Here is a 57,671-nt window from a genome sequence, read left to right as displayed (position 1 = left end):
TAACCGTGAACAATGATGTTGGCGCCGCGAAAAACGTGATCCTGTTTGTGGGTGACGGTATGGGTGTATCAACCATTACCGCCGCACGTATTTTAGAAGGCCAGCTCAAAGGCAAAACGGGTGAAGAAAACTCGTTATCTTTCGAAACTTTGCCTTATGTGGGTCTTTCTAAAACCTATAACGTCGACGGCCAAACGCCGGATTCTGCAGGTACTATGTCGGCGATGATGACAGGTGTCAAAACCGACGTGGGCGTGATTTCACAGGCCGAAGGCGTAGTACGTGCTAACTGTGCTTCGACTAAAGATCAAAATCTGGTGACGTCACTCGAGCTTGCCGCAATGGCGGGAATGGCAACGGGTGTGGTGACAACGACTCGTTTAACCCATGCAACACCTGCGGCGGCCTATGCCCATGCGCCAGAACGTGATTGGGAGGCCGATTCAAACTTGCCAGCTGAAGCTGTGACTAATGGCTGTAAAGATATCGCCGCGCAAATGCTCGACTTTAACTACGGCAGCGGTCTTAACGTGATGTTGGGTGGTGGTCGCCGTAGCTTTATTCCTAAGACGACCGTAGATCCAGAGGGTAAAGCCGGTAAGCGTAACGATGGTCGCGACCTTACAACCGAGTGGATGAACAAATACACTAACGCCGCTTACGTGCAAGACAGAGACGGTTTCCTCAATGTGGATGTAGCAAGCACAGATCATTTGCTTGGCCTATTCAACTCATCGCACATGGAATACGACTACGACCGCACCGAAGCGGGCGTGACTGGTGAGCCATCACTGGCAGAAATGACAGCTAAGTCGATTGATATTCTGAAGAAAAACTCAAAAGGCTTCGTGCTGATCGTTGAAGCTGGCCGTATCGACCATGCTCACCATGCGGGTAACGCGGCGCGTGCGCTGTATGACACAGTGGCATTGTCTGAAGCGGTACGCGTGGCGATGGAAAAAACCTCGGCAAACGATACCTTGTTAATGGTTACCGCGGATCACAGCCATGTGTTCACCATCGCAGGTTATCCAACCCGTGGTAACCCTATCCTAGGTTTAGTGAAGTCGAACGACGCCAACGGCGTTGCTGAAGTGACTAACTCTACCGATGCTAACGGTTTGCCATATACCACAGTCGGTTACGCTAACGGCATGGGCTATGCGTCATTAGCAACAGGTGGCGATGAGCGTTACAACTTCCCAGTGGATTCAGGGCGTAAGGACTTGAACTTTGTTGATACCCAAAGTGCAGGATTCCACCAAGAAGCCCTAGTGCCATTAAGCGATGAAACCCATGCTGGGGAAGACGTGGCGATTTTCGCCCGCGGCCCAAGTTCGGATCTTATCCAAGGTACGGTTGAGCAGAACCACATTTTCCACGTGATGAACCGCGCGGCAAATTTAGTGGCTAAAGCTGAAGCGGCTGCGGTTAAGTAAGACTTGCTTAGTCTCTGCATCGTGAAGTAAGAAATAGTGAAGTCAGAAATAGTGCACTAAGAAATAGTGAAGTAAGACATAGTGCAGTAATAGCTAAGTAAAAGCAGTGCCTATGGATGGCATACGTCATCCATAGGCCTTTAGCCTAACGATTTAACATCCCAAAGCGTTTACAAAAGCTTAAGTGTTTACCCTGTTCAGTAAGTGAGAAGTCTAATGAAAAACTGTCTATTGGCTCTAATGTTATCCAGCTTAGTTTTGCCAAATGCTGCTATGGCAGCGCAAGAGGCTCAGTGTCCAACGCTACAAGCCGAGCATTTAAAGGCTCAATATCAAGTGACCAATGGCAAGGGCCAGCAATGGCAAATGACCCTCATCCGTAATGGACAAGACTTTATTATTCAGCGTGATGGATCAACATTTGAACAATGGTCGAACAATGGCGAGTACGTGCGTTATTTTCCCGCTGAAAAACGTTCTGTGACTTACCTCAAAGGTGACTTGCGCGCACTCAACATTCAGCACGATCGCGACCAGTTGTACCATGTAGTATCGCCCGCACTGCCGACCCACATGACCAAGACACAAGCTAAGCAAGAGGCGTGTTTTGCGACTCAAGGCTTTGAAGGTAAGGTTAACGGCTTGGAGAGTGAGCTGGTATGGATTGATGCCATCGGCCTGCCCGCTGAGTTTATCTTAGGTCAATCTCAACCGAATCTAGCCTACAAGCTGGTGGGCGTTGAGCCATTTGCTAGCGATGCGTTTGTGGTATTAACCCAAGATTATCAAGATATTGATTTTGCCGATGTCGGCGACAGTGAGTCCGATCCTTTTATCGCTAAGATGATCAACCAAGGCTTTATCGAGCATGGCAGCAGCGGTTTTTACAACAGCGAAGGCCAAGCGATTGAAGCCCAAGGCGGACACGGCAGTCATTCGCATTAATCGATTTAATCGATATTAAGTGTAAGTGATACTGACGAGTCTAGCGATTAACTTAAGCATCACCTTATTTATAAGCGCCCACAGAGTTGGGCGTTTTTGTTTTTCTTCAGCACGAATCTATGCGCACATTCCATCAAACCATATGGCTGCAATAATTTACTATTCCCGCGCTGACAATGAAGGCTAGAATGAACCTCAGTGGATTTGAGTTTCCCCAGTTTTTATGCTGATTTATAGGTAATAGCCGCGAGCGATGAGCACAGCAACACCGATTGAAAACATTAACTATTGGCGTCATCCCAGCTTATCAGGCATAGAACTGAGTCAGGCGGAATTCACGCATTTCAGCTTTGATAAACATGTGCATCTGGATTACCACTTAGGTGTGGTCACCCAAGGTGCGCAGCAGTTTGTGAATAAGGGCAGCCGTTACCAACTCGGTCAGCACAGTCTATCGACCTTAAATCCCGACGAAACCCACGATGGCCAGAGCCGCGATGCCGACGGTTATCGGGTGAAAGTCATGTCTATCCCCGTTGAATATATGAATGAAGTCAGCCAAGAACTGGGGTTGAAGGAACACTTCTTCAGCGCGCCTATGGTGGATGACCCAACGCTTTATCAATATTTTATTCAGCTACACGAGCTATTGATCCAAGGCCAATGCAGTGCGCTCGCGGGCGAGTCCCACTTACTGAACTTTATTCATCTGCTGCTGGAGCGTTACCCAAGCGGCGTGTCATCTGGCATATCTAAACCGAATCAACAGCTGGGGTTATCTAAGTTACAGGTGAGCTTAGTCAAGCAGCGAATTCACGATGAGCCTTGGCATAATACTCAGCTGGAAACCTTAGCCAATGAAGTGAGCTTAAGTAAGTTTCAGTTTTTACGGCAATTTAAACAGGCAACAGGGATGACACCCCATGCGTATCTCAAGCGGGTGCGTTTAGAGTTGGCGAAAAAATCCTTAAGCCATGGCGCTTTAGTGGCGGATGTGGCGCAGCAATTTGGATTTTTCGATCAGAGCCATTTAAATAAAGCCTTTAAGCAGGCATTCCTATTATCGCCGGTGCAATTTCAGCGGCGCATGCTCTAGTTTTTCCGTCTTTCGACGACTGCCGATTCGAATAAAACAGAATCGTGCAATTTATTACAATTCAGCCCGGCGACAAATGGCCATACTGGCCGCCTCAGTTATCGTTTTTTACTTTTTCTTGCGGAGCCGCATCTCTATGGATTTATCTTTATTACTCACCTTGGCCGTGATCCACACGGTTGCCTTGATCAGCCCCGGACCCGATTTCGCTATTATGGTGAAGATTGCCACTCAGCAACCTAGAGGCACGGCAATTGCCGCCGCCGTGGGGATTTCAATGGCCATTTTAGCCCACACGATTTTGAGCCTAACTGGCGTGAGTCTACTCATTAAGAGTTCGCACACTCTGTATTTATTGGTGCAAATCGTGGGCGCGTCTTACCTCGCTTGGATGGGGTTTGGTGCCCTGCGTGCAGGCCTTGCGATACTGGCTAAACGTAAAGTGAGTGCCAGTACAAATGCTGGGACAAAGGTTGATGCTCTTTCTGCTGACGTTGAAGGCGCGGCGTCTATTGCTGGTGGCTTAGGTGGCGCTATGTCGCGCAGGCAAGGCTTTTTGACTGGACTTTATACTAATTTATTGAATCCCAAAGCATTGGTGTTTTTCTTAACCCTGTTTTCGGCCTTGATTACTCCAAGCGTTACCACAAGCACTAAAATCGCTGCCGCTATCTTGTTGTTATCGCTGTCGCTAGCATGGTTTGGCTTTGTGGCTGTGATGTTATCTAAGGCGCAGGTGCAACTTAAATTGCAGCGACTGACACCGATTATCGATGCAATTATTGGTGTTATCTTTATGTCGGTCGCGCTGGCGATTTACGCTAACCTGTTGCTGACGGTTTAGTCAGGCATTGCGTCAATCAGCTTAGGTTTTTGTCCTGTGTACTTATGTTATTCTTGGCTTCGGGTCTCAGCAGAGACGTTTAGATATAAGGGATAAAGATGTCACTCGCCTCACCATTAAAGGCAATAAAAACCGCTATTTTCGGCCAAGCTAAATTGATGCAAATCCTATGTTATGCCGCCTTGATATTCGGTGCTATGGGGTTAAGTAGCACAGTGAATGCGGCCGACGAGGCATTACCAAAGGAATATATTCCTCTGGTGCAAGGGCTTATCGATGCGGCCAAAGCGAATGATCCAGAAGCCATTGCTAAGCGTGTGGCTTACCCACTTAAACGTGAATATCCTATCCCCGCGATTCAAAATACCCAGGAAATGATCGCACGTTTCGATCAGGTTTTTGATCCTAACCTGCTTGAGCAGATCGCCCATTCTAAGATTGAAGCCGATTGGCAGACGATGGGCTGGCGCGGCATTATGCTCGGTAGCGGTGTTGTGTGGCTGGACTTTGATGGCAAGATCATCGCCATTAACTATCAAACACCGGTAGAGGCAAAACTGAAGGCAGAGCTTATTGCTAAGCAACAAACGGGATTACATGCGAGCGTGAGAGAGTTCGTGAGCCCTGAATTAACTTGGGAAACCGCTAAGTTTACTATTCGTGTCGATAATATGGGCAACAACCAATATCGTTATGCCGCTTGGGCAAAGGGTAAGTCATTGAGCGAAAAGCCAGATTTAGTGCTGAACAAGGGTAAACTCGTACTCGACGGTAGCGGTGGAAATCATTCATTCCAATTTCGCAGCGGCCCATACCAGTATCACTGTTATGTCACCGTCTTAGGCACCAGTGATAGCCCTCCAGGCGAGCTAGTGGTGTATAAAAATGACCAAGAAATACTAAAACAAGCCGTCATCAAAGCAGACTAGTTTCGTTTCCCTATCCCTATAGTGAGATGTAAAGCAGTGACCTAGGTTGATAGGCGCTGCTTTAATCATCCATGTTTTAGAAAGTCACTGTTGTAACAATGCTAATCCTCTCTAACCTTCTAGCTGTTCCTTCAGCTAAAAACTACTGTCCCAAAGCAAGATAATTGTATCGTCAGATGTGCAGCATTTATTGTCATAGTTTCCCCCGTGACTCGCCATAAACTCATCCCTGAGGGCTCGACGGCTGCATCCATGCCGCCAACGGTCACTGTTGCAACAATGCCAATCTTAACTAACCCTATCGCTGTTCGTGCAGCTAAAAAAGCTATTGCCCCCAAAGTGTGTTTCGCAGTTCAAAAGGGGAATAGGCCAAGTAAAGCTTTACCTATAGATAAGTTGATGGTTCGACTTAGAAGTCATGTATCCCATCTTTTCGTAGTTTGAATGTTTTAATCAAAATCAAAGTCGTGGGGCTTCACCCCACACCCGACCAAGGAGGACTGCTCGTCCTATCCTCCTTGGATGCTCCAAGACGCCCCCAACGGAGTTGAAAGCCCCTTGTGCTCATTGACAAATTTGCTATCGCTTCCGAAGGATGCGTCCCTGCACCTGCGAAAGCTACCTCGCCATCCATGGCGAGACTCACGCAATTTGTCAATTCGCCCAGCGGCAACTCCGAGGGGAGGTGTATTCCTTGGAGTTTTGAGTCGTTAGATAGCTATTCATCAGCAAAAAAATAAGCGTAAAAGAACGAGAAAGGTAAAACGATATCAAGTGATTACCTATCAAACTGTATAAAAAACCGCTACCGCAAAAAAGCAAATTCCTATAGCATTATTTATACCAATTGACATGGATGTGGCAGCGGCCATATTTGAGATTTAGTAAACAAGCGATTTATGCCCTGCAAACAGCGCAGCGCATAAATACTAAGACGTTAAGGCCCTAATGAGAAATTTCCGTAATCTGTCTAAAAATGAAAATGAAGAACTTTCTAGAAAGTTTTCATTTCTGTTGAAGTACAACGAAGATTGTACCGCAGAGGATTTTAGCTGTGCAGCGGTAACAGTATTTGATCATTGGCTATATGAAACTGACTCTTTAAGTATTATTGCTGATGCAACTGATGATCAGATAAGTGCTTGGAACGGAATCATCAAAAGGTTTTTGACCCAGCTTGTTGAGTTGGAAAAACCGCTTAAATATAAGTACATTGGCCGAAATTTTAAGCAAAAGTTGCAGTTTTCGCGTTTTGTTGGCAGCGATGACTTAGGCTTATATGTTTCAAACCTGTTTGATGCTGTTTATACAACCAATTTAGTATTTGTGCGCTTAGGTGTTGAACTTTGGTTCGAGGACAACTGGACAATTCACTTTAAATATAAAAATTAGAAGGATTGTTTGGAAATGTTCGAGTTGATCGCTAGTCTAGGGCTGTATATTTTACCAGCCTATTCAGCAGATCATCTAAATAATTACGAGACTCTGTCAGCATATTTGCGTAGCCAGGGCCTGAACAAGTTACTTCATCGGACTGCTATCGCAGCCGTTGAGTAAAGCGTACTAAGCCGCTGCGCGGAGCTTAACTGCGATTTAGTGGAATGATTAAGCCTGCTCGAATCAGCTAGACTTAAAAAAGATACGATGGAACACAACCATGACAAAGGATTATCAATGAAATACGCACAAACCACGCAATATTATTTGCTCAAAACAGCTCTGCAGCTCAGACCTTACCTCAAAAAAATAAATTCCTATAGCATCATTTATACCAATTGACATGGATGTGGCCGTGGCCATATTTGAGATTTAGTAAACAAGCGATTTATGCCCTGCAAACAGCGCAGCGCATAAATACTAAGACGTTATGTTACCAAATGGAATTGCATGAAGTATCTAAAATTAATCATAATGAAGCCACTTGAGGGCTACCTACATTTAACAGCTTGGCTTATATTCGCTTGGTTGTATTTCCAAATAATTCTTTCGGCAACAGCATTATTTTGCATTCCCAGTTTATTTAGCTTTTATTTTTTCGAATTCAATACGGCATTGAACATTGTGTACAGAGCATCAGGTCTCGGTTTTATTGTGGGTATTTGGTGGGCTGAAAATATTCGAAAAACACATGGTATTATCACTTTTCACGCATATTTGCTCTCAACGCCTGAAATTGAAGGTTGGAGAGATAGATACGGTAACGTAATCAAGAAGCGGTAATATACAAGCTGTTCGACAGGGAGAAATACTGTTTGGCTTTTATCTCTACGTTCCAAAATTATAGCTAAACACCATTTGCCTGTTAGCAGGATGTTCGTCCATAGAAATATTTATCCGAAGTCCACTGATTCGAGTAAAAAACTAACTCACTTTTGTCTAAATGTGAGTTATAACCGTCTGTGGAAATGGCTGTTTATGCGGCATTGCTTAGTCGCGTTTTAATGCTCTTTTTTATGGATAAACTCCTGCTCAAACTGTGTTGCGGTGATGGGTTTACCGTAGAGGTAGCCTTGGCCTAAGTCGCATTCCTCGTGGCGAATAAAGGCGTCTTGTTCTAGGGTTTCCACGCCTTCGGCGATCACGGCTAAGTTCAGTTTCTTGCCTATGGCTATAATCGCTTTAGTGAGTTCCCTATCTTGTTCGTTTTCTTCTAGTTTACTGATAAAGCAGCGATCGATTTTTAAGGTATCGAAAGAATATTTTTGTAGGTAACTTAGGGATGAATAGCCTGTACCAAAGTCATCTAGCGAGATGCGGATCCCGAGTTCCTGCAGCTTTTGGATGGCGTTGTGGGCGATATGCTCGTCCTGCATCAACATGCCTTCGGTGATTTCAAGCTCTAGGGCGGTCGGTGGCAATTGATAGAGGGTGAGTAAGTCAGCTATGTGCTCGCTAAAACGGGGATTGCGCATTTGCAAAGGGGAGATGTTGATGGCGATTTTAAACTCTTGGTCTAGCTCGCGACACCATTTAGCCGCCTGAGCTAGGGCGGTATGCAATACAAAATTGCCAATATCAATAATCTGGCCATTACGTTCAGCCAAGGCGATAAATCTGTCTGGGGCGACATTACCAAGAATGGGATTGTACCAGCGCAGCAGGGCTTCGGCACCTATCACTTTTTGAGTTTTTAAGTTAATAAAGGGTTGGTAATGAAGGCTTAACTCGTTTTTGTTCAATGCATCGACTAAGTGAGATTCCAGTTGATAGCGTAGGTTTAAAGCCGCTTGAGTATCTTGATTAAAGAAGCTGTGAGTTGAGCCATCGGCTTTGCTTATCGTCATCGCCGCCCCGGCTTTTTGCAGCAGAATGGCGGCATCTATGCCATCGATGGGCGCTTGAGCTATACCTATGCTCGATGGAATAGTGATCACAAAATCCGCCACGCCAAAGGGGGTATTACAGCAGTTAAGTACTTTATTGATGAGTCTATTGGTTTCGTTATTCGAAAGTTTATGGGCTTGAATAATCACAAATTCGGCGCCAGCAATACGGGCTATGAAGGTGTTTTCATCGGCATAGTGTTGTAAACGGTGGCTGAGAATAGTGAGAATTTTATCGCCAATCAAATAGCCATAGCTGTCGTTGATGGATTTGAAATTACGTAGCCCCAGATAGAGTACTGAAATCTTTTCCTTGCGATCCACTTCTTCTAGCATGGTCGAGAGGCTATTAATCAAATTGATACGATTGGGTAATCCCGTCAGTGGATCATAGCTTTTGTGGTATTCCAGTGAGGTTTCGGTGGAGGTCCGATTTTCGATTTCTTTGATGAGCTTGCTACTGAGTTCGGCGAGTTCATGGGTGCGCTGTTGCACTTTTTGCTCTAACTCTTGATTGTGCAGTTGCAGCTTAGCCTGTTGATAGAGGGTGACTAGGTTGGCTTCGATACCATTTTGAAAACGAGCGAGTAAGCTGCGAAACGGTTGGCTGTAATTATGCTCTTTGTTATCGAGCATGCAGATAGTGCCAAAGGCGCTGTTATCGGGCCAACGTAAAGGCAAGCCACAGTAGGCAATCATGCCGAGTTTAATATCCGGATTTTTATCCCAGTTTTTATCTTTTAGGGCATTAGGAATGTGGAGTTCCTTGCCTGCTTTAATCACAGTCTCGCAGTAAAGTCCGTGGCCTAAACTGTCTTTGTCGTGTTTTTTATAGGGATTCCCCTGAGTGCGGCTCGAGGTAAACACTTCTATATCGGTTTGATGGACACGCATGATCAATGCGGCAGGAGTGTCGACCAATTCAGAGAGCAAATCTAAGGTTTGTTGCCAGTTATCAACCATGACTTGGGGAACCACGATTTTGTCTGTGTCGATAGCAATGTCGGCGAATAAACGATCTTTTTGAGACTGATTAATGGCGAAATTGTATGGCATGAATGCTCAGTCCTAGAGGCGCGATATTATTTATAAACTATAGTCTTTTTACTCATGTTGTGAGTTTTTTTGCAGAAATTTACTTGTATTGAGATGTAAGTTTTTTGTTAGCAATCGTACGATTGTGTTTCTTAAGTTTTAGATAAGAATTCAGCGCTACGCTAACAAAAGATATTCTAGTCAGTGGATTTATGCGTGGGTAACTATTTGAAAGATTATGTTAGGATGACATTTATCGATTTTGCCAAAGGGCATCTAATCGCGCCACTATTAGTGTTTGCGGCGATCATCATTGGGCTTGAATGGACTCATGCTGATATGAAAGTGGCGACCTTGTTATTTCATTGGCAGGGTGGCGTTGACTCTTGGCCATTAAGAGGCCATTGGCTGACCGAAAATGTATTGCACGTTGCTGGGCATAACTTTGTTATCTTGCTGGCGGTGAGCGTTGTAGTCGGCATTGCCTTTAGTTTTCGAAGTGACAGGGTTAAGCCGTACCGCAAAGGATTGATTTATCTATTTTGTAGCGTATTGGCCAGTGTGTTGCTGGTACGCATTGGCAAGAGCGTTACTCACATGACTTGCCCCTGGGATGTGATTGAGTTTGGCGGCCATATGCTGCATTCATCCCTGTTTGCCCGTTTACCCCAAGGCACTGAATTTGGTCAATGTTTCCCTGGCGGCCATGCAAGCGGCGGGTTTGCCTGGGTTGCCTTATATTACGTGCTGCGTGAGTATCGTCCGCATTTAGCTAAGTTTGGTTTGATTTTTGGGGTGGGTTTGGGACTCGTGTTTGGTGTCGGCCAAGAGTTACGAGGCGCCCATTTTTTGAGCCATGACTTATGGAGTTTAGCCATAGCATGGACGTCGGCGAGCCTACTTTACTATGGTTTTTTCCTGCGTCCAGCGGGGTTAAAAAAAGCTAAATTTGCCGATGTTAGCCAAAGGGTAAACGTTAAATCCACTGCTGGATTGCCGCAAAAATAGCGGACTATGGAACTGCCTAATTTATACCACTAATCTATATCACTAATTTATGCTATTAATTTAAAGCTACTAACCTATGTGATTAACCTAAGCACTGAGTTCAATTGGGCTCAGTGTTTTTTTATGGCTTAAAATCTGAATTCGAAACGCATATCGGGTCTGCGTAGGCGAGATCTTTCATCTAACAATTGGTTCTTCTCATTGAGTAGGCTGTTTTTCTGTTTTAATAAGTCGGCCTTATCGGTGAGATTATTGATCTTGCCATCAAGACTGCTTATTTCTCTATCAATGGCATTTAAGCGATCGGCTATTTCAGCTAAGCGTTTGTTAGTTAGATATTGTTGATGGCCCTGATTATAACGTTCAACGAAGGCGTTATTGCTGCAAACTCCATAGTAGCTTTCTCCCGCTAAGCCAACGCGATAGCCATTTTCGGGAAGACAGTAACTGGCTAACCCTTGCTGGTATCCTTGTTTCCACTGTGCGGTATCGACGCTGAGATTAAATTCTCGGCAATCTTTTTGATATTGATTCAATTGCCCTGCGCTCGTCCCACGGTTGCCATCGGCCAGTCCTAGGGCAAACCAATCACTATTGGCGCATTCTTCAATCGATAAGCTGCTGCATTGAGTGAGCGATAGGACCGAAAGGGCGAGGAAAAGGCTTGGATAATGCATGGACAAGTTCTCTATATGTTGTGGCGTTTAGGATAAAGGCTCTTCTGGGGGAGATCTAGTTTTATATACCGCCGATGATTCTGTCTTAGATGCGCTTTTTTGGGCAAAATCCATCACAGTTTAACGGATGGATGCATGATAACCGGCTGATATTATGTTAGTTTGCGATTAACACTTTCATGTCTGCTTTGGGGTTAGCTATGATTTCACCCGTTTCATCGGCGCATTCTGCTTCATTACCGACGGCCAAATCGGTTCATCAACCCAGCGAGATTGCAGAGCCAAATGGACTCAAATCCTTTACCTATGGCGCTTTAGGCTTGGCTGCTCCCAAAGCTGAGTTCAGTTCCGATGTTGCTGCGACGAGCAAACCACAATTGCCTGCTCCCGATGATGCCGCCCCTGATGACACTCGCGATTCGAACGATACTTATTATAGCGCTGGGCAAATATTGAAAGCAGCAGCGACCGTGGGAAGTGTGATTGCCTTATTTGTGTGAGTTAATTTTTTACGTAAACCTAGCTCGGATATCTATTTGAGCGGTCTTGAATTTGAATGTTAGCAGCAGGATAGTGGCTGTGGTTTTACCTCTTGCTTTGTATAGGTTGGCGGAAAAGAATATTCTTTTAGTTTAAGCTTCATTTCCAGTCTCTTTCTTTGCCAAAGTCCTCAGTAAATCTGGTATTGTGTTTAACACGCAAGTGCATTAGTTTTTACTTAAAATTCGTTTAATAATCCTGAACTATATTCATCAACCTTCCGCTGGAGACCGCTTTTGTATGAAGATTTGCCCGCAGTATTCCATATCATGCCTAAGTAAGGTATAAGGGCGCTATGAAAACTCCGAAACGAATCCAACCCCTGGTTGATGAAGGACTGGTCGATGAGGTCATTAGCCAGTTAATGAGCGGTAAAGAAGCGACTGTGTACGTTGTACGCAGTGGTGATGATATCCGCTGTGCCAAAGTCTATAAAGAAGCGGACAAGCGCAGTTTTAAGCAAGCTGTGTTGTATCAAGAAGGCCGAAAAGTCCGCAATAGCCGTCGTGCGCGTGCGATGGAAAAAGGGTCTAAATTTGGCCGCGATCAGCAGGAAGAAGCTTGGCAAAATGCCGAGGTTGAAGCGCTTTATCGTTTAGCAAATGCAGGTGTGCGTGTACCAACACCCTATGGTTGTTTCGATGGCGTGTTGCTGATGGAGTTAGTGACGGATGCTGATGGACATGTGGCGCCGAGATTAAACGATGTCAGTATGTCGGCAGAAAAAGCCCTGAAAGATCATGCGTTGGTGATGACCTATGTCAAACGTATGCTTTGTGCTGGGTTAGTGCACGGTGACTTGTCTGAGTTTAACGTGCTAGTCGATAGCGAAGGGCCTGTGATTATTGACTTGCCTCAAGCTGTCGATGCCGCTGCGAATAACCATGCCAAATGGATGTTAGCGCGTGATGTGAATAATATGACCCAATACTATGGCCTGTATGCTCCTGAGCTGTTAAAAACACAATATGCCAAAGAGATTTGGGCCCTGTTTGAAGCGGGTGAGTTAAAACCTGAAACACCATTAACGGGTGAGTTTACTGAAGTATTGGTCGAAGCCGATGTCAGTGCCGTGTTAGAGGAAATTCAAGCGGCCTTTGAAGAGGCGCAAGAGCGTAAACAAAGGATCCAAGAGGCAAACGAAGAAGACTATTAATCGTCAGTCATTGTTTTCGCCCATAAAAAAGACGCTCAAAGTAGCGTCTTTTTTATGCTAAAAATTAAGTGTCACTATTATTCTTATTGTTGATTTTATTATTGTTATTTAATTTTTGGCGTTAGCCAATCCTTGGCTTAATCCCCAATAGAAGCTGGGGCCATCCTTGTTGCTACAAACAAGCTAGCAATCATAGAACTGTGAATAAAATGACAAGACCAGAGAGAGAAATATGTTCATGACTTGGGGGAGCACAATTCACATATTTGATCTTGGGGGAGATAACTCCCTCCCCAGTCTTGCCGAAACTTTTGCATTGTCCCTATTCGTTTGTTGCTGTTAATACTCTTTCCCAATCTTCGTTGGGTCTATCAATTTGGACGACAAGGCCGGACTAAAAAGGGCGCTGTTATTATTGTTGTTAGCACATCTTTTACATCGTTAGCGTTATCAGCAGGGCGATATGCAATCTCGTCCGGCCTTGTCTATTCGGGCACATTTAGTTTGTTGTACAGGCATTAATTGCCATGCAGCGCTTAACCTATGGTGCGTAGCTCGTTATTGAGCTGTTTAATTCTTTTCTGCAGTTGGGCAATCTCGCTCATTAATGCGCATTCTCTTTGCTGGGGTTGTAGATCGCTTTCCCGAACCCATTGGTAGACTGCCTTGGCAGATAGACCGTATTGACGTGCAACATCCGACAGTAAGCGACCTTGCACTTTAACCTCGGTGATAACATGGAGCTTGAGACTATTTTCTGAGATTCCCATGAGCGTTCCCTCTTTTACTTACTGCTTTTTAACTAAAATATGACCGTTTGTGTTGCCTGTTATTGAGGATATTGACGCTGTTCTAAATCCCACTGACTCAGGCCTAGGTGGCGCAGACAGATCCATTCGTGGCGACATAGTGCGATAAAGTTCATGACTGTTTTCATACTTCCTCCTTCATGACCCTAAATACTCGAGTGCATTTTCTGTCTCGATAGGTCCATTTAATTTGGATTAATCCTGTTGAAGTCGACTTGAATTTTCGGCGATTTCTACCGCGTCTGACTGTCTATTCACTTAGTAGTATGTAAAATTCGTGCCAATATTCTAATTTTTATTTTATTCTTTAAAATCATTGTGTTGTATATTCGATTAAAACGGTTTGATTTTTTAGTGCTGCCAAAAACAGTGCAAGACGCACTATTTCGGTGCCATCGGTTTGATATGGAACAGGGCTGTCTAAGGCACGATTGCAACCCGAAATCTGTATCTTTGCTGACTACAATCTGGATTAGCAGAATTGAATATGGATAAAGGATTGTCTCGAGCGCAATTACTTATATACTGCCTGCCTTGTGGCAATCCCTAGGTCATTCGTATTACCTAGTGTGAAGTGATATTTCTTGCCCTTTGAGCGGTATTCACAGTCATCAATCATATAAAGAGGTTATAAATGATGAAGTGTTTTCAGGCAGCGCAATCTAAACCATCCCTGTTAGCCATAGTGGTATTAACGACCGCGTTTGTTGCATCGGGTTGTACAACAATCAATCCTTATTCAAACGAAGAGCAAACCGCTAAAGCGACCAGTGGCGCATTGATTGGCGCTGTTGCAGGGGCTGCCATTGGCGTCGTCTCTTCGAGTAAAAGCGACCGTGGTAAAGGTGCGTTAATTGGTGCGGCATCGGGCGCTGCAGTCGGTGGTGGTATTGGTTATTACATGGATGTGCAAGAGACCAAATTACGCCAACAACTCGCTTCAACTGGCGTGAGTGTAACCCGTAGCGGTGATAACATCATTTTGAACATGCCTAATGAAGTCACCTTCGGCGTAGATCAAACCGAGTTAAGTGACGGCGCTAAACGCGTGTTGAACTCAGTGGCGCTTGTGGCCAAGGAATACAGCAAAACGCAGCTTAACGTATTAGGTTATACCGACAGCAGTGGCTCAGACTCGTACAATTTACGTCTGTCACAAGTGCGTGCGGGCGAAGTGGGTAATTACTTGATGAGCAAAGGCGTCGCCTCTGCCCGTGTAAAATCAAAAGGCATGGGTGAAGCGAGTCCAATTGCATCGAATGCCAATGCCAATGGCCGCGCCCAAAACCGCCGTGTTGAGATTGTATTAACGCCGACGGGTCAGTAGTTCAGCATTATCCGTTTTACAAAAGTCGCCTGAGGGCGACTTTTTTGTGTCCGTGTTTGGGATATTTAGCCATGAGTGCCTCGCGGATTTTAGCTAGACAATTTGTCCTTGCTAACCTGTGTTATGGGTGATCTACACCACAATCACATCACAGCGGTTTGCCTTGGGATGAGTTCAGCTTGATCCCTTTATCGATTTCACGTTCTGTATGGGGATAAGTCACCAGAATGACTTTTAGCGCCCAGAGGAGAATATGATTATGATAAGCAAACACCTGTTAGTCGCCTTGAGTTTAAGCCCTGTCATCATGGTGGCTGCTGTACAAGGAATGCCGATGAAAGCCGAAGTGACCACGGGCGCTGCGCCGATAGAATTGCGCGCCGCAGGCAGCTTAAAGGCTGCAATGAAGGATATTATTGCCGCTTATCAAGCCGAGTCGCACACGAGTGTTGCTGCGCAATATGCACCCTCAGGTTTATTGTTGAAACGCATTCAAGAGGGCGAGAAAGTCGATATTTTTGCTTCGGCCAACATGAAACATCCGCAGGCGTTAGTGGATGCGGGTCAGGGTAAAGCAGTGCAAATGTTTGCCCGTAATCAACTCTGCGCGGTTGCCCAAGATAATGTCCAGGTGACGAGCGCAACGCTACTCGATACCTTGTTAGATCCTAAGGTCAAAGTTGGCACTTCAACCCCGAAAGCCGATCCGGCGGGGGATTATGCCTGGGCCGTTTTTGCTAAGGCAGAAGCGGTAAAACCCAATGCGAAAGCCGCGTTAGAGACCAAGGCATTGCAACTGACGGGAGGCCCTGAGAGTGCTAAACCGCCTAAAGATCGCAATCCTTATGGCTGGGTGATGGAAAACAAGCAAGCGGATATCTTTTTAACCTATTGCACTAATGCTGTGCTGGCTAAAAAAGAAGTGCCTAGTTTACAAATCATCGACTTACCGCAGGAGCTCGCCGTGGGTGCCGACTATGGTTTATTGGTTTTGCAGGACGCCAATGCTGCCGCAATGCCGTTAGCTGAGTTTATTTTATCGGCAAAAGGCCAAGCGATTCTGAGTCGTTATGGTTTTCAACCTCCGGCAAAATAGCCTTGTTTAGTTTTCCAGCGAGATAAAAAACGGCATCCTTTTTGGTGCCGTTTTTGTTATCAACTAAAACTGTAAAAGCGTTAAAGAATTAGTGCGTTAGTGCATCAGGTAGAGCGTGGCTAATCCGAGGAAGGCGAACAGACCAACCACGTCAGTGACTGTGGTGAGCACCATGCCGCCCGCGAGGGCGGGATCGATTTTAAGGCGTTTTAAAATCAATGGAATACTCGCACCTGCAAGACCTGCCACTGTCATGTTGATCAGCATGGCGCTACCAATTAAGCCCGCCAGTGCCATATCATCCTTCCACAGCAACACGGCGATAAAGACTAAAATTGACCACATCAAGCCATTGAGAAAACCAATCGATAGCTCTTTACCGATAAGCCAGCGGGCGTTGCTTTGGCCGATATGGCCTAAAGCAATACCACGGATCACGAGCGCTAAGGTTTGATTACCGGCCACACCGCCCATGCTAGGGACAATTGTCATCAAGATAGCGATGGTAGCAAATTGCTCGATAGTGCCTTCAAACATATTGCTGACCGAGGAGGCGAGTAGCGCGGCGAACAAGTTAATCGTGAGCCAGAGTGAGCGACGTAGGGTACTTTTTAGCACTGGGCCAAAAGTATCCTCGTCATCGTCCATCCCCGCCATCCCCATCATGGAGTGTTCGGCGTCTTCGCGGATAACATCGACCACGTCATCGATTGTGATCCGTCCTAGCAGCTTGCCATCGCCGTCAACGACGGGAGCAGATACCCAGTCATTACGTTCGAATTTCTGCGCCACTTCGCTGTCGGACATGCTCACAGGAATACTTTGGATATCGGGGTCCATGATGTGGCGAATTGTGGTGCTTGGCGCGCAGGTCAGCAGATCTGCCAGCCTGACACCGCCGAGCACTTTGTCCTGTTTATCGACCACATATAAGGTATCTGTGGTGTCTGGCAGGTTACCCCTTTGGCGAAGATAGCGCAGCACCACATCGATATTCACATCGGGTCTTAAGGTGACGGTATCTGTGTTCATCAAGCTGCCGGCGGTCTCATCGGGATAGGATAAGGCCTGTTCTACCCGCTGGCGGTTTTGTTCCGTCATCGACTGCAGCACTTGCTTGTAAACGGCATCGGGAAGACTACGCAGAATATAGGCTAGATCGTCGGTGTCCATGCTCGCCGTTGCCTTCGCAACCCGCTCAGGACTCATGCTGCGGATCAGCGGATCTTTAAGTTCTTCACTCAACTCATCGAGTATGTCGCCTATTTGTTCCTGATCGATAAGCTGCCACAGCACTTGTCTGGCGCTGGGTGGTGAGGATTCTAAGATCAGCGCGATATCAGATGCGGCCATTTTTTGCAGCATGTTACGTACGTGCACAAACATGCCACTACTAAGCGCTTTGTTTAACTGGTCTAGACTATGTCCGGTGTGATCGTTTTCTGAATTATCTACGGGCATTTGTCCTCCATAGTTGTCCGCCACTGTGCGGCAAATTGGTTCGAGAGTACGCTGCTTGGCGCAGGGCTGAGACTAGGCGGTTAAGACTAAGGTGAGTCGGCGGCAATACTCGCTAGTGTAATCGCCTATGGTTCGTGCCGTCGAGCGACAAATGTGTCGCCAAGCTTTTGAAACGAGATGTGAACTGCACAAATACGCAGTGCTAAGTGTGATGTGTACTAATCTGAGTGCCTGTTTGAAACACTGAATATGAAATGAAACTAACAGGCTTCGTCAAACTTAGCGTCGATTAAGGCACAAATGGCATCCAGAGCGGGCTCAGCATCTGGGCCTTCGGCGATAAGTTTAATGGTTTTACCCATGCCAGTCTCAAGCATCAATAAGCCGAGTACGCTGGCGGCGGATGCCTGTTTATCACCTTGTATCAAGGTGATGCTTGCATCAAACTCGGATGCCAGTACCACGAGCTTTGTGGCGGCACGGGCATGTAATCCCAGTTTGTTACAGATGGTGATCTGACGTTCAAGCTTTGGCATTATTCAGCTCTCGATGGCGGGCATAAACCTTATGTTTACCGTTACTAAAGCGTTTAGCCAATTGCTCTGCGACGTAAACCGATCTGTGTTGCCCACCCGTGCAGCCAATCGCCACAGTCAAATAACTGCGATTGTTGCGTTCGAGGTGCGGCAGCCAAGTTTCTAGCAAATTCTCGATTTGCCAGATGAACTTATTGACCAGTGGTTGGCGATTTAAGAACTCAGCTACTGGCTCATCTAAGCCAGTTAATGGACGCAGCGCCAGTTCCCAGTGTGGGTTAGGCAGGAAGCGCACATCAAACATAAAGTCGGCTTCGGTGGGCATACCGTGCTTAAAGCCAAAGGACTCAAAGTTGATCACTAATTCTTTATCGACACTGCCGAGCAGAATTTGTCTCACTTGATCGCTTAAATCATAGATATTCAGGTTCGACGTATCTATGTAGTGATCGACCAGTTTTGACATAGGCTCGAGCAGTTTCCCTTCCCGTTTTATTGCTTCTTGTAAAGAGACTTGGCTCTTTGACAAAGGATGCAAACGGCGAGTCTCGCTGTAACGCTTAAGCAGAATTTTATCGCTAGAATTGAGGAAGAAGCTCGTTAACTCAGTATCAGGAGGTAGGCTCGCGAGTTGTTTAACTAGAACCTTGTCCTGCTCTGGCATGTTACGCACGTCGACACTGATGGCGACGAGATCGTTACTGCCTTTGAGTTGCTCAAGCAAAGTGCCGATTAAGGGCAAGGGAAGGTTATCGACACAGTAATAGCCGAGATCTTCGAGTACCCTTAGGGCGACAGATTTACCTGAGCCTGAGCGGCCCGACACTATGACCAGTTTCATCCAGTGATTACCTGATAGAGTTCCGTTTCATCATGCGTCTTGCGTAATTGTTTTAATATTTGCTTGTCGCTCAGCTTTTCGGCCATGCAAGACAAGGTACTTAAGTGTTGCTGACATTGGTCAGCAGGCACTAGTAGTGCAAATAAAATATCAACAGGTTGCTTATCGATAGCATCGAATGCTATCGGCTCTTCACACTTAATGAGTATGGCAATGGGCTGATCTATATCGGTTAATCGACCATGTGGAATGGCGATGCCGTTCCCTATACCTGTGCTCCCCATCTTTTCGCGCGCCACTAGGCTTTCGAATATCTCTTGAGATGAGAGGGTCGGGTACTGGGCAGCGACTAAGTCGCTGATGAGTTCCAGTACCTTTTTCTTGCTGCCCGGAGTGGCGCAGGTAGTGCACTCCGGCCGCAGTATGGTACAAAGTTCCATTATTAGTGTTTTGTTAACTTCTCTTTGTGTTTAATAACCTGACGATCAAGCTTGTCAATCAGGGCGTCTATAGCGGCATACATGTCAGCATGCTCTGAAGTTGCAAAAACTTCACCACCGATAAGATTTATTCTCGCTTCGGCAATCTGTTGCATTTTCTCGACATTGAGCACAACGTGCACATTATTGATCTGTTCGAAATGGCGTTCAAGTTTTGAAAACTTTTCTTCTACATATGCGCGTAACGATTCGGTAATTTCGACATGGTGTCCACTCAGGTTTATTTGCATAGAAACGTCCTCCGATATCCACTGTAGGTTATAAACTTTTACGCTGATTAGAAGGCGGAATGAGCATAGCCTCTCGGTACTTCGCAATGGTTCTGCGGGCTACGTTGATCCCTTGTTCTGCCAGAAGTTGTGCCATCTTACTGTCGCTTAATGGTTTTTTCTGGTTTTCCGCTGCAACCAGTTTCTTAATGAAGGCTCTGATTGCTGTGGATGAGCACTCCCCACCATCGTCAGTTCCGACGTGGCTAGAGAAGAAGTATTTTAGTTCAAAAAGTCCCTTAGGGGTATGCATGTATTTTTGGGTGGTCACCCGTGAGATGGTGGACTCATGCATTTCTACCGCTTCGGCAATATCGTTAAGCACCATAGGTTTCATGGCTTCTTCACCGTATTCGAAGAAACCTTGCTGATATTGCACTATGCAATTCGCAACTTTAAGTAAAGTGTCATTACGGCTTTCTAGGCTTTTGATAAACCATTTAGCCTCTTGCAGATGGCCACGAATAAATTGGCTATCGGCTTGGTTTTTAGTACTGCGCGCCATCGATGCATAGTGTTGATTTACATTGATTTTTGGCATGCAGTCTGGATTAAGCTCAACGACCCAGCGGCCATTCTTCTTCGACACAGACACATCTGGGATGACGTATTCGTCATCGTTGGGCGTAATCAATAAACCTGGGCGGGGATTGAGGGTTTGGATAAGCGCGATGCCGTCCCTTAACTCATCCTCTTTTAATTTAGTCTTACGCATCAACAATCTAAAATCGCGGGCGGCGATCAGATCTAAATGATCTTTGATCAACATGCGGGCATTTTCGAGGTGTGGAGTGTCAGCGGCGAAATGCGACAGTTGGATCAGCAGGCACTCGCTTAAATCGCGGGCGGCCACACCAATGGGATCAAAATGTTGAATGCGCTTGAGTACGGCTTCAACTTCGTCAAGCTCAACTTCAGGATTACCCATAGCTTCGAGGATTTCATCAGTGCTTTGGGTGAGATAGCCTTGATCGTCGATGGCATCAATAATGGCGGTAGCAATGGCTAAATCGGTTTCAGAAAACGGCGTGAGGTTTTTTTGCCATTCTAAGTGCTCATACAAGCCTTCACTGGTCTCACCTTGGAAGGGCATATCATCTTCACGACTGCCACCGGGGCCAGAATTAGGGGAGGCGGTGAACACTTCATCCCAGGTGGTGTCCATGGGGAGTTCGTCGGGCATGGATTCTTTGGTTAAGGACTCTGCCGTGTCTATGGTGGAGCTGTCTTTCTCAGGCGGCAGAGTGCTCGATTCACTGAAATCCGTATCGGAAAGCGTTTGGTTTACAGGGTCTTTAGTGGCGTCGAATTGATCCTCTTCCAGCTCGAGAAGGGGATTAGAATCTAAGGCTTGCTGGATCTCTTGCTGCAGTTCTAATGACGACAGTTGCAACAGACGAATGGCCTGTTGTAATTGTGGCGTCATGGTTAACTGTTGACCCAGTTTGAGCTGGAGTGACGCTTTCATGTTACCGCTGATCCCTACGTTATTATTGTTGGATGAGGTCGCTTGTTATCATCTTGAGTGGAGCCCAATGCTGGCACAAATTGCCTCCATTGGCTCCGCTTGATTAACTATAGCCTGAATTGTTCACCTAAGTACACAGCCCTAACTTGCTGATTGTCTAAGATCTCTGCAGGTGTTCCTTCGGCAATCAGGTTTCCGTGACTCACAATATAGGCATGTTCACACACATCTAATGTCTCGCGAACATTATGGTCGGTGATCAACACGCCAAGGCCACGACTTTTGAGCTGTTCGATAATCTTTTTGATGTCGATAACTGAAATAGGATCGACACCCGCAAAGGGTTCATCGAGCAAAATGAACTTAGGATTTGCCGCTAACGCCCGTGCAATTTCGACACGGCGACGTTCGCCACCCGACAACGACATGCCTTGGCTGTCACGGATGTGGGTGATATGAAACTCTTCGAGCAGATGTTCTAGTTCTTCTTCTCGTTCTTCGTTTTTAAGTTCTTTACGAGTCTGCAGTACGGCCATGATGTTGTCATGGACGGTCAGCTTACGGAAGATACTTGCTTCCTGCGGCAAGTAACCTATGCCTTTGCGGGCGCGCAGGTGCATAGGATCTGCGGTTAAATCATCATCGTCGATAAAGATGTGGCCTTTATCGCTTTTAACCAGACCGACGACCATGTAAAAGGTGGTGGTTTTACCCGCACCGTTTGGGCCGAGTAGTCCAACAACTTGACCTGTCTTTACCGTTAGACTGACGTCTTTAACCACTTGGCGACTCTTATAACTCTTCGCCAGATTTTGTGCTCTTAGGGTGATTTGGGTCATTTAGAGTCCTGCTTTTTCACAGGTTTATCGGCTGGCGCGTCTGGTTTGGCATCATCTTGATAGCTTTCAGGCTGAATAATAGTGATCACGCGATCGTCACCATTACCTGTGCTTTCTGCAATCAATTTTTGCTGGATGATGTTATAGCGGATCACATTACCCGTCACTTGGCTACCCGCTTGATCTAACGAAGCTTGGCCTTTCAGTGTCAGGGTACGGCTTGCCATATCGTAACGAATTTCTTTCGCGCTCGCCGAGGCTGGACGGCCATCGTCTAACACTTGGCTGTAAGTTGCTGGGTTACCAGTGGCCACTAAAATTTTGCTATTTTCACCTTCGGCAGAAAATGCACGCAGTTCATTTGCTTGGATTTTTATCGAACCTTGGGTGACTTCAACCGGACCAAAGAAGATGATCTGGTTGTTCTTGATATCTGCCGTTTGGCTCACTGCTTTGATTTTAACTTCCTGCTTTAGGTCGTCGACTTTAGCAAAGGCGCTCATGCTCATTATTAGCATTAGGCTGGCAAGTAATACGTTATTTTGCTTCATATGTTCCTACTACCTGACTGGTCAATTTCACTTCTTGCGCGTTGAGGTCGGCATAAAGGCCTTGGCCTTGAATATTAAAATCTTTCCCTGTGACGTAAATGGTACGGTCAGAGGTCATTATCATCGTATTGAGATCGAGTTCCAGATAACTGGTGGACAAGGTCTGGATCGGTTCTTCTGCGCTAATGGCATCAATAATAACATTGTTTTCGAGTACAACCTTGCCCGTTTCCTTGTTTAGCTTGCCCTGATCTGCACTGAGTTGCCATTGTGCTTTACCTTGGTCTGGATAAACAAGATAAACAGGTTGAGTAAAGTAAGTTTGATTCGTTGAATCATAATGTTCCATGTGTTTCGCCGTCACACGGCTATTGACTAGCCCTTGTTCATTGAACTCAACACTGCGCAGATCTTCAATGATGAAATCTGGGGTATTCTGATCTTTAACTCTATTATCGGTATCACCGCTGTGCTTGTTCTGCACTTGCCAGTAAAGCGCTAGTGCGGTTCCAAAAAAAGCGATAATTGCGAGTGTCACACGACTCATATACTCATTCCATGGGCCGAAGTGAATTTATTTTGACTGAGTAGCAACAGATCTGTGAGTTCACGCAGTGCACCGTGCCCGCCATTGAGCGTAGTGACAAAGTGGGCGTGCTGACGCACATAGGGATGACCATCGGCCACACTGACCGCTAAACCGACGACATTCATCACGGGTAAATCGACAATATCATCACCGATATACGCTACTTCTTCCGGGGTGACACCATAGAGTGCGAGCAATGCTTCATAGGGCTCGAACTTATTATCTACGCCTTGGTAAATATGGGTAACCCCAAGGGCTGTCATACGGTTTTCAACGATTTTGGATTGACGTCCAGTGATAACGGCGAGATTAAAACCGCTGGTGAGTAGCGAGCGCACACCATAGCCGTCGCGGGTGTGGAAGGCTTTTAGCTCTTCGCCGCTATTGCTTAAGTAGATACGGCCGTCGGAAAACACTCCATCGACGTCACAAATCAACAGTTTAATCTTTTGCGCGCGTTGCCACACATCATCACTGATTGGGCCGTAAAATCCTTGCTGTGGCATTAAATAACTCCTGCTTTAACCATGTCTAGCATGTTAAGAGCGCCGATAGGATGGCGGTCTTTATCGATAACAATTAATCCGTTGATGTTTTTGGAATCCATCACTTGCAGCGCTTGGGCGGCCAACACACCGTCTGTGATGGTCACGCAGTTACGGGTCATCACATCGGCGATGGGCGTTGTACGCAGATTCACTTCGGCATCGATAACGCGGCGTAAATCACCATCGGTGAAGATACCGACCAGTTTGCGCTGATCATCGATAATCGCCGTCATGCCTAAGCCTTTCTTGGAAATTTCGTACAGGGCTTCTGTGATGCAAATATCGTGGTTAACGAGCGGTAAGTCATCACCGCTGTGCATCACATCACTGACTTTTAACAATAATTTACGCCCTAACGCGCCGCCTGGATGAGACATAGCAAAATCATCACGGGTAAAGCCTTTGGCTTGTAGTAGCGCAATGGCAATGGCATCGCCCATGACTAAGGTCGCTGTGGTGCTTGATGTTGGGGCGAGTCCCAGTGGGCAAGCCTCTTCTGGAACTTCAATACATAAATGTACTTTAGCTAAGCGCGCCATATTCGATTCGGGTTTACCTGTTACCGCGATAACGGGCACGCCCATACGTTGGATGACGGGCATTAAGGTGAGGATTTCGCTCGACTCACCTGAATTTGAAATCGCTAAAATCACATCGTTATCGGCTAATACACCGAGATCACCGTGGCTGGCTTCACCCGGATGCACAAAAAATGCGGGCGTTCCTGTGCTGGCGAGGGTGGCAGAAATCTTATTGCCGATATGGCCCGACTTGCCCATGCCCATGACAATCACTTTGCCTGTACAGTTGAGGATCAACTCGCAAGCTTCTGCAAATTCAGCCGAATCAACATATTGATAAAGATTGTCTAGGGCTGACTTTTCAATGTCGATAACTTTACAGCCCCATTGGCGCAGTTGTGATTTGTCTACCATGTCTATCTCTCTTTTTGCATTGTCTTTGTCGCCCCATGATGGGATTGGAATAGCACAATTTGGTACGCGATAAAGATGATATGTAATAGGCTTTCTGCCAAGTTTTAGTTTGTTTTCAGACGATTTAGCTTATGTCTCGTTGTGGTGGGTTTCCTAAAACAACAAAACAATTGCGGCAGGCTAGAGCGATTGATCTGACTCGTCAAGTTCAGCTGCGGCAGCTATGCATGCACAATAACCCGTTTAGCAACTGAAGGCCTTGAGCAATATCATCGTCTTTGTCGTTTATTTCAATGGATTTATCCCGTATCGCTGTGGGTATTACCGCACGGGATGCCTCGATTTCACACTCGTGTATCGACTTATCACACCTTAAAAGTGGACGAAGAGCGAGCTAAGTGCGAACGAATTAGCCAATATTGCCAATTCTGCAACTAGGTTGAAAACATTAAGTAACATTTTACCTATGCAGAGTGAAAACTTAGGGCGCATTTTCGCTGTAAATGAGGCAAATTGAAAGTATCACTGGGCGATAGTGTCGATTCGGTTGTAGGTTAAAGCGCAATTACGTACAATTTGCGGCTCTTCGATTGGTCAGTCTAGGAAGACTAGGATCACCTCTTTGCAAATGTCGGAATCAAGCATGACTCAAGAACAAACGCCGTTGGTTGAGATCCGTAATTTGGGGTTTAGCCGCGGTCAGCGTGTGATATATGAAGATATTAGCCTGTCCATTCCAAGGGGCAAGGTGACGGCGATCATGGGGCCGAGCGGCATAGGCAAAACGACCCTGTTAAAGTTGATCGGCGGCCAATTAACGCCTGACCACGGACAAGTGCTATTCGATGGCCACGATATCCATGGCGTGAGTCGCAATGAATTATTTAGTCTGCGTAAGCGGATGAGCATGCTGTTTCAAAGTGGCGCGCTATTTACCGACATTAATGTGTTCGATAACGTGGCGTTTGCGCTGCGCGAACATTCTGGTCTGCCAGAAGACATTATTCGCACTATCGTGCTGATGAAGCTTGAAGCCGTAGGCTTGCGTGGCGCCGCCCAAATGATGCCAAGTGAGTTATCCGGTGGTATGCAACGCCGCGCAGCATTGGCCAGAGCCATAGCGCTTGAGCCTGAAATGGTGATGTACGATGAGCCTTTTGCCGGCCAAGATCCAATCTCTATGGGCGTGTTAGTGAAGCTTATTCGTGAGTTATCGGATGCGCTCAATTTGACCTCCATCGTAGTGTCCCACGATGTGGATGAAGTCCTCGGCATTGCCGATTATGTGTATGTGGTGGCCGACAAAAAAGTTATTGCCCACGGTACGCCAGAAGAATTGAAATACGCCGACAATCCACAGCTTAAACAGTTTATTCAAGGCGCGCCCGATGGCCCTGTGCCGTTCCATTATCCGGCGAATGATTACCAACAAGAATTGATGGCAAAAGGAGTTGGCAAGTGAAGTTAATCGACAGTATTGCCGACTTAGGCCGCAGCGCGATTGAGTTAGTGCTCGGTTTTGGCCGCGCAGGGCTTATGTTGTGGGGGGCGATTTTTCGCTGGCCACGGGTGCGCAAAGGTTTTCCATTATTAGTGCGCCAGATTTATGTGGTCGGCGTGCAATCTATGGTGATTATTTTAGTCTCAGGGCTTTTTATCGGCATGGTGTTGGCACTGCAAGGCTATAACATCTTAGTTGGTTTTGGCACCGAAGAAAGCTTAGGCCCTATGGTGGCGCTCAGTTTACTGCGTGAGTTAGGGCCCGTGGTTACCGCACTTTTGTTTGCGGGACGTGCGGGTTCTGCCTTAACCGCTGAAATTGGTTTGATGAAGAGTACTGAGCAGCTCTCGAGTTTAGAGATGATGGCTATCGACCCATTAAGGCAGATTATTGCACCGCGCTTTTGGGCGGGGGTGATCAGTATGCCATTGCTGGCGTTAATGTTTACCGCTGTGGGTATTTACGGTGGTCACATAGTCGGCGTGGAATGGAAAGGAATCGACAGCGGGGCGTTTTGGTCGATTCTGCAGGCGTCGGTCGAATGGCGTCAGGACATAGTTAACTGCTTGATTAAGAGTGGTGTGTTTGCCGTAGTGGTGACTTGGATTGCGTTGTATCGCGGTTATCAAGTGATCCCAAATCCGGAAGGCATCAGCCGTGCAACGACTCAAACTGTGGTTCAGTCGAGTCTCGCTGTATTGGCATTAGATTTTTTACTGACAGCCCTGATGTTTGGCCGCTAACGGAACACTGCGGATTTCGACACAGGTAAGATGGATTAACAGAGTGGTAGCTGAACATGTTGACACGAAAAATTGAATTATTAGTGGGTGTGTTTCTTTTAACGGGATTGGCCGCTTTTTTGGTCTTAGTCTTTAACGTTGCCAATATTGAAGTGAAAAGCAGCGATAGCACTTACACCATAAAAGCCAATTTCACCAATATTGGTGGCTTGAAGGTGCGTTCGCCCGTCAAGGTTGGCGGTGTCGTGGTTGGCCGCGTCAGTGGCATAGATTTAGACCCCGTTAAGTTAGTGGCAGTGGTCACCTTAGTGATGGACAAGCGTTACGATAAATTTCCAGAAACCAGTAGTTTAGCCATTTTGACTTCGGGTTTGTTGGGCGAGCAATTCTTAGGGTTAACACCGGGTTTTGTCGATGATGATGTCAGTATGCTGAAAGATGGCGATAAGATTGATGATACGCGCTCGGCATTAGTGTTGGAGGAACTGATTGGTCAGTTCTTATATAGTATGGGTTCGAAAGACAAATAGGGGTTACCGCTATGTTTAAAAACTTATCTCGTTTTTTATTGCCGTTAGTGATGGTTTTAGGGACAACGAGCGCTGTCGCCGCCGATGTGGTTGTCGATACGACAGATCCGTATGCCATGGTGAAAGCCGTTGCTAATAAAACCTTCGATCGTTTTCATAAAGATAAAGCGTTAATCGATGCAAATTCAGACCATTTAAAGGTAATCGTTCGTGAAGAACTGATGCCTTATGTCGATTATAAATATGCCTCTTACAAAGTCTTAGGCCAATATCTTAAGGATTCAACCGAAGACCAACGTAATCGTTTTGTCGATGCCTTTGAAGGTTATTTAGTGTCGACCTATGCCCAAGCCTTTACTGAGTACACCAATCAAAAAGTGGAGTTTTCACCTGGGGTTGATTTCAGCAAAGAGAAAATGGTGGATGTGAACGTGCAGATCATCGAAGCCGGTCGTCCGCCAATTAAACTGTTGTTTAAGGCTCGCCGTTTGAAAGATGACTCATGGAAGGCATTTGATTTAGTCGCCGAAGGTGTGAGCTTACTGTCTTCTAAGCAGTCTGAAATCTCGAATCTAATTCGCCAGCAGGGTATCGATCCTGTGATTAAGATGCTTGAAGATCGCACCAAAGAAAAAGTGGTCATGAAGGCTAAGTCAGGGAAGTCACAGTCGTGATTGAATTTGTGCAACAGGGGACAGTTTGTCATCTCAAAGGGCGCATAACCCAAGCCGATGTCATTACACTTTGGCCACAGCGGCAACAACTGCTAAATGAGTCAACCCAGATATTGTCTCTGTCTGGGCTCGAATACAGTGATAGCGCTGGCATGGCATTTTTGCTGGCGTTAGTGCGTGAACATCGCAGCCAACTTGTATTGAGTTCTGCTTCACCACAACTTAAAAAACTAATTGATTTATATGATTTAGATGCCTTCTTTACCGAAGAAGCGCATTGAGAATAGGGTAATAGATTTCATGGAATGCAGCTTAATCGAACAGATTTTACGTGATGCGTTAGGGCTTGAAGAAGTTCACGCTAGCTCGGATGGTAGCCATTATAAAGTGATCGCCGTAGGTGAATGCTTCGATGGTATGAGCCGAGTCAAACAGCAACAAGCCATTTATGCACCGTTGACGGCACACATTGCCAGCGGTGAATTACATGCATTAACGATCAAAACTTTCACGCCGACTCAATGGAAACGCGAAAAAGTTTTCAACATGCCTAGCTAGTGAGGAAAAGTGGATAAACTAACAATTCAGGCAAGCCCCCCGCTTGCCGGTGATGTGATTATTTCGGGTGCTAAAAATGCAGCTTTGCCTATTCTGATGGCGGGTGTATTGGCTGAAACCGATTTTGTGGTTTCTAACGTGCCCAATCTGCGTGATGTGAGTACGAGCTGTAAGTTATTACGCTGTCTCGGCGCTGAAGTGACTGAACTCGGGGACGGACAGATCCGCATTTCTACCACTAATCTGAATGAGTTTTGCGCTCCCTATGATCTAGTGAAAACCATGCGTGCTTCTATCTTGATCTTAGGGCCGTTATTGGCTCGCTATGGTACGGCTGATGTGTCATTGCCTGGCGGCTGTGCCATTGGCGCAAGACCAGTGAACTTGCACTTACATGGCCTCGAAATGATGGGCGCTAAGATTGAAGTGAAAGAAGGCTATATTAAAGCCCGTGTCGATGGTCGTCTTAAAGGCGCACATATCTTTATGGACATGGTGAGTGTTGGTGCTACCGAAAACTTACTGATGGCCGCAGCATTAGCCGATGGCGAAACCGTGATTGAAAACGCGGCCCGTGAACCTGAAGTGATCGATCTCGCTAATTGCTTAATTGCCATGGGTGCAAAAATCACTGGTGTAGGCAGTGCGACATTGCGTATTCAAGGGGTTGAGCGTTTACAGGGCTGCAATTACCGAGTTATGCCAGATCGTATCGAAACCGGTTCCTTCCTCGTTGCTGCCGCGGTGACCCGTGGTCGTATTCGTTGTTTAAAAGCCGATCCTGCTTCACTGGAGTCGGTTATCGCAAAACTTGAAGATGCGGGCGCTAAGATCACTACCGGCGAAGATTGGATTGAGCTCGATATGCAGGGTAAACGTCCGAAGGCGGTGAATATCAAGACGGCACCTTATCCTGGTTTCCCAACCGATATGCAGGCGCAGTTTTGTGTACTCAATGCCTTAGCGCAAGGCACGGCAACCATAACTGAGACTATCTTCGAAAATCGTTTTATGCATGTGCCCGAACTTATCCGTATGGGCGCTACCATGGAGCTTGAAGGTAATACCTGCATCATTCAAGGGATTGAATCTTTAAGTGGTGCTCAGGTAATGGCGACGGATTTACGTGCGTCAGCGAGTCTAGTGATTGCGGGCTTAGTGGCCGATGGTAAGACGATTGTCGATCGTATCTATCACTTAGATCGTGGCTATGAGCATATTGAGAATAAGTTTCAAGGTTTAGGCGCACAGGTTGTGCGTACTCAGTAACGAGTTATTTAGCTAGGCCTGAGAGATTAAAATCTCGACCCATTAAAAACCAGCTTAAAAGCTGGTTTTTTGTTGTCTGCGTACGCAATGACTGGCGTCGCTCTAGTTATCGACCACAACCTTTTCATCGATAATCACGGGCAACTCCTGTTGTTTCCCTTGGCGTATCACAGTCATCATCACTTTCTTACCCGGTGTGGTTTCAGCGATGCGATCCATCAGCATTTCAACACCTGGCACATCTTCACCATCGTATTTAATAATCACATCCCTTGGCATTAGCTGGGCGCGCGCTGCAGGGCCATTAGGGTCGACACCCATAATGACCACACCTTTTAGATCGGGCAGATTGAGAATTTGTGCAATGACAGGGTTGATAGGTTCACCTGAAATACCCAAAGCACCACGGATAACGCGGCCATTCTTAATCAATTTGCCCATAATGCTGTGGGCCAATTTAATCGGGATAGCGAAGTTAATCCCATGGCCGCCGCCTTCTTCACCCACTTGAAATGCTGCGGTATTAATACCAATAAGGCTGCCGTTAGTGTCAATCAGTGCGCCGCCCGAGTTACCGGCATTAATCGCCGCGTCGGTTTGTAAGAAGTCTAAGTAACCTGAACTTAAGCCGTTACGACCCGTGGCACTGATGATGCCTTGGGTAATGGTTTGGCCCAAATTGTAGGGATTACCAATGGCGAGTACGACATCACCAACTTGAGGCGGACTGTCGAGGTTAACGGGGACAATCGGTAAGTTATCGCCTTCAATTTTAAGTACCGATAAATCGGTTTCTGGATCGAAGCCAACCACTTCTGAGGTAAATTTACGTCCATCTTGCAGGGCGACAACAATTTCGTCGGCCTTTTTAATAACATGATAATTCGTAAGAATATAGCCTTCTTTGCTCATTATCACCCCAGAACCTAGCCCCTGTAGCGAACCCGAGTTAAGCGGGCGATTTTGATCTATGCTGAGGCTATAAATGTTAACAACGGCAGGGGCTGCGCGGCGTACCGCCTTGGCAAAGGATAGCTCGACTGTGTTGTTGGCACGGGTTTGTAGCAGACTACTACCGAGGGACTGGTTATCGAAATAACGGGTTACCAATAAAAACATGGCCGCCATGATAAGACCAAAAAGGGTGGCTTTACCGAGATATAGTAGTGTGTCTTTTATCGTCATGGCAGGATGGATCTTGAAAAAGGTGAGTTAGATTAACATGTTTAATCTATGTAAGCATAGGGAACCTAAGCTCCCTATGCTTATCTGTGGCAGAAAATATGGCCTATTTAGCCGATTAACGTAGGACTAAATACAACATGCTCTTATCACGCATAATCTTCAGTGCAACGGCACCTTCTTGATCTTTTAGCTGTGCTTTAAGAGTCTTAAGATCTTTAATTGCAGTACGGTTAATACCGACAATCACATCTCCTTTTTGTAAGCCACTCATAGCCGCAGGCGAACCTTGGGCGACATCGGTAATTTCAATGCCCTTAGATGAGTTTTCTAAGGATGCCCCTTGCAACATAGGGTGTACGGCGCCCGCTGCAGATTCACTGGTTTGGCTCGCTTCGCCTAAGGTCACTTTAACGGTTTTCTTATCACCGTCGCGGATGAGTCCTAACTCAACCTTAGCACCCGCGCCCATAGTGGCGACTTTAGCACGCAGTTCTTGGAAGGACTTAATGCCACGGCCATCGACGCTGATAATGATATCACCCGCTTTAATACCGGCTTTCTCGGCGGCACTGTCTTTGGCTACTTCATTCACGAAGCCGCCGTGCTGGGTGTCTAAACCAAAGCCTTGGGCGAGTTGGCTATCAAGATCGCGTCCCGAAATCCCCAGTACCCCGCGGCGTACTTCACCGTGTTCGGCAATTTGCGCGACCAGATTTTTCACCATATTGGCAGGGATCGCAAAGCCGATACCGACGTTACCACCGCCCGGCGCTACGATTGCGGTGTTAATCCCAATCAATTCCCCGTTTAAGTTAACGAGTGCACCACCCGAGTTACCACTATTGATAGCAGCATCGGTTTGAATAAAGTTTTCCAGCATTTCTATGCCTAAACCGCTACGGCCTAAAGCACTGACAATACCTGAAGTCACGGTTTGCCCTAAGCCGAAGGGGTTACCAATGGCAACGGCAAAGTCACCAACACGCAAGTCGTCAGAGTCGGATGACTTGATTGCGACAAGATTTTTCGCCTCAATTTGCAGTAATGCAATATCAGACTCTGAGTCAGTACCAATGAGTTTGGCTTTTACTTCACGGCCGTCATGTAGACCAACTTGAATATCATCGGCACCGTCAATCACGTGATTGTTAGTGACTATGTAGCCTTTTTCAGCATCAATAATAACCCCTGAGCCTAAGCCCCTAAAAGGACGTTCCTGCACTTGCTCTTGTGGTGCATTGGGGCCAAAGAAGTAACGGAAAACATCAGGCACTCTTTGTTTTGAAACATGAGTCCCCGTAACAGCTACGGACACAACTGCGGGTGTCGTACGCTCAAGCATAGGCGCAAGACTTGGAATGGATTGTCCCTCAACCGTCTGTGGAATGGCAGCCTGTGAGACGACAGGCATCATAGTCAGGGTCGCGGCTAACATTGCGGCTGAAAGTACAGATAATTTTGTTTTCATCTATTCATAACTCCAAATAAGGGTTGAAAGATCTGGATGTAATGCATCAGCAATTGTGCGAGTGCCAGATCAAATCTGTATCGGTACCGGCTATTTGCCTAGGTAACCATTCGGACACGCACCTAATTGAAAAAGTTCATCATATTAACAAATGTTAATTTTTTTGAGCCTATTTTATCGGCTGTTTCATGCTCGTTGCTGAGTGGAAAACTGTGGGCAAGATACGCATTTTTCAAGCCCTGAAAACAACAAGTTTTGCCGATTAAAATGACCTACAGCATAGAGGTTTATTCGTCGTTTGTATGCTGTTTAACCTTGAGGCAAAAGTCGTATTCTGCATTAATATATCCTGCGTCACATTGGCCGTGCTAATATCGTTGCAGTTTTAGTAAAGGACATAAGAGAATTAAAAAGTGCCTCAGTTAAGCCCTTGGCAGCATTATCAAAAAGATCTTACCCGTGACGGTTTTTCCCATGATCCGGCTCAAGAAATTGCCGTCAAAGCATTACAACGTGTCTATGAAGACTTAACGGCGGCGGAAGAGCCGACTTCTGTCGTGGGGAAATTGTTTAGTGCATTAGGCTTAAAGTCGGCGCCAGCATCACCTAAGGGCCTGTATCTTTGGGGCGGTGTGGGTCGCGGTAAAACCTATCTGATGGATACTTTTTTTGATGCCTTGCCTGGCGATCAAAAGCTGCGGGCTCACTTCCATCGTTTTATGCATCAACTACATTTAGATTTAGATGAGCTGAAAGGCGTGCGCGATCCCTTGCTGGTGATTGCGAAAAAGATGGCCTCGAAATATCGCGTTATCTGCTTCGATGAATTCTTTGTCTCAGATATTACCGATGCCATGTTGTTAGGTACGCTGTTTCAAGCGCTATTTAAAGAAGGCGTCGTGCTGGTTGCTACGTCTAACATCATCCCCGATGACTTATATAAAAATGGCCTACAGCGCGCACGTTTCTTACCTGCGATAGCCTTAATTAATCAGCATTGTGAAGTACTCAATGTGGATTCTGGCATTGACTATCGGCTACGCACCCTTGAGCAAGCGGAGATTTATCATCATCCGTTAGATGCACAAGCCGATGCCAATCTAATGCGTTATTTTAGCCAGTTAGCGCCTGAGTCTGAGGTGCATACCGCCGACATTGAAATCGAAGGCCGTAGCATCAGTATTCGTCAGCAGGCGCAGGGCGTATTGTTGGCCGATTTTAGAGCGCTTTGTGATGGTCCACGAAGTCAACGTGACTACATGGAATTGGCGCGGATTTATCATACTGTGCTGGTCAGCGGCATTGAGCAAATGGGGGCATTTTTGACCGGTGATGATATCGCCAGACGATTTTTAGCTATGGTCGATGAGTTTTACGAGCGCAATGTAAAGCTTATCGTATCGGCTCAAGTGCCACTCGAAGATATCTACGCCGATGGCTTGCTTAACTTCGAATTTAGACGTTGTCGCTCGCGTCTTATTGAGATGCAATCCCACGATTATTTAAAAACCGAACACCTGCCTTAACCCTGCGGCGCAAGAGTTTTGCTTTAACTCCCGTGTTAATCGCCAGTGGCTTGTTAATCCTTAGGATGACAAGCCAGATTGGTCGATATTTTATAATTTTTATCAAAATATCAGGTGATTTTTAACTCAGCTTTGTCTATACTCCGCCACCTGCCCACGTTACTCCGCCAATTGGGCGGAAGTTGTAAGCCGAAGTCAGTGCTCGAAGGGGTACTAAAAGGCAATTTTGTGTTGTTTGCAAATGCAGGCAGCATGTGAGACAGAAAATTAACTTTGGGTTTTTGTAATAATGAAGACTTTTACTGCTACACCAGAAACCGTAACTCGTGACTGGTTCGTCGTTGATGCAGACGGCAAAACTTTAGGTCGTATCGCTACTGAAATCGCTATCCGTTTACGCGGTAAGCATAAGCCAGAATACACTCCACACGTTGATACCGGTGATTACATCATCGTTGTTAATGCTGAAAAAGTGACTGTTACTGGTAACAAAGCGAAAGGCAAAACGTACTACTCGCATTCAGGCTTCCCTGGTGGCATTAAGCAAATCAGCTTTGAAAAGCTGCAAGCGCAAAAGCCAGAAATGATCATCGAGAAAGCAGTTAAGGGTATGTTACCAAAAGGTCCTCTGGGCCGTGCCATGTTCCGTAAACTAAAAGTTTACGCTGGCGCAGAACATAACCACACTGCACAACAACCTCAAGTTCTTGATATCTAAACGGGATTAAGCAAATGGCTGCAACTCAGTACTACGGCACTGGCCGTCGCAAAACCTCTACAGCTCGCGTTTTCGCTAAAGCAGGTAGTGGCAACATCGTTGTAAATCAACGTCCTTTGGATCAGTATTTTGGTCGTGAAACTGCTCGTATGGTTGTTCGTCAACCTTTAGAGTTAGTTGAAATGACTGACAAGCTGGACATCTATGTAACTGTTAAAGGCGGTGGTATCACTGGCCAAGCAGGCGCAATCCGTCACGGTATTACCCGTGCTCTGATGCAATTAGATGAAGCATTGCGTCCATCACTACGTTCTGCTGGTTTCGTTACCCGTGACGCTCGTAAAGTTGAGCGTAAGAAAGTGGGTCTACGTAAAGCACGTCGTAAGCCACAATTCTCTAAGCGTTAATTCGTTTTTGGAATATCAAAAAACCCAGCCTATGCTGGGTTTTTTATTGGCTAAAATTTTCGATACTGACGAATGCATTTAAATAAGAGACTCTGTTGTTGAAGTGAGCTGATATACACTAAATTGCATTGAGTGATTGAGTTTGAGGTGCGCATGACTTTTCAAGTTTTTATGCTGGCAGTGGCACTTGTATTGCTTTTAGAGGGAGTCGGACCCTTACTCTTTCCGAACAAGTGGCGTCGTTATTTAAATGAACTCTCCCATCAAAATCAGCAGGTTATCCAGCGACTCGGTGGCGCATTAGTCACAGCTGGAGTGGTGGTTTTGGTGATTTTTGCGTAAAAAACACCCTGCTTGCCCTTACTGACTAAGATCTGTTAAAATTCTTTTTTAACCGCAACCTTGCAGCAAATAATGGGCAAAAACGTAGTTGTTCTCGGCACCCAATGGGGTGACGAAGGAAAAGGTAAGATTGTCGACCTTCTAACAGAACAGGCAAAATATGTAGTTCGCTATCAAGGCGGCCACAATGCTGGTCATACCTTGGTTATCGACGGTGAAAAAACCGTTCTTCATCTGATCCCATCAGGTATCTTGCGCGATAATGTGAAATGCATTATTGGCAATGGTGTGGTGCTTGCACCTGACGCCCTGATGAAAGAGATCAACATGCTGAAAGATCGTGGTGTTCCTGTTGAGGAACGTCTGTTGATCTCTGAAGCGTGTCCGCTGATCCTACCCTTCCATTGCGCCTTAGATATCGCCCGTGAAAAAGCACGTGGCAATAAAGCTATTGGTACAACTGGCCGTGGTATCGGACCTGCGTATGAAGACAAGATCTCCCGTCGCGGTCTGCGAGTAGGCGATCTGTTCAATGCGCAGCTGTTTGCTGAAAAGCTGAAAGAAGTTATGAAATACCATAACTTTATGCTGACAGAGTACTATCAAGTCGAAGCGGTTGATTACGAGCAAACGCTAGCAGATGCTTTGGCTATGGCCGACTATCTGAAGAGCATGTGTGTTGATGTGACTGAACTATTGGATACTGCGCGTAAAGCCGGTGAACCAATTCTGTTCGAAGGCGCTCAAGGTACATTACTCGACATCGACCACGGAACATACCCATTTGTAACCTCTTCAAATACCACTGCCGGTGGTGTTGCGACGGGCAGCGGTTTTGGTCCACGTCATTTAGACTATGTCTTAGGTATCATGAAGGCTTACACCACTCGTGTGGGTGCAGGTCCATTCCCTACTGAACTGTTATGTGAAGTTGGTGATCATTTAGGTACTAAAGGTCATGAGTTTGGTGCGACAACGGGTCGTAAGCGTCGTCCAGGTTGGTTGGATGCTGTGGCAATGCGCCGCGCGGTTCAAATCAACAGTGTTAGCGGCTTCTGCTTGACTAAGTTAGATGTACTTGATGGTCTGAAAGAAGTGAAGATTTGTGTGGGTTATCAGAATCCTGATGGCACTATCTCTAAAGTGACCCCGCTTGCGGCTGAAGGTTATGAACTGGTTACGCCGGTTTATGAAACTATGCCAGGTTGGAGCGAGTCGACTTTTGGCGCGACATCAATTGAGCAACTGCCACCGGCAGCGATCAATTATATCAAGCGTCTTGAAGAGTTATTAGAAACACCAATCGACATTATCTCTACGGGTCCTGACCGTAACGAAACCATGATTTTGGTTAATCCGTTCAATTAAGACCTGTTAAGGCCGTGTTTCACGGCCTTTTCTCTACTTCTTTATGCCTTTCTCTATTTCCTTCTGCGGTTAGATGTTTAGCTCAAGAATTCAGCTCAAGCTCAAGAAATAGGTTATACTGCCGATGCAAGTATTCACCCTATTGTCATTGAGAGTCGTTATGCTACGTACAGCACTAGTTGCGCTACTGCCCTTAGTATCTTCAATGTGCTTTGCCCAAACGCAGGCGGTGGATATTTATAGCCAAGACCAATTGCTTGATTTGATCCGTAGCGATCAATATTTAGCGAAAGTGAAACGTGATGATTGCCAGTTAGTTCAAGACATTGAGGCGCGAGCCCAAGTCTTAAAACAGCCTTTATATCAATTCCTTTGGGGCGAAATGCTCAATAATGGAACCTGTGTAAAGGCTAACCCTGTGAAGGGTATTGCTTTGTTACGTGACTCGGCCGAACAAGGTAGCTCAGAAGCGATGTTAAAGCTTGCCGAGTATTATCAGAGTGGGAAATTTGTCATCCGCAATAAAGACAGAGCAGTGCATTATTTACTGCCTGCTGCTGCAAGTGGTGATTTATCCGCTCGTATGATGTTAGTGCGTTTATTCGGTGAAGGTTATGGTAGTCCTAGGGATTACGAGATGGCCTATCACTGGTTATATAACGATGTATTTGCGGACGAGGCGACGAAGAAAAAAGCCTTGTCTTTACTGCAGGTGTTAGCAGCTAAAATGCCCCCCAGTGCAGTGGCGCGGGCTCAGCAAGAACAGTTGCGAACCCGTTAAGTAGTCTCTTCTAGAGACACATTATTTGGATATTGAATGATCAAAGACCCTCATTTTGAGCGTGAACAGGATAAGTACGAAAACCCTATCCCAAGCCGTGAGTATATTATCGATTACTTACGTTCTCAGAAATCACCTATCACTCGTGACAGTATTGCTGCGGCGTTAAACATCCAAGAGGAAGAACAACTTGAGGCCCTGCGCCGTCGCCTACGTGCGATGGAACGCGATGGCGAACTTGTGTTCACCCGTGGGCTGAGCTATGGCTTGCCCGAGAAAATGGATCTTATCCCCGGCACAGTGCTCGGACACAGAGAAGGCTTCGGCTTTTTCAAACCCGATGAAGGCGGTGATGACTTATTTATTTCGAACCGCGACATGCTGATGTATTTCCACGGTGATAAAGTGCTGGCGCAAAAAGCAGGCACAGATCGTCGTGGTCGTCGCGAAGCACGTTTGGTGCGTTTGATCCAGCCGCGCAGTGCTGCAATTGTTGGCCGTTATCATGTTGATAGCGGTATGGCATTTGTCATTGCCGATGATAAGCGTATAACCCAAGAAATCTTAGTCGCGAATGAAGACCGCAACGGCGCCCGTCAAGGCGATGTGGTTGTGGTTGAGTTAACGCGTCGCCCAGGTCGTTTTGTTAAGGCCGCGGGTAAAGTGACTGAAGTGCTTGGTAAGCAAATGGCGCCGGGGATGGAAATCGAAATCGCCCTGCGTAACTATGACTTACCCCATACTTGGTCACCAGTGATCGAGAAGAAACTGCGCCGAATTCCCGATGAAGTAACCGACGCCGATAAAGTCGGCCGTGTAGATTTACGTCATCTGCCATTAGTGACTATCGACGGTGAAGACGCTCGCGATTTTGACGATGCCGTGTATGCGGAGAAAAAAGCCGGTGGCGGCTGGCGTTTATGGGTTGCGATTGCGGACGTCAGTTATTATGTTCGCACCGATTCAGCCTTAGATACTGAAGCGCGTGCCCGTGGTAACTCAGTGTATTTCCCATCACAAGTGATCCCTATGCTGCCGGAGAAAATCTCCAATGGCCTATGTTCGCTTAATCCTCACGTCGACCGTTTATGTATGGTCGCCGAGATGACTGTGTCTGCCAAAGGCAAGTTGTCGGGTTATAAGTTTTATCCGGCTGTGATGTATTCCCATGCCCGTTTTACTTATACCCAAGTGGCGGATATGTTAGAAGGCGGCCCAATTGCGCCTGAGCATGAAGCCTTGTTCCCGCATCTACAGTGTTTACAGTCATTGTATTTAGCGCTAGATGAGCAAAGAGCAGAGCGTGGTGCGATTGCGTTTGAAACCATGGAAACGCAGTTCATTTTCAATGAGCAGCGCAAGATTGATAAAATCGTACCGCGTGGCCGTAATCAAGCCCATAAAATCATTGAAGAATGCATGATTTTAGCTAACGTTTCTGCAGCTAAGTTTGTGAAGAAACACAAAGGCGAAGTCTTGTATCGTGTGCATGAAGCGCCATCCGAGCAAAAATTGGCGAACTTTAAAGAGTTCCTTGCTGAGCGTGGCTTGACTATGACTGGTGGTCTTGAGCCAACGCCGTCCGATTATCAGAACGTTATGCTGCAAATTGCTGACCGTCCCGATGCTGAACTTATCCAAGTGATGTTGCTGCGCTCTATGCGTCAGGCCATTTACACTCCGGATAACGAAGGTCATTTCGGTCTAGCCTTAGAAGAATATGCGCATTTTACCTCGCCCATTCGCCGTTATCCGGATCTAGTGTTACATAGAGTGATCCGATATTTACTGGCGAAGGAAAGAGGCGAAGCCACAGAAAAGTGGACGCAGGATGGTGGCTATCACTATCAACTCGATGAGCTCGACCAATTGGGCGAAGAGTGTTCGACCACAGAACGTCGTGCCGATGAAGCGACTCGCGATGTTAGCGATTGGCTCAAGTGCGAGTTTATGCAAGATCACGTCGGTGATACCTTTGAAGCTGTGATTGCCTCAGTGACGAGCTTTGGTTTGTTTGTGCGCTTAAATGAACTGTTTATCGATGGCTTAGTGCATATCTCAAGTCTAGGTAGCGATTACTACCAATTCGACCCTATGCGTCAACGCCTTATCGGTGAGCATACAGGCCAAGTCTATCAAGTGGGCGATCCTGTGACGGTTAAGGTCGCTGCAGTTAACTTAGATGACAGACAGATTGATTTAGTCATGCTGGGTGATGACGGCAAAGGTGGTAAGCGTAAAGCATCTGCCAGCCGTGATAAGCCGATGACTGCCCGTGAGCGTGTTAATCGCGAAGGTGCTAAGCAAGGCAAAGCGGGTAAAACCGCAACCCCTAGCGCTAAGGCTGAAGCTGGCAAAGCCAAACCTAAGGCTAAAGCGGGCAATAAAGCGAAAAAAACAGCAGTAAAAGATCCGGCTAAAAAGCCAAAAGCCGCTAAGCGGAGTACGAGAAAGAAATAAATGAAAAAACAAGATATTATTTTTGGGATCCACGCAGTTGAAGCCCTGTTAAAACACAGCCCTGAGCGCATTATCGAGTTATGGCTGTTACAAGGCCGTGACGATGAGCGCTTAACTGTGCTGGCCAATCAGGCCAAAGCTTTTGGCACGACGATTCAGGTCGCTTCTCGTAAAGCCTTGGATGACAAAGCGGAAAGCAGCCAACATCAAGGTATAGTCGCGCGCGTTAAAGCGGCGAAAGTGTTGAATGAGCAAGATTTAGATGTGCTGCTTGCTAACACTGAGCAAGCATTTCTGCTGATTTTGGATGGCGTGACGGATCCCCATAACTTAGGCGCTTGCCTACGTAATGCTGATGCGGCTGGCGTACAAGGTATTATCGTGCCTAAAGACAATTCAGTTGGCTTAACGGCGACTGTGAGTAAAGTGGCATGTGGCGCTGCGGAAACAGTGCCTTTATTCCAAGTGACTAATCTTGCGCGCACTATGCGTCACCTGCAGGATAAAGGTGTGTGGATAGTAGGCACCGCGGGCGAGGCAGATTGCGAGCTTTATCAAGCCGATCTTAAAGGGCCATTAGCGATTGCCATGGGCGCGGAAGATAAAGGTTTACGCCGTTTAAGCCGTGAGTCTTGCGATTCACTGATCTCTATCCCTATGGCGGGTAGTGTGTCGAGCTTGAACGTATCGGTTGCGACCGGTATTTGCTTATTTGAAGCTTTGCGTCAGCGCCGCAGTTAATACGCTCACTCTTGCCTGATTTCGCACATGCGGTCAGGCTTGCAGTAACGATTTGTTGCAGTAACTATTTGTTTTAGTCAGCACTTGCAGTAATAAAAAGACCGATTAACTTTAAACAGTTAATCGGTCTTTTTATTGGTCTTTTTATATCAGTGCTTTGTCTAGGTTAACCGGATGGCTATCGGCTTCATCCGTTTGAACGGCTTCAGGCTCTGCTTGCTCGATATCGAAACTGAAGGCGAGTTGCTCCTCATCACTGTCATTTGCGTCGATAATATCGTCATCGACACCATCAGCCCCTAAATCATATTCCGCTTCATCTAGGTTAGCACCGGGCGTCATATGTTCTTGAATCGATTCGACATCAACTCGTGGGTCCAGCGCTGCCGCCAGTGGTGAAGAGACTAAGTCGCCCGTCGCCATTATGTAGTCTTGGGTGACATTAGTTTCGGCTTTTTGTTGTGCATGTACATAACGTAGCCGCACAAACAAGATTAAGGTACAGGCAGACATAAAGCCATATAGCATGCTGTTACCAAACCATTGCATTAACGTTGAGGCGATCAGTGGACCGATACTGGCTCCTAAGCCGAAGGTCAATAAGATAGTGGCGGATAAGCCGACTCGCTCATTCTGTTCGACTCGCGAGTTCGCCAGTGCTGTAGCAAGGGGATAGAAGGTGAAGCCCAAAATACCGAAGAGGAAAGTCATCACCAGCGAAATCACCGGATGATAGGGTGTTAAGGCGATGGCTAAAGCTAAAATGCCAAGCAATATGCAGTTAATACGAATCAGGCGACTGCGCGACATAATGTCGGACAGTTTCCCCATAGGCCATTGCGCCAGTAATCCCGCTAAAATCGTTGCCGTCATATAAGTAGCAACTTTTTCAGGCGGTAAACCTAAGTTACTCGCATAGGCGGGTGCGAGACCATAAAACGAACCCACTATCATGCTACCAATTGCGATGGTTGTGAGTGCCTGCGGCGCTTTTTTCCAGTAATGGACAATTTTGAGTGGGGCAGGAACCAAAGGCGCTGGGTGAAGGCGACGCGTGAGTGAAATAGGTACGATACAGAGTGAGAAACAAATCGCGATAAGCAGTAACGGTTCTAGACCTAATTCGGGGAAGATACTAATCGCGCCTTGGCCTAAGATCAAGCCGAAGTAAGATACGATCATATAGCTCGCGAACACTGTACCCCTTTGGTTACTTTCGGCCTGTTCGTTAAGCCAACTTTCGAGCACCATGTATTGGCACATCATGCCCATACCGACAACGAGCCTGAGGAGCAGCCAAACTGCTAGTTCATCAACGAGTGCATGACCCAATGCAGATGCGGCGACTATGCCAGCACTGGCAACAAAGGCGCGGATATGGCCCACTTGGGCAATAAGTCTATGACCAATCTTAGAGCCCGCCACTAGGCCAACATAATAGGCCGACATCATGCCGCCTATCCATATCTGTGGCACGTTCATCACCGAGAGCCTGAGCCCAAGGTAAGTGGTGAGCAAACCGCCGGCCAGTACCATTAACAAGGTGGTGCTATATAAAGAGGCGAAAGTGCGCAGCGGATTAGTCATATACAACTCCGAAAACACAAACAAGATTGATAATAAACCGTGAGTATATCAGGGGTTGGTGTTTATGTTGTGTTGCAAATTGTTGGTAAATCTTGATTAATTGCGCATTTTTGCTCAAAAAATTCTTAGATTATGCTGAAATAACTTGGGCGAGGGCGGAGGAGCTTTAACGTCGCCGCCAGCCAAAGATGACTTTGGCGACGTGTACTTGCTTGTATTGCTAAGGATTATCTAAAGCGGTTATCTAAAGGTATAAAGCAGGTTGAAGGTGGTGATGGTATCTGTCTGTTGGCTACCCTCTGGTACCACTTCAGTGTATTTGATGTTCATGCCGATTTTAAACGCCCAATCTTGGAACACCAGATTCTTGTAGTTCATGTCTAAGGTGAGGGTATTGTTGTTCTCGCCGACTTCCGCAGTTAAATCTGCATTGAGACTGCTGTATTCCTGCAGTTTTTGAGAAAACTTTGCAGCGGTACGCAAAATGACGTCTTTCTCAGCATCAGGATTGGGAATATCCACAGATTCTGCCGGTAAGTTATATCGGTAACCGGGGCCGATTTCAAGACTGAGTTTGGTCTTGTAGCTGCTGATGGCATTAAAACCGTAACCACTAGAAATAGTTGAGATTTGCGTGTAACTACCGAATTGATCCCAAGTAAAATCACCGCGTCCGAAGATGTAGCCTTTGGTCAGTTTATAGTTCGACTGGAGTTGGAGTTCGTATTTTTCTGAAGTTGTCTTGCTTTTTTCTGAGGCAAAGTAGGCTTTGAGCGTGGCTTCTTGCTTGGTTTGCTGGGTGTCGTAAATCAGTTGGGTTCGACCGTTAAAACTGCTGGACTCGGTATTGCCTGTATTCAGTTGCAAACCCGCTTCGATTTCTGCGGTAAAATCGCTGGGCGGTTCCTGGTAATCCGGTGGAACAAGCGCAAGCGCAGGAAATGAAAGGGAAAATAAAAAAATTGGCGCAATAACTTTTAGCATTATGTTTATTCTTGGTTAGCCGATGTCTGATGTCCGAATGTAGATGAAGCGCCATCATACCTGTATTGATTGGCGAGGCAAAGTTATTGCTTGAGTTTCTGGCTTGCTTTCTGTACTATCTCGCGCTCAAATCAGTCACTATTTTTCGTTCCTTGCCTCCATTTGGTTTGACTGAGCCAATACCGAGGCTACATAACCGTAAGGAGCAATAAATGCGTCATTACGAAATCGTATTTATGGTTCACCCAGATCAAAGTGAACAAGTACCAGGTATGATTGAGCGTTACACAGGTGTTATCACCGAAGCTAACGGCACAATCCACCGTTTAGAAGATTGGGGCCGTCGTCAACTGGCTTACCCAATCCTTGACCTGCATAAAGCTCACTACGTTCTGATGAACGTTGAAGCTAAAGCAGAGACGATCGAAGAGCTAGAAACAGCTTTCCGTTTCAACGACGCAGTTCTGCGTAACATGGTAATGCGTACTAAAGTTGCCGTTACTGAAGCATCTCCAATGGCTAAAGCTAGAGATGAGCGCGATTCACGTCGTGGCCCAGCTGGCGAACGCTCATACGATGAAGCTCACGCTGAAGAAATCGCTGAGTAAGGTAATCTGTGACCACCAATAACTTGGTGTTGTCAGGAACGATAACTCGTTCAAGACGCTTTAAAAGCCCAGCGGGTATTGCACACAGTGTGATTATGTTGGAACACAAATCGCAGCGTTATGAAGCAGATATGCTCCGCAACGTCTACGTACAAATTCAAGTGATATTGAGTGGCCCACGCTTTGAAAGCGTCGCAGAAGATCTGAAAGCAGGTGTGGAAGTACAAGTGCAAGGCTTTATGACGCTTCAACAGGGGCGCAATGGTCAGAACCGCTTAGTGATCCATGCCGAAAATGTCGAATTGAAAACTTAGGAGACTGTCAACATGGCACGTTATTTCCGTCGTCGCAAGTTCTGCCGTTTCACCGCTGAAGGTGTTGCAGAAATTGATTACAAAGATATCGTTACTTTAAAGAACTACATCACTGAAAGCGGCAAGATTGTTCCTAGCCGTATCACTGGTACTAGTGCTAAATATCAGCGCCAACTAGCTCGCGCTATCAAGCGTGCTCGTTATCTTTCTCTACTGCCATATACTGATTTACATCAGTAATTGCAGTATTCCTAATCGAATATAGAGGATTTGATAATGAACGTTATTCTGCTTGATAAAATCGCTAACCTAGGCAACTTGGGTGACCAAGTAACAGTTAAGGCTGGTTACGCACGTAACTTCCTTTTGCCACAAGGTAAAGCTGTTGTTGCTAACGAAAGCAACGTTAAAGTATTTGAAGCTCGTCGCGCTGAATTAGAAGCTAAATTAGCTGCTGAATTAGCTGCTGCTAACCTACGTGCTGAGAAAATCACTGCACTGGAAGTGGTTGTAATCGCTTCTAAAGCGGGTGATGAAGGCAAACTGTTTGGTTCAGTTGGCAACCGTGACATCGCTGATGCAGTGACTGCTGCTGGTGTTGAGCTGGCTAAATCAGAAGTTCGTTTACCATTAGGCGCTCTGCGTACTACTGGCGACTTCGAAGTTGAAGTTCAGTTACACACTGAAGTTAAAGCTGTTGTTAAAGTATCTGTGGTTGCAGAAGCTTAATTACGACTCGCTTTAAATATAAAAAGACACCGCCTCGGCGGTGTTTTTTTATGGCTGAAATTTAGGATTTGAGTGTATTTAGGTTTGGATATCGGCTCTGCGATGGATTTAATACGATTGGTATAATTGCTAGGTGATATACGCCTACTCATTCAATCTCATCATCCCAAAGTGTATTCGCTGCTAAAATACGAGCCCAAATAAAAGCCGCTTACTGCAGAACAGTGAGCGGCTTTTGGTTTAGAGCAACGGATTTAGCTCAAGGTATTAATTTCTCACTAAATCCAGTTCTTGGATTAGGTTATCGGCATGGTCGACTTCGTCCATCATCCACAGGATATAGCGGATATCCACGTGTACTGCGCGGGTGATGGTTGGGTTGAAGAACCAATCTTTAGTGATCGCCTCGTAGGTGGAGTCGAAGTTAAGACCTACTAACTCACCTTTACCGTTGAAGACGGGTGAGCCGGAGTTGCCGCCTGTGGTGTCAACGCTCGATAAGAAGTTAACCGGTACAGAGTTAAATTCTTCGGGTTTGTCTAAGCAAGAGAAGAGTCTGCAAATCCAGCCGCGAGGATCTTGATAAACCGACTTCACTAAATGATTGCCAAAACGTTGTTCGCTAATCGCATCGAGGAGTTTTTTCGGCGCATTATAGGGCTCAACGCCTGTGTGTTTTGCGACTATGCCATCAAGACGAGTAAACGGCTGTTTATAGAGTGCATCACGTGATTGATAACCATCAACCATGCCATAGCTGATCCGTAGCGTACCGTTGGCGTCAGGGTAGACTGGCCAGTTGTTTGCTTTGTAGTATTCGATCACGGCCGCCATATAATCAGGGCGAGCACTAGACAGCTTGCCGTCTAAGATTTTTTCTGACTTTTCCTGTGCCATATTGGTGTCGTAAAGTACTACGGCTAAACGAATAAAGGGATCTGCACTGGTTTCGAAAGCGCTAGCATCGGCATTCATCCACGCGAGGCGCTTAGCTTGGTCTGTGAGCGTAGTGAGTGAGTACAAACCATCGAGTTTGGCTGCGAGATCGGCATCTTTCGTGTTCACATTTAGCATCTCATCGAGCGCTGCCACGCGATTCGACTGACCTAGGTAAGCATTTAAATCCTGTAACCACAATGTCCTATCGACTTTGACATCGAAACTCGAATCGATCCGTTTAAGGCGCGAGCTCAGCATAGCAATATCACGTTCTTGGTAGCCTTGCTCACGCTCGGCATCGGGTTTTTGTTTTTCTTTAGCAAGACGGTAGAGGCTGTTTGCTGCGGTTAACAATGTGCTAGATTGGGCATTGGTAAAGTAGTAATTGCTTTGGAACGCTTGTTGCTGCTCGGCAAGTAACACTTCTAACTCAGCAATGAGGTTTTGATTTAGCTTAGGGTTTTGTTTAAGCCAAGCTAAAAAATTATCCTCACGACTTTGTTTAATGCCCACGATATCCGTAGCTTTAAAACCGGCAAGTAGACCGTTGAGTTTTTTCATCCGGTTGGCCATTGATGCCATATTGCCAGCGTACTTAATGGCGATGTCGGCATCTTTCTGTCCCATAGCCTCGATAGTATCAATTTGTAATTGATAGCGTTTAGCTTGGGTGGGATACAGCCAGTCGCTGGCAAACTTAAGCTCACTAGTGAGGTTATAGCGACTGGTTGAGCCTGGATAACCTGCGACAAACACGCCGTCACCGGCTTTCACGCCATCGGCGTTGATTTTAAGGTAACTCTTTGGCTTGTAAGGAATGTTATCGTCGCTATACGCGGCGGGTTTGCCATCTTTTCCTACGTAAGCTCGCAGGAAGGCAAAATCACCCGAGTGGCGTGGATATTCATAGTTATCGATATCGCCGCCGTAGGCACCGACACTTTCTGGTGGTGCATAGACTAAGCGTACATCGCGGATCATCAATTGTTTGATTAAGTAATATTCTAAGCCGTTATGGAAACTGCGGACATTACAGCGATAGTTAGCATCGGCTTCACAGCTTTTGATCAGTTCTTTGCTGTGATTTTGAATGTCTTCGTAACGGCTCAGCGGATCTTGGCTTAGGCCTTGATTGATTTGGGCAGTGACATCGGTTACTGCCTCTGTGATGTATAAACGTTCGTTAGGACCGGCAGAGGGTTCCTTGTCCATTGATGTCGCTAAAAAGCCTTGTTCGAGATAGTTATGTTCTTTCTTGGTGTTATATTGTATCGCCTTGAAGGCACAATGGTGGTTTGTCACAACTAGCCCTTGGGGGGAGACAAAACTGGCGGTACAATAGCCCAGCCCTACCACGGCGTTCATTGGATAACTTGTCAGATCGGCCAGTTTTTCGGCAGGAATATCGATTCCGCGTTCACTGAGTTTGTCTGCAATTGAAGGCATTTGATAAGGTTGCCATTGTCCTTCGTCGGCAGTTGCTATGCCGGATGTCAGTACTAAGGCCGCAACCAATGCAATACGCATGTTCTTTCCTTATTGATTGTTAGAGTGTCCGTTGGAATGAAATAACAGGCGAGTGTAAACATCCTGTTTGCTTGACGCGGGTTTTATATCATATTTTGTTAAGTTGTTGGAAATCGGGAGCGTTAATGTCACAACAAGGTGCTTTTAAGCCTAAAAGTAAGCCAAGAGATTTGCAGCTTGATGGACTCAAGCTGCCACCGCATTCTATTGAGGCTGAACAATCGGTATTAGGCGGCTTGATGTTAGATGCCGAAGCGTGGGACAGGGTAGCTGAGGCCGTCGTAAAAGATGACTTTTACTCCCGTTCACACAAGATGATCTTCTCTGCCATGCACAGATTGGTCGATTTGGGGCAGCCGATCGATTTGATCACGGTTTCTGAACAGCTCGAAGTTGAAAATCAATTAGAAGATGCCGGTGGTTTTGCCTATTTAGGTGAAATTGCCAAAAATACTCCCAGTGCGGGCAACATTTTATCCTACGCTGAAATCGTCCGTGAACGTGCCGTCGTTCGTGACATGATCCGCGTCGCGCACGAAATTGCCGATGCGGGTTACAACCCAGAAGGCCGCGACTCGGGTGAATTACTCGACCTTGCTGAGAGTAAAGTCTTTAAGATCGCTGAGATGCGAACCAATGCCAACGAAGGTCCCGAAGGAATTAAAACCATTCTAGAAAAAACCGTCGATAAGATTGAGCAGCTTTACAATAACCCCCACAACGGTGTGACTGGGGTGTCGAGCGGCTTTAACGATCTGGATAAGATGACCGCTGGCTTCCAGTCCGGTGACTTGATTATCGTTGCGGCGCGTCCTTCTATGGGTAAAACCACTTTTGCGATGAACTTGTGCGAACAAGCCGCAATGAATGAAGACAAACCTGTGCTTATTTTCAGTCTCGAGATGCCGTCAGAACAGATCATGATGCGTATGTTGGCCTCCTTGGGCCGCGTTGATCAAACCAAAATCCGTACCGGTCAGCTCGATGATGAGGATTGGGCGCGGGTTTCATCGACCATGGGTATCATGCTCGAGCAAGGCAAAATGTATATCGATGATGGTTCGGGCTTAACCCCGACAGAAGTTCGTAGCCGCGCGCGTCGTATCGCCCGTGAATACGGCGGTCTGTCGATGATCATGATAGATTACCTGCAGTTAATGCAGGTGCCCGCCTTGAAAGATAACCGTACCTTAGAGATTTCTGAGATTTCACGCTCGCTCAAGGCATTAGCTAAAGAGTTGGAAATTCCGATTATTGCTCTATCACAGCTTAACCGCTCGCTCGAGCAAAGGGCTGATAAACGCCCGGTAAACTCGGATTTGCGTGAATCGGGCGCTATCGAGCAAGATGCGGATCTCATCATGTTTATTTATCGCGATGAAGTGTATAACAACGATTCTCAAGATAAAGGTACGGCTGAAATCATTATCGGTAAGCAACGTAACGGCCCGATTGGTCGAGTGCGACTCACCTTCCAAGGGCAATTTTCGCGCTTCGATAATTATGCCGGACCTCAGTTTGAAGAAGACTAAATTGACGTTTGAAATAGTCGGTTTGTGTTTGCGGAAGATGAGCTGTGTTGATGTATTTTTTATCTCCGTGACTTTTTATTTCCTGAGTAAGCAAGGTAAATTTTGAACCCTTTTCCCCGTGCAGAAATTAGCAGTAGTGCACTGCAAACCAATCTCGCTGCGTTGCGTCAACAGGCCCCAGCGAGTCGCGTGATGGCCGTCGTTAAAGCCAACGGCTATGGTCATGGATTATTGAATGTCGCCCATTGTTTAGTCAGTGCCGATGGCTTTGGCTTAGCCCGATTAGATGAAGCCTTAGAATTACGAGCGGGCGGCGTGACAGCGCGTTTGTTATTGCTGGAAGGTTTTTTCCGCGCCACCGATTTACCTTTGCTCGTCGGGCATGATATCGACACTGTGGTCCACCATAGTTCTCAGCTGGAGATGTTGGAGCAAACTGTATTGTCTAAGCCTGTGACTGTTTGGCTGAAAGTGGATTCAGGCATGCACCGCTTAGGCTTTACGCCTGAGCAATTTTCAACGGTTTACGCAAGGTTAATGGCCTGCCCCAATGTGGCAAAACCGATTCATTTAATGACGCATTTTGCCTGTGCAGATGAGCCTGATAATAGTTATACCTCAGTACAGATGGCGGCTTTTAATAGCTTAACGGCTGGCTTGCCCGGATTTAGAACCTTAGCCAACTCCGCGGGTGCCTTGTATTGGCCGCAAAGCCAAGGCGATTGGATCCGTCCGGGAATCGCCCTCTATGGTGTCTCACCCGTCACGGGGGATTGCGGTGCGAATCACGGACTCGTACCTGCGATGGAACTGGTATCACAGTTGATTGCGGTGCGGGATCATAAAGCCAATCAGCCAGTGGGTTATGGTTGTTTTTGGACCGCGAAGCAAGATACTCGTTTAGGTGTCGTCGCAATTGGTTATGGTGATGGTTATCCCCGTAATGCACCGGAAGGTACACCTGTGTGGGTCAATGGTCGCCGTGTTCCTATTGTTGGCCGCGTCTCTATGGACATGTTGACGGTCGATTTAGGCCAAGATGCGCAGGACAAGGTTGGCGATAGCGCTTTGTTGTGGGGTAAAGCATTACCCGTAGAAGAAGTCGCTGAGCATATTGGTACTATCGCTTATGAATTAGTCACTAAGCTCACTCCAAGAGTCGCGGTTTGTTTGGCTTAGTTGAGCTTTATAACTTTATCTCGTGATGTTACCTCCATGAGTTCGACTCACGGGTTTAGTCTTCTCCTAGGTATGGTTTCGTCGACCTAGTCTCGTGAAATAAATCGCCTTGGCTTAAGCGAGTTAAGCTCAAAATGCAGCATTATAAAAACGGTGTCTTAAACACCGTTTTTTTATTTGTGGTAATCCTAGAATAAAGTTCCGTGATAAATCACTAGCATTATTCTTGCATTGGCTGACAGCAGTGAATAAAACCCTGTTACCTGCTAGTCCTTAGTTTGTTATTTGTTGAACGAGTAGGGCTTAGATAAGCGAATTTCACTTAAGTATTCATGTGTTGGCAGGGTGACTCGATATGTTTACGGATAGAGCCGTGCGAGTTGAACAGGTCTTAGACACAAATGAGAAAGTAGATAAACAGTAGCGGCATATTCAGATGATGTTAAACCAGCCGTTCTGATCTTTGTTATCTGACTTTAAATAAGCGAATGAAACATAAGAACCAGAGCGACAGGAGCGTTAATGTCATTTGAGCCATCTTGGCTTAGTACATTATAAGTTATTAGTTTTCAAAACATATTTCGATATAAGCAGTCCCATGTGGGCTGGTAAATGGCATAATAATCTTAGTGCCATTGGCTTTATGGGAAATGGTGTGGCCTTTTCCTGACACGACCATAGGGGTGGCCATTTCAAATTCATAGCCTTTTTGACCCAATAGATTTTTTGCGCCACCAGTCACCATATTGGTAATTTCACCCACTAAGTCAGTCACTTCCTCGTTAATTTTACCCGGGTTTTCGCCCAGCATATTCTGCATTATCTGCAAAACTAGCTTTTGTTCGAAGGTAATCGATAGTGATCCTTTTGTTTGAGGGCCAACGAGTCCAATAAGGCCTGACACATCCCCCTTTGCTAAGTTATCTGATTTGATTTGAGGTTTGCCCGGCGTCAAATCCATACTCGCCATAGTTGAGATGACATTGAGCAGAGATTGGAGGAAAGGATTAATAAAATTAACGTTCATGCCTAAGTTTGTCCTCTTTTGAGCCTAAACCATGGAGTAATGGCATGGCTTAAGGCTATTAGAAAAGTTGCTTATTGACAGCAATCTTGATCACACTCTTCAGCTTAGATGACACAAATGGAAATGTGAGGTTAATTTCACTATTTTCTTGTTATTTAGCGTAAAGAGCTTTCCATGAAAATGCTTAAAACGATACTGCAACAGCACATTTTTACATGATATCCACTCAGGTTAGAAGATGAGTTTCAATCTAAAGGTTGATAGTGCTGGTTACTATACTGCAAATTTAGGATCACGGTCATTTCAGTAGACGTTTAAAGTTTTAATGTTAAATTTCTTTATTTACAAATAATTATGAAATTTTAACCATAAATTTAGCTCAAATGATGCCTGTAGCATTTAACGATGATAAAAGCTGAAACTGTGATTTACATTAAACTTGAATGTAAATGATAATAATTATTGATCACACAAATGATTTTACATATATTAGCGGGCGATTAACAGGTGGGGGACATCTGTTACAGGGTTTAGTCCGCAACAGGAATGCTTTTAATGAAATTTGCAAAACGCCGCAATGGTCGAGTCGCACTCGGTGCCCACGTTTTAGGTTCGTTAACTATAGGTATGGCTGTATCAGCTACCCCTGCAATAGCAGCGGAGCAGGCACAAGTTGCTGGTAAGAAAGTCGAACATATTGAGGTTAACGGCGAATATTTGGGTTACAACACGCGCAAAGTTCAGTCTGGTAAATTTACTGATGATCTGCTCAATAGCGCTAAAACTGTCACTGTGATTAACCAAGATTTGATCAAAGACATCGGGGCACAAAGTTTTACCGATGCTCTGCGGGCAACCCCAGGTATTACACTTGGTACGGGTGAAGGTGGTAATCCCTATGGTGACAGACCGTTTATTCGTGGTTATGACGCTCAATCTTCGACGTTTATTAATGGTATGCGAGATGTGGGTTCCCAGAGCCGTGAGACTTTTAACATCGAACAAATCGAGGTGCTGAAGGGGCCTAGTTCAGTTTATAACGGCCGTGGTGCTGTTGGCGGCAGCATCAATATTGTGACGAAAAAAGCCCAAGCAGAAGATTTTATTAATGCGGATGTGGCGATTGGTACTGATTCCTTAAAACGCGCGAGTCTTGACGTTAACCATGTAATTGCTGATGAAGCTGCGGTGCGGGTGAACTTAATGGCACACGATGCCAATACACCGGGTCGTGATGAAGTCTCTGGTAATCGCTGGGGCATTGCACCCTCAGTGACCTTTGGTTTGACGACACCCACTAAGGTGACGTTGGAATACTATCATTTTGAAAACCATGACATACCTGATTATGGGATCCCCTATGATCAAGCAACTGGTGAGCCTGCCGATGTCGATCCTAATAATTTTTATGGCTTATTGTCGCGGGATTTTCGCGATAATAATGACGACACAGCTTCAGTGCTGATAAGCCATGACTTCAACAATGACATGCAATTTACCTCGACCTCAGTGTATAGCCGTAATACCAATTATTACATTGTGACCAACCCCGATGACACGACAGGCAATGTCGCCAATGGTTATGTCTGGCGTAATACTAAATCGCGCCACTCAGTGACTAAAACGCTCGCAACCCAATTACAGTTGGCGGGTGAGGCTAAACTGGCTGGATTCACCAACCGTTTTGCGATTGGTACTGAGTTTAGCAACGAGCGCACCAGCAACTTAAGTTATACGGTCGATACGGGGAATGGTCGTAATGCGGGTTGTAATGATGCACTGCTGGCTAATTACAATTGTACTTTGCTATCTAACCCTAACCCTCACGATCCTTGGGTCGGCAGCATAACACTAGGGACTGATGCTACTGTAACCGAAACAGACACTCGCTCAGTTTATGCTTTCAATACCATAGAGTTGAATGAATCTTGGATGATTAACGGTGGCGTACGCTGGGATGATTACAGCACTGCTGCACAGAACTCGACCTCATCACTATCCAATGACGATGATTTTTTAAACTACCAGCTATCAGTGCTGTATAAACCTGCGGTTAATGGCAGTATCTATGCGGCGTGGGGCACATCTTCGAATCCGCCAGGAACATCTAATGGTGATGGTTCAGATCGTCTTGGTAGTAACAATGAAGATTTAAAACCTGAAGATACTGAAAGTTACGAGCTAGGTACTAAGTGGGATCTCTTTAGTGGCCGTTTATCGCTAAATGGTTCAGTATTCCAAATCGAGAAAAACAACGCTCGCGTTGCAACTTCTGCTGATCGCAATTCACCGCAAGAAAACGTCGGTGAGCAGAAAGTGAAGGGCTTCGAAATTGGTTTTTCAGGTGATATCACTGAGCATTGGCATGGATTTGGTGGATACACCTATCTTGATGCTAGTCTAGAAAGTAATGGATTTAATGCCGCTTTCGATGGCAATCGTTTCCCTAATACGGCCAAAAATAGCATTAGTTTATTTACGACTTATGACATTACTGAGCAGTTAAATGTCGGAACTGGCGCCTACTATATGGGTCAGGTTTATGGTAATACCGCCAATACCTTATCGATTCCTTCATACTGGCGTTTTGATGTGGTTTCATCTTACAAGATGAATGACTTTCTGACGTTGCGCTTGAATGTGCAAAACCTAACGGACGAGCGTTATTACGATAAAGCCTATACCGCGCATTTTGCTAACATGGCGCCTGGACGTTTGGTCATGTTAAGTGCTGATATGCATTTTTAATGTTAGGCATTAGCTAATGTTACGGCAGCCTTCGGGCTGCCTTTTATGTTTTATAAACGCTATAAGTCATATTGTATTTTTGCCCTATGGAACCCTGAGATGCTGATTGAAATTCCTAATGTTTTCTCAAAACAAGAAGTGAGTCACTTACGCGAACAGTTAGATGCCCGCCGCTGGATAGACGGTAATCAAACCTCTGGCGCAATGGCGACAACCCGTAAACGGAATCAACAGTTAGACAAAGACGATCCCGTGGCTATTCGCATTGGTGAGCTGATTATGGAACGCTTACTGGCCCATCCATTATTTGTATCGGCGGCCTTGCCATTACAGTTTTATCCTCCCTTATTTAACCGTTATCAAGGCGGAGAAACTTTTGGTTATCATATTGATAATGCAATTCGCTCGACAAACGAGGGTATGGTGCGTACCGATCTTTCTGCGACATTGTTTCTCAGTGAACCAGAAAGCTATCAGGGCGGCGAATTAGTAATCCAAGATACCTATGGTCAGCAAAGTATTAAGCTTGCTGCCGGCTCATTAGTCTTGTATCCCTCGACGAGTTTGCATCAGGTAACTCCTGTGACCTCGGGAGAGCGTACCGCTGCCTTTATGTGGTTGCAAAGTATGGTGCGTGATGAAGGTCAGCGTCGTTTGCTATTTCAACTTGATCAATCGATTCAATCTTTGACAGCACAAACCACGGCAGAACAAGAGTTGTTTAATTTGACGGGGATTTACCATAACTTACTCAGGCGTTGGAGCGAGCTATAGTTTTGGCTCAGAGACAGGCTTCAATTCCAGCTCAAACTCCCCAAAGTGGTCAGTTTAGGATATAATCCGCTAGCTCTGAGGGGGCAATAAAACAGTAAACGTTAACTCGTTTACTGTTTTTCCATTTTTAAGCTTAAGGTTTATTGGTAATCTGCGGCTTAAATTAAGGTTCTTTACCCTTCTAAGCGATAACGTACTGGCAAATTTTAATTACTTGAGACGATAGTAACGTGTTGAAAAATAATCTTAATGATGGCCTACTGCTCGACCGCACCTTTTCCATTGCGCCCATGCTGGATAGGTAAGATTTTAATTTAACCATTTGATTTATATAAGGTGGTTAAAAGTGTGGTTCACTATAGGATCACCGATTTTAAAAAAGCTGTTTCATGGTTCCCCGCTGGTGATATGATTGCCCAATAAACATTGAGGTGATCTATGGATAGAAAATCTTTAATAATACTCGCGCTGATATTAACGAGCGGTCCTACTTTTTCGGTTAATGCCGAAGTCTATAAATGTGCTGATGGAAAGTATCAGGCCGATCCCTGTGATGAAAACAGTCAGCCAGTTGATTTAAGTGGCGTCGGTAGCTTTATTAAAAGCAGTGACAGCATTTCTCAATCAAGCGTTGGTTCAAACGCGACTTCTGATAAGAAAAAAGAAATCAGTACCTATATCGAAAAACAACGTGTTGCCCGAGAGATCACTCGGCTTGAGGCTGACCGCAAGCGGGTTATTGCGGCGCGTGACCAGCGCTTACGTAATCTGCGCGAAAGTCGGCAGTATGCGAATAACAACTTAGCCGGTGCAACGTGGCAGCAAAGCTTAGCTCAGGAACAAGTCGCTGCAGCCCAAGAGGCCGACACGCTGGTGTCATCTATCGATCGGCAAATAGAGCAATTGCAAAAAGACCTTGAACGTCGTTAAGCAGCGTCTACTTTTTAGCAGATTGAATCTAAGTAAGTCGTAAATATCATTACGATATTAAAGTGATAATCCTTTAACTGAATCAGAGACGAGTCTTGCATCAGCCACCATATCATCGATTACGGTACTTATCTCAATAGCTTGATTCTCTCCATAGGATGTTTTTTCAAGTGCGGCTTGGATATAAGAGTCAATACTTTGGGTTATGTTTGAATTTTTCGTTATTACGGTAGCGATCTCTGCAGTGGAATGTGATGTGCGAGAAGCCAATTGTCTGACTTCATCAGCGACGACGGCAAAACCTCGACCTTGTTCTCCTGCTCTTGCGGCCTCAATCGCAGCATTAAGCGCAAGTAAATTGGTTTGGTCTGCTATGGCACTTATCGTTGAAATAATGGCGTTAACATTTTTTGCTTGCTCGTTCAATTGAGTTATCAAAGTACCAATATCCTCTACTGAATGATTAATAGCTTTTGAATTAGATAGCAAAATTTCAACACTATCTTTCCCCTTTGCAGCAGAGTTGACGGTCTGTTGTGCTGCTTGGTAAGAAATAAGAGCCGCTTCTTTTACTCTCATTGATTTTTCAACTCTATCAGTAATGTCACTAGCAAGTTTTATTATTTTTACTACTTCACCAGCGTGATTATAGATAGGATTATAAGTTGCCTCTAGCCATATGATACGGCCGTATTTATCAAAGCGCTTAAATAACCCCTTTTGAATATGTCCAGTTGCTAGGTCTCGCCAGAAATGAGGAGTTTCTCGGTAAAAAGTATCATCGCAGAATTGCCTGTGATGTTTCCCTAAAACCTCATTAAGTGAATAACCAAAGCAGTTTAAAAAGTTAGTATTAGCATCGAGAACTGTCCCGTCAGGACTGAAATCAATGACAGCCAATGATTTATCCATGGCATTTAATAATGCTTGATTCCTTTCTAACTCGATTTGTTCAGCTGTTACATCTGAAGCCACTTTTGCAATGAACTCAACCTTTCCACCGTTCATGATGGGAAAGTATGTCGCAGCTAACCAGACTGCATTGCCTTTTTTATTTTTTCGAATAAAACGTGCGCTTGTTGGAGTACCATTCGCAAGTGAATGCCATAGCTGGCGGTACTCAGGTTTTTCAACATCTTCAGGGAAGCACAGTAAGCTATGGTGTTTGTTTATGATTTCGCTTAGCTCGTAGCCAAGGGTTTGTAAAAGTATCTTATTTGCGAAGATCACATGTCCTGATGGTGTAAATTCAATGTATGGCACTGTCAGCTTTAGTGATTCTCTAAAAGCATTTGCTGAAGCCGATTGTGTCGTTAAATCTGAGACAGTTTTTGTAAAATGACTTTTAGAAACAAACATTGATAGCTCCAAACCATAAAGTGTCCATCTACTTTTAGTGCATAGTGCAAACAGAATCAAGTGATGGTAATTAAAAAATATGCTGTTAATACTAACGTTTAGGTTGTTTTATTAGTCAATAACTTAACGGTAATTTACATGCAAGGAAATAGAATTTTATTTATACGTACAAAGTATTTTATTGGTTCAATTAATCATCCAATATTCGATTAAATTTACAATCCAGTTTTAAAAATAAATGTGTTATGTGAAGCCAAATTGGATACCGTTCAAGGCGGTGTTTTTCAAGATAGTTGTCACTCTTTGTTTAAATATTAAGCTGCATTTATTACGCCTTCTTCTGGTGCCTTATCTGGGTTGAGTGTTACAGCGCCAACCGCTTCACAATTTCTGATCTCTGTA

General features: G+C 45.8%; 57 protein-coding genes (1 of these 57 running past the window's edge). 35 read left to right on the top strand and 22 right to left on the bottom strand.

Annotated elements, in window-relative coordinates; genetic code table 11:
* The 6 genes from K5Q99_RS06875 to K5Q99_RS06850 form a co-directional block, all read left to right on the top strand.
* Positions 1-1,439 carry the 3' portion of an alkaline phosphatase gene (locus tag K5Q99_RS06875; RefSeq protein WP_220776430.1) on the top strand. It extends 199 nt beyond the left edge of the window, so the window shows 1,439 of its 1,638 coding nt (coding positions 200-1,638); its start codon lies off the left edge, out of view; the stop codon is at positions 1,437-1,439.
* A gap of 216 nt (positions 1,440-1,655) precedes the next feature.
* Entirely contained in the window at positions 1,656-2,384 is a 729-nt protein-coding gene (locus K5Q99_RS06870; RefSeq protein WP_220776429.1) for a hypothetical protein, read from the top strand.
* 253 nt (positions 2,385-2,637) lie between these two features.
* Positions 2,638-3,480 carry an AraC family transcriptional regulator gene (locus K5Q99_RS06865; RefSeq protein ID WP_107946525.1) on the top strand — a complete coding sequence of 281 codons (843 nt, stop codon included), beginning with the start codon at positions 2,638-2,640 and terminating at the stop codon, positions 3,478-3,480.
* 136 nt (positions 3,481-3,616) lie between these two features.
* The gene (locus K5Q99_RS06860; RefSeq protein WP_220776428.1) at positions 3,617-4,324 is read left to right on the top strand and encodes a LysE family transporter; all 708 of its coding nucleotides are present in this window, start codon (positions 3,617-3,619) and stop codon (positions 4,322-4,324) included.
* 98 nt (positions 4,325-4,422) lie between these two features.
* On the top strand, positions 4,423-5,253 hold the full coding sequence (locus K5Q99_RS06855) for a hypothetical protein (RefSeq protein WP_220776427.1): 831 nt from the start codon (positions 4,423-4,425) through the stop codon (positions 5,251-5,253).
* A gap of 948 nt (positions 5,254-6,201) precedes the next feature.
* Positions 6,202-6,645, top strand: coding sequence for a hypothetical protein (locus K5Q99_RS06850; RefSeq protein WP_246604408.1), 444 nt, complete (start codon positions 6,202-6,204; stop codon positions 6,643-6,645).
* 1,046 nt (positions 6,646-7,691) lie between these two features.
* Here the strand turns inward: K5Q99_RS06850 and K5Q99_RS06845 are convergent.
* Positions 7,692-9,632 (bottom strand): putative bifunctional diguanylate cyclase/phosphodiesterase, encoded by a 1,941-nt coding sequence (locus K5Q99_RS06845; protein ID WP_220776426.1) that lies wholly within the window; start codon positions 9,630-9,632, stop codon positions 7,692-7,694.
* Between the two features lie 225 nt (positions 9,633-9,857).
* On the opposite strand from K5Q99_RS06845, the gene K5Q99_RS06840 reads away from it, so the two are divergent.
* Positions 9,858-10,619 carry a phosphatase PAP2 family protein gene (locus tag K5Q99_RS06840; RefSeq protein WP_220776425.1) on the top strand — a complete coding sequence of 254 codons (762 nt, stop codon included), beginning with the start codon at positions 9,858-9,860 and terminating at the stop codon, positions 10,617-10,619.
* A gap of 128 nt (positions 10,620-10,747) precedes the next feature.
* Here the strand turns inward: K5Q99_RS06840 and K5Q99_RS06835 are convergent, their stop codons facing one another.
* A complete protein-coding gene (locus K5Q99_RS06835) occupies positions 10,748-11,296 on the bottom strand; it encodes a DUF2799 domain-containing protein (RefSeq protein WP_220776424.1) in 549 nt (182 codons plus the stop codon).
* 179 nt (positions 11,297-11,475) lie between these two features.
* Here K5Q99_RS06835 and K5Q99_RS06830 point away from each other — a divergent pair, with 179 nt between their 5' ends.
* Both K5Q99_RS06830 and K5Q99_RS06825 read left to right on the top strand, forming a co-directional pair.
* Complete coding sequence (locus tag K5Q99_RS06830) at positions 11,476-11,796, top strand: hypothetical protein (RefSeq protein ID WP_220776423.1); 321 nt, start codon at positions 11,476-11,478, stop codon at positions 11,794-11,796.
* 335 nt (positions 11,797-12,131) lie between these two features.
* Positions 12,132-12,992 carry a PA4780 family RIO1-like protein kinase gene (locus tag K5Q99_RS06825; RefSeq protein ID WP_106649407.1) on the top strand — a complete coding sequence of 287 codons (861 nt, stop codon included), beginning with the start codon at positions 12,132-12,134 and terminating at the stop codon, positions 12,990-12,992.
* A 536-nt stretch (positions 12,993-13,528) separates the two neighbouring features.
* Here the strand turns inward: K5Q99_RS06825 and K5Q99_RS06820 are convergent.
* Positions 13,529-13,762, bottom strand: coding sequence for a transposase (locus K5Q99_RS06820; RefSeq protein ID WP_107946534.1), 234 nt, complete (start codon positions 13,760-13,762; stop codon positions 13,529-13,531).
* Between the two features lie 676 nt (positions 13,763-14,438).
* On the opposite strand from K5Q99_RS06820, the gene K5Q99_RS06815 reads away from it, so the two are divergent.
* A complete protein-coding gene (locus K5Q99_RS06815) occupies positions 14,439-15,128 on the top strand; it encodes a YiaD family glycine zipper/OmpA-like lipoprotein (protein WP_373317028.1) in 690 nt (229 codons plus the stop codon).
* 148 nt (positions 15,129-15,276) lie between these two features.
* Here the strand turns inward: K5Q99_RS06815 and K5Q99_RS22710 are convergent, their stop codons facing one another.
* On the bottom strand, positions 15,277-15,402 hold the full coding sequence (locus K5Q99_RS22710) for a hypothetical protein (RefSeq protein ID WP_259399979.1): 126 nt from the start codon (positions 15,400-15,402) through the stop codon (positions 15,277-15,279).
* Between K5Q99_RS22710 and K5Q99_RS06810 the strand changes: the two genes are divergently transcribed.
* Positions 15,388-16,224, top strand: coding sequence for a molybdate ABC transporter substrate-binding protein (locus tag K5Q99_RS06810; RefSeq protein ID WP_220776421.1), 837 nt, complete (start codon positions 15,388-15,390; stop codon positions 16,222-16,224). The genes K5Q99_RS22710 and K5Q99_RS06810 overlap by 15 nt on opposite strands.
* A gap of 96 nt (positions 16,225-16,320) precedes the next feature.
* Here K5Q99_RS06810 and mgtE read toward each other — a convergent pair whose 3' ends face one another.
* From mgtE to K5Q99_RS06755, 11 genes are all read right to left on the bottom strand, one after another.
* Positions 16,321-17,685: a magnesium transporter gene (gene mgtE, locus K5Q99_RS06805; RefSeq protein WP_220776420.1), complete on the bottom strand. Its 1,365-nt coding sequence runs from the start codon at positions 17,683-17,685 to the stop codon at positions 16,321-16,323.
* A 260-nt stretch (positions 17,686-17,945) separates the two neighbouring features.
* On the bottom strand, positions 17,946-18,221 hold the full coding sequence (locus tag K5Q99_RS06800; RefSeq protein ID WP_106649412.1) for an HPr family phosphocarrier protein: 276 nt from the start codon (positions 18,219-18,221) through the stop codon (positions 17,946-17,948).
* Entirely contained in the window at positions 18,208-19,062 is an 855-nt protein-coding gene (gene rapZ / locus K5Q99_RS06795) for an RNase adapter RapZ (RefSeq protein WP_106649413.1), read from the bottom strand. The genes K5Q99_RS06800 and rapZ overlap by 14 nt, the downstream gene beginning before the upstream one ends.
* Positions 19,059-19,502, bottom strand: coding sequence for a PTS IIA-like nitrogen regulatory protein PtsN (gene ptsN / locus K5Q99_RS06790; protein WP_220591971.1), 444 nt, complete (start codon positions 19,500-19,502; stop codon positions 19,059-19,061). Before ptsN ends, rapZ begins: the two co-directional genes overlap by 4 nt.
* Before the next feature lie 2 nt (positions 19,503-19,504).
* Positions 19,505-19,792 carry a ribosome hibernation promoting factor gene (gene hpf, locus K5Q99_RS06785; protein WP_006083070.1) on the bottom strand — a complete coding sequence of 96 codons (288 nt, stop codon included), beginning with the start codon at positions 19,790-19,792 and terminating at the stop codon, positions 19,505-19,507.
* A gap of 28 nt (positions 19,793-19,820) precedes the next feature.
* A complete protein-coding gene (locus K5Q99_RS06780) occupies positions 19,821-21,299 on the bottom strand; it encodes an RNA polymerase factor sigma-54 (RefSeq protein ID WP_107946536.1) in 1,479 nt (492 codons plus the stop codon).
* Between the two features lie 107 nt (positions 21,300-21,406).
* On the bottom strand, positions 21,407-22,138 hold the full coding sequence (lptB, locus tag K5Q99_RS06775) for an LPS export ABC transporter ATP-binding protein (RefSeq protein WP_105251392.1): 732 nt from the start codon (positions 22,136-22,138) through the stop codon (positions 21,407-21,409).
* The gene (gene lptA / locus K5Q99_RS06770; protein ID WP_220591972.1) at positions 22,135-22,689 is read right to left on the bottom strand and encodes a lipopolysaccharide transport periplasmic protein LptA; all 555 of its coding nucleotides are present in this window, start codon (positions 22,687-22,689) and stop codon (positions 22,135-22,137) included. The genes lptB and lptA overlap by 4 nt, the downstream gene beginning before the upstream one ends.
* A complete protein-coding gene (gene lptC / locus K5Q99_RS06765; protein ID WP_220776419.1) occupies positions 22,676-23,236 on the bottom strand; it encodes an LPS export ABC transporter periplasmic protein LptC in 561 nt (186 codons plus the stop codon). The genes lptA and lptC overlap by 14 nt, the downstream gene beginning before the upstream one ends.
* Complete coding sequence (gene kdsC, locus K5Q99_RS06760) at positions 23,233-23,784, bottom strand: 3-deoxy-manno-octulosonate-8-phosphatase KdsC (protein WP_028759542.1); 552 nt, start codon at positions 23,782-23,784, stop codon at positions 23,233-23,235. The genes lptC and kdsC overlap by 4 nt, the downstream gene beginning before the upstream one ends.
* Complete coding sequence (locus K5Q99_RS06755; RefSeq protein ID WP_220776418.1) at positions 23,784-24,761, bottom strand: KpsF/GutQ family sugar-phosphate isomerase; 978 nt, start codon at positions 24,759-24,761, stop codon at positions 23,784-23,786. The genes kdsC and K5Q99_RS06755 overlap by 1 nt, the downstream gene beginning before the upstream one ends.
* A gap of 643 nt (positions 24,762-25,404) precedes the next feature.
* Between K5Q99_RS06755 and mlaF the strand changes: the two genes are divergently transcribed.
* From mlaF to murA, 7 genes are read left to right on the top strand one after another with little or no spacing between them, the layout of a single operon-like run.
* The gene (gene mlaF, locus K5Q99_RS06750) at positions 25,405-26,223 is read left to right on the top strand and encodes a phospholipid ABC transporter ATP-binding protein MlaF (protein WP_063882287.1); all 819 of its coding nucleotides are present in this window, start codon (positions 25,405-25,407) and stop codon (positions 26,221-26,223) included.
* On the top strand, positions 26,220-27,005 hold the full coding sequence (gene mlaE, locus K5Q99_RS06745) for a lipid asymmetry maintenance ABC transporter permease subunit MlaE (protein ID WP_006083062.1): 786 nt from the start codon (positions 26,220-26,222) through the stop codon (positions 27,003-27,005). Before mlaF ends, mlaE begins: the two co-directional genes overlap by 4 nt.
* A gap of 56 nt (positions 27,006-27,061) precedes the next feature.
* Positions 27,062-27,535, top strand: coding sequence for an outer membrane lipid asymmetry maintenance protein MlaD (gene mlaD, locus K5Q99_RS06740; protein WP_006083061.1), 474 nt, complete (start codon positions 27,062-27,064; stop codon positions 27,533-27,535).
* Between the two features lie 11 nt (positions 27,536-27,546).
* Positions 27,547-28,209: an MlaC/ttg2D family ABC transporter substrate-binding protein gene (locus K5Q99_RS06735; protein ID WP_106649421.1), complete on the top strand. Its 663-nt coding sequence runs from the start codon at positions 27,547-27,549 to the stop codon at positions 28,207-28,209.
* Complete coding sequence (locus K5Q99_RS06730) at positions 28,206-28,490, top strand: STAS domain-containing protein (protein ID WP_105251398.1); 285 nt, start codon at positions 28,206-28,208, stop codon at positions 28,488-28,490. Before K5Q99_RS06735 ends, K5Q99_RS06730 begins: the two co-directional genes overlap by 4 nt.
* A gap of 19 nt (positions 28,491-28,509) precedes the next feature.
* Positions 28,510-28,767, top strand: coding sequence for a BolA family protein (locus K5Q99_RS06725; RefSeq protein WP_006086065.1), 258 nt, complete (start codon positions 28,510-28,512; stop codon positions 28,765-28,767).
* A gap of 9 nt (positions 28,768-28,776) precedes the next feature.
* On the top strand, positions 28,777-30,036 hold the full coding sequence (murA, locus tag K5Q99_RS06720; protein WP_220776417.1) for a UDP-N-acetylglucosamine 1-carboxyvinyltransferase: 1,260 nt from the start codon (positions 28,777-28,779) through the stop codon (positions 30,034-30,036).
* A 102-nt stretch (positions 30,037-30,138) separates the two neighbouring features.
* Here murA and degS read toward each other — a convergent pair whose 3' ends face one another.
* Both degS and degQ read right to left on the bottom strand, forming a co-directional pair.
* A complete protein-coding gene (gene degS, locus K5Q99_RS06715; protein WP_220776416.1) occupies positions 30,139-31,221 on the bottom strand; it encodes an outer membrane-stress sensor serine endopeptidase DegS in 1,083 nt (360 codons plus the stop codon).
* Between the two features lie 115 nt (positions 31,222-31,336).
* On the bottom strand, positions 31,337-32,689 hold the full coding sequence (gene degQ / locus K5Q99_RS06710; protein ID WP_220776415.1) for a Do family serine endopeptidase DegQ: 1,353 nt from the start codon (positions 32,687-32,689) through the stop codon (positions 31,337-31,339).
* A gap of 413 nt (positions 32,690-33,102) precedes the next feature.
* On the opposite strand from degQ, the gene zapE reads away from it, so the two are divergent.
* The 8 genes from zapE (at position 33,103) to rlmB (ending at position 41,032) form a co-directional block, all read left to right on the top strand.
* Positions 33,103-34,215: a cell division protein ZapE gene (gene zapE, locus K5Q99_RS06705; RefSeq protein ID WP_220776414.1), complete on the top strand. Its 1,113-nt coding sequence runs from the start codon at positions 33,103-33,105 to the stop codon at positions 34,213-34,215.
* A gap of 289 nt (positions 34,216-34,504) precedes the next feature.
* Complete coding sequence (gene rplM, locus K5Q99_RS06700; protein ID WP_012088240.1) at positions 34,505-34,933, top strand: 50S ribosomal protein L13; 429 nt, start codon at positions 34,505-34,507, stop codon at positions 34,931-34,933.
* A gap of 14 nt (positions 34,934-34,947) precedes the next feature.
* Complete coding sequence (gene rpsI, locus K5Q99_RS06695) at positions 34,948-35,340, top strand: 30S ribosomal protein S9 (protein WP_006083052.1); 393 nt, start codon at positions 34,948-34,950, stop codon at positions 35,338-35,340.
* A gap of 153 nt (positions 35,341-35,493) precedes the next feature.
* Positions 35,494-35,682 (top strand): DUF2065 domain-containing protein, encoded by a 189-nt coding sequence (locus K5Q99_RS06690; RefSeq protein WP_220776413.1) that lies wholly within the window; start codon positions 35,494-35,496, stop codon positions 35,680-35,682.
* A gap of 72 nt (positions 35,683-35,754) precedes the next feature.
* Entirely contained in the window at positions 35,755-37,050 is a 1,296-nt protein-coding gene (locus K5Q99_RS06685; RefSeq protein ID WP_106649428.1) for an adenylosuccinate synthase, read from the top strand.
* Between the two features lie 124 nt (positions 37,051-37,174).
* On the top strand, positions 37,175-37,831 hold the full coding sequence (gene motX / locus K5Q99_RS06680; RefSeq protein ID WP_220776412.1) for a tetratricopeptide repeat protein: 657 nt from the start codon (positions 37,175-37,177) through the stop codon (positions 37,829-37,831).
* A gap of 36 nt (positions 37,832-37,867) precedes the next feature.
* Complete coding sequence (gene rnr / locus K5Q99_RS06675; protein ID WP_220776411.1) at positions 37,868-40,291, top strand: ribonuclease R; 2,424 nt, start codon at positions 37,868-37,870, stop codon at positions 40,289-40,291.
* Positions 40,292-41,032: a 23S rRNA (guanosine(2251)-2'-O)-methyltransferase RlmB gene (gene rlmB / locus K5Q99_RS06670; RefSeq protein WP_220776410.1), complete on the top strand. Its 741-nt coding sequence runs from the start codon at positions 40,292-40,294 to the stop codon at positions 41,030-41,032. It begins immediately after the preceding gene.
* 144 nt (positions 41,033-41,176) lie between these two features.
* On the opposite strand, the gene K5Q99_RS06665 is transcribed toward rlmB, so the two are convergent.
* A complete protein-coding gene (locus tag K5Q99_RS06665; RefSeq protein ID WP_220776409.1) occupies positions 41,177-42,619 on the bottom strand; it encodes an MFS transporter in 1,443 nt (480 codons plus the stop codon).
* 240 nt (positions 42,620-42,859) lie between these two features.
* On the bottom strand, positions 42,860-43,603 hold the full coding sequence (locus K5Q99_RS06660) for a DUF481 domain-containing protein (protein WP_012088245.1): 744 nt from the start codon (positions 43,601-43,603) through the stop codon (positions 42,860-42,862).
* 212 nt (positions 43,604-43,815) lie between these two features.
* On the opposite strand from K5Q99_RS06660, the gene rpsF reads away from it, so the two are divergent.
* From rpsF to rplI, 4 genes are read left to right on the top strand one after another with little or no spacing between them, the layout of a single operon-like run.
* Complete coding sequence (gene rpsF, locus K5Q99_RS06655) at positions 43,816-44,211, top strand: 30S ribosomal protein S6 (protein WP_006083044.1); 396 nt, start codon at positions 43,816-43,818, stop codon at positions 44,209-44,211.
* Between the two features lie 8 nt (positions 44,212-44,219).
* The gene (gene priB / locus K5Q99_RS06650; RefSeq protein ID WP_006083043.1) at positions 44,220-44,525 is read left to right on the top strand and encodes a primosomal replication protein N; all 306 of its coding nucleotides are present in this window, start codon (positions 44,220-44,222) and stop codon (positions 44,523-44,525) included.
* Positions 44,526-44,537: 12 nt separating this feature from the next.
* Complete coding sequence (rpsR, locus tag K5Q99_RS06645; protein WP_006083042.1) at positions 44,538-44,765, top strand: 30S ribosomal protein S18; 228 nt, start codon at positions 44,538-44,540, stop codon at positions 44,763-44,765.
* 36 nt (positions 44,766-44,801) lie between these two features.
* Complete coding sequence (gene rplI, locus K5Q99_RS06640) at positions 44,802-45,254, top strand: 50S ribosomal protein L9 (RefSeq protein ID WP_220776408.1); 453 nt, start codon at positions 44,802-44,804, stop codon at positions 45,252-45,254.
* Between the two features lie 267 nt (positions 45,255-45,521).
* Here rplI and K5Q99_RS06635 read toward each other — a convergent pair whose 3' ends face one another.
* Positions 45,522-47,720, bottom strand: a complete 2,199-nt coding sequence (locus K5Q99_RS06635; protein WP_220776407.1) for a S46 family peptidase — start codon at positions 47,718-47,720, stop codon at positions 45,522-45,524.
* Between the two features lie 125 nt (positions 47,721-47,845).
* Between K5Q99_RS06635 and dnaB the strand changes: the two genes are divergently transcribed.
* Positions 47,846-49,252: a replicative DNA helicase gene (gene dnaB, locus K5Q99_RS06630; RefSeq protein ID WP_106649436.1), complete on the top strand. Its 1,407-nt coding sequence runs from the start codon at positions 47,846-47,848 to the stop codon at positions 49,250-49,252.
* Positions 49,253-49,354: 102 nt separating this feature from the next.
* Positions 49,355-50,431: an alanine racemase gene (alr, locus tag K5Q99_RS06625; protein WP_107946544.1), complete on the top strand. Its 1,077-nt coding sequence runs from the start codon at positions 49,355-49,357 to the stop codon at positions 50,429-50,431.
* A 562-nt stretch (positions 50,432-50,993) separates the two neighbouring features.
* Here the strand turns inward: alr and K5Q99_RS06620 are convergent.
* Positions 50,994-51,458 carry a chemotaxis protein CheX gene (locus tag K5Q99_RS06620; RefSeq protein WP_006083037.1) on the bottom strand — a complete coding sequence of 155 codons (465 nt, stop codon included), beginning with the start codon at positions 51,456-51,458 and terminating at the stop codon, positions 50,994-50,996.
* Between the two features lie 555 nt (positions 51,459-52,013).
* On the opposite strand from K5Q99_RS06620, the gene K5Q99_RS06615 reads away from it, so the two are divergent.
* The 3 genes from K5Q99_RS06615 to K5Q99_RS06605 all read left to right on the top strand — a co-directional run bounded on the left by K5Q99_RS06615 (position 52,014) and on the right by K5Q99_RS06605 (position 55,910).
* Positions 52,014-54,206: a TonB-dependent receptor gene (locus tag K5Q99_RS06615; protein WP_220776406.1), complete on the top strand. Its 2,193-nt coding sequence runs from the start codon at positions 52,014-52,016 to the stop codon at positions 54,204-54,206.
* A gap of 99 nt (positions 54,207-54,305) precedes the next feature.
* Entirely contained in the window at positions 54,306-54,980 is a 675-nt protein-coding gene (locus K5Q99_RS06610) for a Fe2+-dependent dioxygenase (protein ID WP_220591984.1), read from the top strand.
* Between the two features lie 438 nt (positions 54,981-55,418).
* Positions 55,419-55,910 carry a hypothetical protein gene (locus K5Q99_RS06605; RefSeq protein WP_220776405.1) on the top strand — a complete coding sequence of 164 codons (492 nt, stop codon included), beginning with the start codon at positions 55,419-55,421 and terminating at the stop codon, positions 55,908-55,910.
* A gap of 57 nt (positions 55,911-55,967) precedes the next feature.
* On the opposite strand, the gene K5Q99_RS22705 is transcribed toward K5Q99_RS06605, so the two are convergent.
* Positions 55,968-57,269 (bottom strand): methyl-accepting chemotaxis protein, encoded by a 1,302-nt coding sequence (locus K5Q99_RS22705; protein WP_220776404.1) that lies wholly within the window; start codon positions 57,267-57,269, stop codon positions 55,968-55,970.
* Positions 57,270-57,671: the final 402 nt, after the last annotated feature.

It is taken from the genome of Shewanella hafniensis (genome assembly GCF_019655335.1).
Classification (GTDB): domain Bacteria; phylum Pseudomonadota; class Gammaproteobacteria; order Enterobacterales; family Shewanellaceae; genus Shewanella; species Shewanella hafniensis.
Note: the sequence above shows the minus strand (reverse complement) of the source record. Positions and strands in the feature narration are given on the sequence as shown.

Excerpts from the sequence above, each read along its gene's own strand:
- rnr (WP_220776411.1), top strand. The coding sequence starts at position 37,868 with ATGATCAAAGACCCTCATTTTGAGCGTGAACAGGATAAGTACGAAAAC.
- dnaB (WP_106649436.1), top strand. The coding sequence starts at position 47,846 with ATGTCACAACAAGGTGCTTTTAAGCCTAAAAGTAAGCCAAGAGATTTG.
- lptC (WP_220776419.1), bottom strand. The coding sequence starts at position 23,236 with ATGAGTCGTGTGACACTCGCAATTATCGCTTTTTTTGGAACCGCACTA.
- K5Q99_RS06855 (WP_220776427.1), top strand. The coding sequence starts at position 4,423 with ATGTCACTCGCCTCACCATTAAAGGCAATAAAAACCGCTATTTTCGGC.
- K5Q99_RS06800 (WP_106649412.1), bottom strand. The coding sequence starts at position 18,221 with ATGCCAAAGCTTGAACGTCAGATCACCATCTGTAACAAACTGGGATTA.
- K5Q99_RS06755 (WP_220776418.1), bottom strand. The coding sequence starts at position 24,761 with ATGGTAGACAAATCACAACTGCGCCAATGGGGCTGTAAAGTTATCGAC.
- rpsR (WP_006083042.1), top strand. The coding sequence starts at position 44,538 with ATGGCACGTTATTTCCGTCGTCGCAAGTTCTGCCGTTTCACCGCTGAA.
- rpsF (WP_006083044.1), top strand. The coding sequence starts at position 43,816 with ATGCGTCATTACGAAATCGTATTTATGGTTCACCCAGATCAAAGTGAA.
- K5Q99_RS06825 (WP_106649407.1), top strand. The coding sequence starts at position 12,132 with ATGAAAACTCCGAAACGAATCCAACCCCTGGTTGATGAAGGACTGGTC.
- mlaF (WP_063882287.1), top strand. The coding sequence starts at position 25,405 with ATGACTCAAGAACAAACGCCGTTGGTTGAGATCCGTAATTTGGGGTTT.
- K5Q99_RS06620 (WP_006083037.1), bottom strand. The coding sequence starts at position 51,458 with ATGAACGTTAATTTTATTAATCCTTTCCTCCAATCTCTGCTCAATGTC.
- mgtE (WP_220776420.1), bottom strand. The coding sequence starts at position 17,685 with ATGCCCGTAGATAATTCAGAAAACGATCACACCGGACATAGTCTAGAC.
- rplI (WP_220776408.1), top strand. The coding sequence starts at position 44,802 with ATGAACGTTATTCTGCTTGATAAAATCGCTAACCTAGGCAACTTGGGT.
- K5Q99_RS06690 (WP_220776413.1), top strand. The coding sequence starts at position 35,494 with ATGACTTTTCAAGTTTTTATGCTGGCAGTGGCACTTGTATTGCTTTTA.
- K5Q99_RS06815 (WP_373317028.1), top strand. The coding sequence starts at position 14,439 with ATGAAGTGTTTTCAGGCAGCGCAATCTAAACCATCCCTGTTAGCCATA.
- K5Q99_RS06850 (WP_246604408.1), top strand. The coding sequence starts at position 6,202 with ATGAGAAATTTCCGTAATCTGTCTAAAAATGAAAATGAAGAACTTTCT.
- lptB (WP_105251392.1), bottom strand. The coding sequence starts at position 22,138 with ATGACCCAAATCACCCTAAGAGCACAAAATCTGGCGAAGAGTTATAAG.
- degQ (WP_220776415.1), bottom strand. The coding sequence starts at position 32,689 with ATGAAAACAAAATTATCTGTACTTTCAGCCGCAATGTTAGCCGCGACC.
- K5Q99_RS06685 (WP_106649428.1), top strand. The coding sequence starts at position 35,755 with ATGGGCAAAAACGTAGTTGTTCTCGGCACCCAATGGGGTGACGAAGGA.
- K5Q99_RS06865 (WP_107946525.1), top strand. The coding sequence starts at position 2,638 with ATGAGCACAGCAACACCGATTGAAAACATTAACTATTGGCGTCATCCC.
- K5Q99_RS06615 (WP_220776406.1), top strand. The coding sequence starts at position 52,014 with ATGAAATTTGCAAAACGCCGCAATGGTCGAGTCGCACTCGGTGCCCAC.
- K5Q99_RS06780 (WP_107946536.1), bottom strand. The coding sequence starts at position 21,299 with ATGAAAGCGTCACTCCAGCTCAAACTGGGTCAACAGTTAACCATGACG.
- hpf (WP_006083070.1), bottom strand. The coding sequence starts at position 19,792 with ATGCAAATAAACCTGAGTGGACACCATGTCGAAATTACCGAATCGTTA.
- kdsC (WP_028759542.1), bottom strand. The coding sequence starts at position 23,784 with ATGCCACAGCAAGGATTTTACGGCCCAATCAGTGATGATGTGTGGCAA.
- K5Q99_RS06660 (WP_012088245.1), bottom strand. The coding sequence starts at position 43,603 with ATGCTAAAAGTTATTGCGCCAATTTTTTTATTTTCCCTTTCATTTCCT.
- K5Q99_RS06860 (WP_220776428.1), top strand. The coding sequence starts at position 3,617 with ATGGATTTATCTTTATTACTCACCTTGGCCGTGATCCACACGGTTGCC.
- K5Q99_RS06605 (WP_220776405.1), top strand. The coding sequence starts at position 55,419 with ATGGATAGAAAATCTTTAATAATACTCGCGCTGATATTAACGAGCGGT.
- K5Q99_RS06870 (WP_220776429.1), top strand. The coding sequence starts at position 1,656 with ATGAAAAACTGTCTATTGGCTCTAATGTTATCCAGCTTAGTTTTGCCA.
- rapZ (WP_106649413.1), bottom strand. The coding sequence starts at position 19,062 with ATGAAACTGGTCATAGTGTCGGGCCGCTCAGGCTCAGGTAAATCTGTC.
- K5Q99_RS06665 (WP_220776409.1), bottom strand. The coding sequence starts at position 42,619 with ATGACTAATCCGCTGCGCACTTTCGCCTCTTTATATAGCACCACCTTG.
- K5Q99_RS22705 (WP_220776404.1), bottom strand. The coding sequence starts at position 57,269 with ATGTTTGTTTCTAAAAGTCATTTTACAAAAACTGTCTCAGATTTAACG.
- K5Q99_RS06845 (WP_220776426.1), bottom strand. The coding sequence starts at position 9,632 with ATGCCATACAATTTCGCCATTAATCAGTCTCAAAAAGATCGTTTATTC.
- K5Q99_RS06835 (WP_220776424.1), bottom strand. The coding sequence starts at position 11,296 with ATGCATTATCCAAGCCTTTTCCTCGCCCTTTCGGTCCTATCGCTCACT.
- motX (WP_220776412.1), top strand. The coding sequence starts at position 37,175 with ATGCAAGTATTCACCCTATTGTCATTGAGAGTCGTTATGCTACGTACA.
- rpsI (WP_006083052.1), top strand. The coding sequence starts at position 34,948 with ATGGCTGCAACTCAGTACTACGGCACTGGCCGTCGCAAAACCTCTACA.
- K5Q99_RS06635 (WP_220776407.1), bottom strand. The coding sequence starts at position 47,720 with ATGCGTATTGCATTGGTTGCGGCCTTAGTACTGACATCCGGCATAGCA.
- K5Q99_RS06725 (WP_006086065.1), top strand. The coding sequence starts at position 28,510 with ATGGAATGCAGCTTAATCGAACAGATTTTACGTGATGCGTTAGGGCTT.
- mlaD (WP_006083061.1), top strand. The coding sequence starts at position 27,062 with ATGTTGACACGAAAAATTGAATTATTAGTGGGTGTGTTTCTTTTAACG.
- rlmB (WP_220776410.1), top strand. The coding sequence starts at position 40,292 with ATGAAAAAACAAGATATTATTTTTGGGATCCACGCAGTTGAAGCCCTG.
- degS (WP_220776416.1), bottom strand. The coding sequence starts at position 31,221 with ATGACGATAAAAGACACACTACTATATCTCGGTAAAGCCACCCTTTTT.
- K5Q99_RS06820 (WP_107946534.1), bottom strand. The coding sequence starts at position 13,762 with ATGGGAATCTCAGAAAATAGTCTCAAGCTCCATGTTATCACCGAGGTT.
- ptsN (WP_220591971.1), bottom strand. The coding sequence starts at position 19,502 with ATGGAACTTTGTACCATACTGCGGCCGGAGTGCACTACCTGCGCCACT.
- lptA (WP_220591972.1), bottom strand. The coding sequence starts at position 22,689 with ATGAAGCAAAATAACGTATTACTTGCCAGCCTAATGCTAATAATGAGC.
- rplM (WP_012088240.1), top strand. The coding sequence starts at position 34,505 with ATGAAGACTTTTACTGCTACACCAGAAACCGTAACTCGTGACTGGTTC.
- K5Q99_RS06810 (WP_220776421.1), top strand. The coding sequence starts at position 15,388 with ATGATAAGCAAACACCTGTTAGTCGCCTTGAGTTTAAGCCCTGTCATC.
- K5Q99_RS06735 (WP_106649421.1), top strand. The coding sequence starts at position 27,547 with ATGTTTAAAAACTTATCTCGTTTTTTATTGCCGTTAGTGATGGTTTTA.
- K5Q99_RS06610 (WP_220591984.1), top strand. The coding sequence starts at position 54,306 with ATGCTGATTGAAATTCCTAATGTTTTCTCAAAACAAGAAGTGAGTCAC.
- K5Q99_RS06840 (WP_220776425.1), top strand. The coding sequence starts at position 9,858 with ATGACATTTATCGATTTTGCCAAAGGGCATCTAATCGCGCCACTATTA.
- K5Q99_RS06830 (WP_220776423.1), top strand. The coding sequence starts at position 11,476 with ATGTCTGCTTTGGGGTTAGCTATGATTTCACCCGTTTCATCGGCGCAT.